The sequence below is a fragment of the Phyllobacterium sp. CCNWLW183 genome, assembly GCF_037203775.1.
GTDB lineage: Bacteria > Pseudomonadota > Alphaproteobacteria > Rhizobiales > Rhizobiaceae > Phyllobacterium > Phyllobacterium ifriqiyense.
This window is the reverse complement of the sequence record NZ_JBBCBN010000004.1, coordinates 273,867-331,537: the sequence shown is the minus strand read 5'-3', so window position 1 is coordinate 331,537 and position 57,671 is coordinate 273,867. Positions and strand designations below refer to the sequence as shown.

Genomic DNA, 57,671 nt, shown 5'->3' with positions numbered 1-57,671 from the left:
TTCTACATCCCAGGCACCGAAACCTGCTTGAAGGTCGATGGTTATGTTCGCGTCGATGTAAAGGGTGGCGATCTCTGGGGGCGCAACACCGACAAGAATCCCGACATTGACACTTACAAGTTCCGTTCGCGCGGCGTTGTACGTTTTGATGCCCGTTCGGAAACCGAGCTTGGTACACTCAAGTCGTATATCGCAACCGAATTCACAGTAGATGAAGGCGCCGACAAAGCAGCAGCACTTCCTCACGCCTATATCGAACTTGGTGGCTTCCGCATCGGTGTAACCGATACAACATTTGGTAGCTGGACAGATGGTGGAAACGTCATCAACGACGACATGGTTGATTATGACGGCGATAAGACTAATCAGGTCAGCTACACCTTCGCTGGCGGCAACGGCTTCTCGGCTATCATCGGTCTGGAACAAGGTGACAAGGATCACCTGATCAACGATTACCTGCCACACGTTGTTGCTGGTGCGAAGTTCGAACAGGCCTGGGGTTCAGTTTCCGGCGTTATTGGCTATGATTCCGTTGTTGAAGAATTCGCTGGCAAGGTTCGTTTGGACATCAAGGCGACTGATCAGCTATCCTTCTTCGTCATGGGCGGCTATCAGTCTGACGTAAAAGCCGATGATTACTACGGTGCGTGGACCGGCGATTATGCAATCTGGGGCGGTGTAACTGCCAAGGTTTCCGACAACGCAAAAGTTAATGCCCAGGTTGCCTATGATGAAGCAGACATTATCGCAGCATCTTTGAATGTTGCATATGAGCTGGTTCCTGGCTTCGTTGTTACTCCAGAGATCGACTATAAAGATGCCAAGGGCTCTGATGATGCGTTCGGCGGTGTGATCCGCTTCCAGCGCAACTTCTAATCCTTCGATTATCTTCTACCAATGCCGGGTTTTCCCGGCGTTGGCTTTTCCTCTCAAAATATAAACCAACAAGCCATTTTCAGCGCTCGCGATTTTGAATGGTGCAAGAACCCTGCTCAGAACCATTGTGGTTTGGGGTCTGCGCCAGCGACGCACAGACATTAAGCGAAGAAAGGATTCCAGACCGGCCATAGGCCGAGGAGATGAGAAATGGTTGGACAGAGACCTCAAGGGTTGAAACTTGATACGGCCGGTTATGGCTTTATCAAACGAAAGTCTATTAGCCTAAAGAGGCACGGCTACACGGATTGCGCTTTTCACGAAGACCGCTACAACTCGGCATATATTTCCCGGTTTAGTGTTTTATTGACCAGAGCGCGATTTTCATGACGATTTCAGCAGCCGCTATTGCCCCGCCTTCTTGTGACTCCGCGTTTGGATCTGCATTTTCCGTCCGCTTTGACTATGATCTCAACTATTCGGCAGCCGATAATGGCACCCGGAAGCTGGTCAGGGAACATTCGTTGAGTGATTTGACTGCGCAATATATCAGCATCCTTTGGGATGAAGGCTCGCACAAAACCAATGTGCGATCGTTCCTCGGGGAGATGAGTGAAATATTGAGCGGCCAGCGTTTCAGCGTTTTTACGCAAGAAATGCTTGATTCTGTGATCGGAACCCTGCGCGAACGTGGCAATAGCAATGCGACCATCAATCGAAAGATGGCCGCTTTAAGCAAGCTGCTCAGGAAAGCGTCAAAAATGGGCGACATCTATAATCTGCCGGAATTCCGGCGGCAAAAAGAACGGCAGGGCCGAATCCGCTTCCTCGAAACCGATGAGGAATCGCGGCTATTCTCCGCTGTAAGGTTGCGTTGCGAAGACAGCTACCGGTTGAGCATATTCCTTGTTGATACCGGGTGCCGGCTCGGCGAGGCTATCGGCCTTTCATGGAACGATTTGCAGGATGCCCGTTCGACATTCTGGCTAACCAAATCAGGGCGCAGCCGCACGGTTCCCCTCACCGCTCGCGCACAAGAAACCGTCCATATCCCGCATGGCAGACTAAAGGGCCCTTTCGCCATGCTCAATCAAGTGCGGTTTCGGGCAATCTGGAATGAGGCAAAGGCAGAAGTCGGGCTTGGCAGTGACGATCAGATTGTTCCGCATATTTTACGCCACACCTGCGCATCGCGTCTTGTGCGCGGCGGTATTGACATTCGGCGTGTGCAGATTTGGCTCGGCCATCAAACCTTGTCGATGACCATGCGCTACGCACATCTGGCAACCAATGATCTGGATTCCTGTGTGGCTGTGCTGGAACGTGGATAGGGATTCGCTATCCCGTTATCGAATTATGTTGAGGGCTATTCCTAATCACGCGGATTCTATCTTGGGGCCCGGGTTCAATCCGGGAAAATTGCTGAAAACCTCGGTTCGACCGTCGGGCGCAGCGATTGCCATTGATGTATGCCGGTCCAGCTGATTTCATCAATGCTGGACCGGGCAGAACCATTTTGGTTGGCGTTTGGAAGACTTCCCGATGCTGACCCGCTTTTATCAAACCTGAGTTTGCGGCGCCCCAAGGGGAGATTGGTGAACGACGATTCGCGCGTGATACGGCACACGGTCATATAGATCGATCACATCCTGATTGATCAGGCGCACGCAACCGGAAGACGTAGCCTTGCCAATCGAGCGCCATTGCGGTGATCCGTGAAGACGATAAAGTGTGTCCTGCCCGTTCTGGAATATATAAAGTGCGCGCGCACCGAGTGGATTTTTGACTCCCGGCTCCATTCCGCCATTTTCGACGGAGTATTTTGCGAGCTCCGGCTGTCTTGCAATCATGTCTGCCGGCGGCTTCCAACGTGGCCAATGCTGCCGCCAATGAACAATCCCCTCACCTTGCCAGGCAAAACCATCGCGGCCGATACCAACACCATAGCGCATTGCTGTTCCGCCCGGTTCCACCAGATAAAGGAAGCGCCCGACCGTATCGACAACAACCGTCCCTGCGGGTTCGCCGGTGGGGTCTGTCACGCGCTGACGATAATATTTCGGATCCATCTGCTGAAAAGGTATCGCAGGAATTGAATGTCCCCCATCTTGAAGTGCGGCATATCGCAGTTCAAGTTCCGATGGGGAAGCTAATCCTGTCGGCAAGGATTGCTTTACGGGACGCGGCTTGGGCGGCGCGATTTCGGCATGCTGCGTTGTCGCTGTCGTTGTGCATCCGCCAAGAGCAGCGCTCGCGGCCATGGAACCGAAAACAAAAGTGCGGCGGGATAATTGAATGGATCTGGTCATGTTCCAACACGTTCACGGGATGAGATTCGAACGCTAAATAGTTGCGTTGCGGCCATCATGTCTAAACATATAGATGTGATCGGGACCATGCCCCAACTCATGCTAGAGCAAGTTTTGCCCATCGAATTGTTCTGCCGGAGGGATTGGCCGGCAAGGTCGAGGGATTTAGTCAGGAACCGACGAAGGAGCGACGGCGTGGTTGCCAGCCTGTTTGGTTGGCAAAAGCTGCCGCATGGTCAAGGTTACAGCAGCATTTTGAGGACTATACGGTTTCATTCGGAAGCCGAAGTTGCTTTTCAACTTGTGGTGGAACTGCGCCAGGTCGCCGCCGTCCATTATTGCATTCCACCATAGTTGTTTGCGTGTAAAGCGTGTTTGCTTGCGCAATTCCGGACGGAAAACCGCTTCGCACTTTTCCTGGAATTGACCTTTGTCTACGCAATTCCGGACGGAAAACCGCTTCGCACTTTTCCTGGAATTGACCTTTGTCTACGCAATTCCGGACGGAAAACCGCTTCGCACTTTTCCTGGAATTGCTTTAGATCGGCTTGAATTCCGGGTCAATTTCCAATGCCTTTTTGGTCCAGATATCGCCATAGTCGACATTCTGCCAATCTTTGAACCATGGACCGCCATTGGTAAAATGCACGGCATGCGGATATCCGCTTGCTGGCTTCTCGTTCCAGCCTTCCAACCAGTTCCACTCTGTCGGGATTTCACCGATTTCGTCGTCCTGCGCCCATTGCATCCTGTGCAAATATGCGCCGCTTTCGCGATTGATCAATTCGGGTGTCAACTGGCGCGTCGAAGGATGTTCGCAATTGAACAGCATGAAGGATGACCAGTTTTTGCGTGGGTAGGTGGTCTGCACCTTGCCGTCCATCTTGACCCCGGCCTTCGGTTGATAGTCATGCTTGACGCAGGCTACAGCCTTGCTCTCGTCGCGATACTGCAAAAGCTCTGCCACATCGGAGAAGAACAGAAAATCGCAATCGCAAAACAAAGCCCAGCCCTTATAACCGGCGAGATAGGGCGTAAAAAAGCGCGAATAGGTGAATTCCGTTGAAGCGAGCGGGTCGACATCGCGCGTATAAGCGCCCTTATCAACGAGATCCTGCAACACGATCGGGTGTACATTCACCGGGATCGATGCGTTTTTCAGGATGGTGGATTTTGCTACCTCATATGCTATGGGCTCGCGGGAATCCCAGCCTATGTAGATATCAAGTGACCTATCCATGATGCTTCCTTTGCATGTTTGGTTTTAGTGCCATGCTGCGTTTGGCGAGAAAATTGTTTATATGACCGAAATAGTCAAGTCATGGTGTAGTTCGCGCAACATGCAACTGTGAGTATGTTTTTTTCATGCCATGAGCCCAACCGACGGCTTCCGGGCATGAATGAAACCTGTTTTGAGGAACGCATGAAAAATCTGGCTGGTCACATTCTGATTCTAACCGGGCCTCCGGGTTCCGGGAAAAGCACTGCCGCAGAGCTGCTTGTTACCGCATCCGGCATTCCGGCCGTTCATCTGCATTCAGATGACTTCTGGCACTATATAAAAAGCGGCTTGATACAGCCCTACCTGCCAGAGGCACATGCGCAAAACGAGACTGTCATCAAGGTCCTGGCGGGCGTGGCTGAGGGTTATGCCGAAGGCGGCTTCTTCGTCGTTGTAGACGGCATCATCGGCCCCTGGTTCCTGCAACCATTTCGCAAGGTCACTGCACCGCTCCACTATATTGTTTTGCGGCCTCTTCTGGATGAGGCGATCGAGCGATGCCGGCTGCGGGGCGGCAATACGCTGACCGACCCCGGGCCGATCAGCGCTTTGCATCAGCAATTTTCATCGCTGGGTGATCTCGAAAACCACGCTATCGATATGGCTGGGCTGAACCGCGCCCAGACGCTGGAAGCTATCAAAGCAGCGCTTCTCGATAGTAGATATTATTTGGAGTCCAGCTTGGTCAAAACTTCATAAGCAGCATTGATACGCTCTTCGTTCGGGTAATATTTGTTCGCCAGAATGACAATGCCGATCTTCTTTTCGGGCACGAATGCGACATAGGCACCAAAACCATTGGTTGAACCAGTTTTGTTGATCCACACATCAGAACGCGGTTCCGTGGGTGGGTTGATCTGTTCAACAGGCACCGGCTTTGAAGAAATTTCTCGCGAATTACCCATTCGCAAAGCACTTAACGAAACAGGATAGCTATATTGTTCCCATAATAAATCCTGGGTCATTGCTCCAACCTTGAAATAGCCCTTATGCGTATCCGCAATCGCCTGCTGCAGCTTGCTCTCCAGCTTGACCATGTTCATATTTGCTTGCATGAAACGGACCATGTCTGGCGCAGTCGTCTTCACCCCATAGGCTTCCGAGGACAGAACAGCCTTGTTTACGCGGGCAGGCTTGTCTTTGCTCGTATAGCCTTGCGCGTAATCTTTCATTTTGCTTTTCGGCACGTCGATATAGGTGCTGGCGAGACCGAGCCCCGGGAATAAAGTGCCTTCCATGAGAGAGGTAAAATCCTTGTTCATGGCTTTGGCAGTGATCACGCCAAGCATCCCGATGCTTGGATTCGCATAGGTCCGGGTCGTGCCAACCTTATAAGCAGGCTTCCAGTTCTTCAGATAAGTCATCATCTGATCGTCATTCTTGACATTATCCGGCACCTGCAAGGGAAAGCCCCCTGGCGTATGCGTACCCAGATGGAGCAGCGGAATCTTGCCAAATTCGGTGCCTCTAAACGCAGGAAGATAGTTGCTGGCGGGGTCGGACAGCGAAATCTGGCCATTGGCTTGCGCATAGGTTGCGAGGGTCACGACGAATGTTTTGCTGATTGATCCGATCTCGAAAATCGTCGAAGGCGTGACCGCTGTTCCGGTGTCTTTGGAAGCAACGCCATATTCAAATATATAGGACCTTCCGTCAGCAATGACGCCGACAGCCATGCCCGGTATAGCGTTCTTATCCATAACGGGACGGATTGCGGCGTCTACGAGAGATTTAATCCTGTTCGCATCTTCGGCCGCATGGCTAAGCGTGGCCGAAACGCCCGTGATCAAGAGAGAGCCCGCCAAAGCTGTGGCAATTTTCCGTTTCATAATGCAAATTCCTTGTGCCGTGGTCGCTACCAGGCAAATCTCTATTGGCACTGTAATCTGAAAACAAACGATGATATCTGGTATCTGACATAAGAAAAACTAGGTCAGATATGGTTCGTCCCTTTCTTCCCCTGAATGGTCTTCGGGCCTTTGAAGCCTCTGCAAGGCATCTGAGCTTCACACGAGCAGCAATCGAACTTTACGTGACGCAGGCTGCTGTCAGCCAGCAGGTGAAAAGCCTTGAAACGCGGCTTGGCGTACAGCTTTTTCAACGCCTTCCGCGTGGACTAAAAATCACTGCCGAGGGAGAAGCGCTCCTGCCCGTTGTAACGGGGTCGTTTGACCAGTTGGCCAATACACTTGAGCGCATAGAGGGCGGCCATGTGCGCGAGCTGCTTTTTCTTGGCGCTGTCGGAACATTTGCCGTGGGGTGGCTGCTGCCTCGATTGCCGGATTTCCAGCGGCAATTTCCCTTTGTCGATGTGCGGATATCAACCAATAATAATCGCGTCGACACCGCCGCAGAAGGGCTGGATTTTGCCATTAGATTTGGCGACGGCTCCTGGCATGGAACAGAGGCAATTCGCCTTTTTGAGGCGCCGCTATCGCCGCTTTGCATTCCGGAGCTGGCGGAGAAACTGCAGGAGCCGGGAGATATCGCCAATCAGCCCCTGCTGCGAAGCTACCGCAAGGATGAATGGAGCCGATGGTTTGAGGCGGCTGGGGTGGCTGCCTCGCCGCAACTCAGCAAAGGGATCGTATTTGATTCCTCGCTCGCCATGATGGAGGCCGCGCTCCAAGGGATCGGCATTGCGTTGGCTCCCCCATTAATGTTTTCGCGGCAACTTTCATCCGGCGCAATCAAGCAACCTTTCCAGACTTCGATTTCACTCGGAAGCTATTGGCTGACGCGGCTGCAATCGCGCCTCCCTACCCCGGCCATGGAAGCATTTTCAGGGTGGATTACGGCGCAGGTTTGAGGGCAGCGTCGGGCACTGAATGGCCGGAACTGCGCTAGTGCGGGCTGCTTGAACCATAACCTGCTGAATCGGCCAAAAGCAGGGGCAAACCACCGCCCGCCTTGGTCGCAAGTATCAGATATGGCGAAACATGTAGGTGGTCGCGTGTTTCGCCTTTCCGTCCGGATTCCACGCAAAGTCCGGGATTACACCTGCAACCTTAAAACCAGTGGAGGCATAAAGGGGTTCAGCAACATCGCCGGTTCGTGTGTCCAGCGTGACAAGCGTTTTTCCAAGCTCACGAGCCCTGCTCAAGGCATGGTTCATAAGAGTTCGGCCAATACCAAGCCGGCGAGCTTGCGGGTGGACGATCATCTTGGCAATCTCACATCGATGGGGCTGATTATCAGGCATGGCGGTGAGAAGTTGCACGGTGCCAAGAAGATTTCCCGCACGTTCTGCACCAAAGAGGATTCTTCGTCCGGCGACGACTTCGGGTTGGACATTTTTGGACCAGAACAGGCTCGCATCCTCGACGGACAGCGGAGCCATGAAGCTGACCGCTGCGCCTTGCCCCACGGTCAGGGCGAGAATTTGTGAGAGGTCTTCTAACCTTTCCTCGATCGCGCGAGCATCAAGTTCGATAATCTGGACTTCCATTTGGAGGCTCCTTAAGCCATAGCGATAATATAATGGGCGGGTTGATCGCCGGTAGCGAAAGACGATGCGCCGCGCAATTGATAGCGAAGACAATCGCCCTTGCTCAGTTCGTACCGAACGTCATCGACGATCAGCGTGAGCGAACCAGCCAAGACGACAAGATGATGTTCATGGCCCGGAAAAGCCGGGCTGTCATAGACAATGTGCTGATTGGGGGCGATTTCGCACTCGATCATTTCCAGCTTCAGCCGCCCGCTTGGAGGCGAGAGGGTGCGGCGGGAGAACCCGTTTTCGCGGTCCAGCCAAATACTTTGATCAGCACGGCGCAGTAGCGGAACGTAATCCGGCTCGAGCGGCGTCAAGAGCTGTGATAGTGGCAGCGCGAAGGCGGAAGCCAAGCGGCCAAGCGTCTCCGCCGTCGGGCTGACCTCCCCCTTCTCGATCCTCGATAGAGTGGCCCGGCTGACACCGCTGCTCAACGCCAGATCCTGCAATGTCAGGCCGCGTTTCATCCGCAAACTGCGCAGGTGCTCAGCAAGAGCGTGATTTTGGTCGCGTATGATAATTCCCATATTTGAGATTTAATCTCATTTATGGACAAACGCAAATGCAAAAATGTTGTCTCGTCTAGAAGGACAAAGTCGCTCGGGCGAGTAATATCCATGCCCATAGATTTCTATTGGAACATTCCCGTGTTATGATCCTGGTCCTGGCGTCGTCCGCCGTGGGTTCTGCAGACGGAGACTTGTCTAATGAGCGAAGTGGACGTACTTTTTGCGACCCTGCGACAAGCGGCTGACCCGCAGACGGTCAAATGCATCGAGAACGTTGTCAGACACGGCTCGGATCGCGATCTCAATCGCATCAATGCACTCGCCTTCGCCGATACGCACCATCTTGATCAAGAGAAAACCATTGCAGCGCTTCTCCATGCAGCCCGCATAGGCGCGTTCGAGATGACCTGGAACGTGCTTTGCCCGGGATGCGGCGGCGTCCTTGACAGCGGCGCATCCCTCAAAGGGGTCGTCCACGAGACTTACCATTGTGCGCTCTGTGCGGCCGGATACGAACCTACCCTCGACGAGATGGTCGAGGTCACGTTCACGGTCAGCCCGAGAGTACGCAGGATTGCCGCCCACGATCCCGATCGGCTGCCTCCGCTCGAATATTACCGCCAGATATTCTTTAGCTCCGGGGTTGACCTACCGGAGGACCTCGAAGCGCGGTTCGCACGCATTCAGCTGGAGATGATCGAGCTTGCTCCGGGCGAAAAGGCTTTCGTCTCGCTGCAACTGCCGGCGCAATTCGTGATCATCTTCGATGCGGTGACGCACTCAGCGCAGTTCATCGACGTGAAAGGCGAGCCGACCGACGAACGTCAAACCCTGTCGATGGTCATCAGTCGGGCGCATGCGCTGAACGAAACGATAACCCTCCGTCCTGGCTTGCTACGGCTCACACTCGAGAACCATACCGATCGCCGAGTGGTACCGAATGTCTGCATCGCAGGCGATGAGCTGCACGATCTTCTGGGCCGCAGGCGACCTTTTCTGACAGCCAAGCGTCTGCTGACAAACCAGAGTTTCCGCGACATATACCGGATCGACACCCTTGATGTCGACCAGCGTCTCAAGATCACCAGCTTGACGTTTCTCTTCACCGACCTGAGGGGTTCGACGGCCCTCTACGAACGCGTTGGAGATCTGGCAGCCTTCGATCTCGTGCGGGGGCATTTCCGGGTTCTTCACGAGATCGTCGCTACGGAGACCGGGGCGGTCGTAAAAACCATAGGAGATGCCGTGATGGCGACCTTTCCAAGCCCGGACCGCGCGGTGGCGGCTGCGCTCAGGATGCGAGAGGCGATGCTTCGGTTAAACACCGAACACGGCAGCGACGATCTACTCCTGAAGATCGGCATCCATGAGGGACCATGCCTCGCAGTCAACCTGAACGACCGGCAGGACTATTTCGGCCAGACCGTCAACATCGCTTCCCGTGTCCAGGGCCTTGCCGATCCCAATGTGATCATGACGACGGAAGCGATTGTCGGGGATGCCCAGGTTTTAGAGATCCTCCGTGAGAGCGGAATCACATCGGCCTCCAGAATGGCGGAGCTTCAGGGTATCGGCAGAGAGGTCAGAATTTTTGCCCTGTCGTGAGCTTCATCCGCTCTTCGGCATTCGAGCCGTTTAATGGCGGAGAGGAAGGGATTCGAACCCTCGAGACCGTTTAACGGGTCTACTCCCTTAGCAGGGGAGCGCCTTCGACCACTCGGCCACCTCTCCGAGGACGCTGACTAAAGATGAAACCCATTGTTGGCAAGGGTTTTGTTCAAATGCTCCTCAAAAATCGAAATCCTGCGCTGCAACGGGTTTGAACAGAGCAAATTTGTCTCGTCCCTCGACATCGCCCGATCAGATGAATAGCCTGCACTTCTGGATGGGGGATGGTATGAGATTTTCAGGCAAGATCGTGATGGTGCTGCTTCTGACGGGCATCTGCGCCTGCACCACAACTGGTGCAAGCAAAGGTCAGGTCACCGCCGACGCAAAGGCACTGGTCATAACATCCTACCAGTGCCAGGCATCGCTTGGACGTGAACCCCATTATTCAGCCATTGAAAGCAGCGAAACTGTACTCAAAGCCATTGGCAAGTCGTCTGAAGAGGCTGATCAAACCGTGCGCGGCTGGCTTAGAGATGTCATCGCATCACCAAAGCAGCCTGGCGATCTTGATTCGAAAACATGCAAGGACAAGTTGCTCACTCTCGCTGAAAAGGTCCGGATTGGCTATGAATCTCTAAATCGGTTGAAAAAACAGCCGTGATTTTTCGGCTAAAAAATCGGATGTTTTTTGTAATTTTACTGCGCGGCACAGGCGATTTTCGCAACTATGCGGAGTGTAAATGAAAGTCGCAAATCTTGAATTGAGAATCAGGAACCAGCGTCCTATCTCCAACATTATAGGGGCTACAGACCTCAATTGGAGAGTGCAGAATGACGACACCTACCGTTCCGCAGGACATCTACCTCCGTCACGAAAGAGAGTGGCAAATGCTGCGTCAGGCTATCGCCGAAAAGAAGCCTTCCGTTGAAGAGAAGCAGCCGATGGAAAATTTGGCTCCCCGGCGTAAGGTCCCATTGAAAGAGCAGCATCAGTAAAATCTGAATCTCATCAAAGTTTAAAAAGCCTCGCGCGGATAACCGTCAGCGGGGCTTTTTGTTGGGCGGGTTTGAGGAACCGGAAATACAGGGCTTATTGCAGAGCAAATAGTGCGTGGAGCAATATCGATGCAGCGGCTCAATTAGACCCCGGCCAGGACCGCATGGCAATATCGACAAGGCGATGGATTTCCTCACGCCCTATGCCACTGGCAGCCTGTACCGCAGTTCCCTGCGACACGGTGAGGATATAGCGGGCCAGATCTTCCGGATTGCTATCGGATGGCAGGTCGCCCTCGCGCTTGGCGCGTTCGAACCGCCTCGTCAACGCTTTCTGGCCAATCTGCCGCCGTTCAATAATTGTTTTTTGAACCGCCTCGGCGGCCTCGCTGCATCCCATGGCAGCATTTATTCCAAGGCAACCACTCGGATTGCAATCACAGGTCTGCGCATTGGCGAAGCCAAACAAGACGTCGCGCGCTACCGAGCGCGCATCAGGTTGCTCCAGCGCTTTCCAGAAGAAGGCCATGTAATTCTGCTCATAGCGCTCAAGCGCCATACGGAAAAGTTCTTCCTTATTGCCAAAGGTCCCATAAAGGCTGGGTTTGGTTATACCCATGCCGTCAGTCAGATCGGTGATCGACGTACCTTCATAACCTTTGCGCCAGAACAGTTCCAAGGCCGTCTGCAGAGCATCGTCCGCATCAAATTCCCTCGGGCGTCCCATGGACAATACTCCCTAAAAGAATTATACCGTTCGGTATAAAATTCCATTGACAGCTACTGTACCGCAGCCTTATATCGCTGTTCTATACCGATCGGTATGGAACGTCAATGAAGAATTCGGTCAACCGGATTCCCGTTCACCATCCTCCCAATGGTGAAAAATTCAAGCAGGATGACCACGATGTCAATCAGCACACTCAAAAGAAATCTCGCCATTGGCGGCCTCGTTCTGGCGCTTGGCGTGGCCGGCGGCACCCAGATCTTCGACTTTAGCAAAAGCCATGCGGAAGGCGAGCAGGCGGCCCCTGCGCAGGCGACCCCCGTTTCCGTTGCGATAGTACAGCCCAAGCTTGTCAGCCAGTGGAACGAATTTTCAGGCCGTCTCGAAGCGGTTGATCAGGTCGATGTGCGCTCGCGCGTTGCTGGTGCTGTTCAATCCATTCACTTTAAGGAAGGCTCGGTAGTCCAACAAGGCGATCTGCTCGTCAAGATTGACCCGGCTCCCTATGAGGCAGAAGTTGCACGGGCAAAAGCGCAGGTAAGCGCGGCTGAATCGAGACTGGCCTTTGCCAAGAACGAGCTGGAACGCGGCAAACGCCTGATCGATTCCCGCACTGTTTCCCAGAGTGATTACGATCAGCGCCGGAATGTCGAAGCTGGCGCGCTCGCCGACCTTGAAGCTGCGCGGGCAGTGCTCAAGACAGCAACGCTCAATCTCGAATATACGGATATCCGCGCGCCGATCAGCGGCCGTGTTGGACGCATCGAGATTACGCAAGGCAATCTGATTGCCGCAGGACCTGCTGCGCCATTGCTCACCTCTCTGGTCTCGATCAGTCCCATCTATGCAAGCTTCGAAGCCGATGAAAACGTTGTGGCCAATGCCCTGGCCGATCTTCCTGAAGGGTTGAACAACCGCGATTTCGTCGACCGCATTCCTGTTCAGATGGATGTGCAGGGCAAGGCCGATGTTCAAGGCAAGCTCCAGCTCATCAATAACAGTGTCGAAACAAACAGCGGCACGGTCAAAGTGCGCGCCGTTTTCGACAATGCCAATGGTCGCCTCATGCCCGGTCAGTTCGCCAAGGTTCGCATGGGTCAGGCAAATGAACGCCAGGAATTGCTGGTGGATGAGAAAGCTGTCGGCACAGATCAGAACAAGAAGTTCGTGATGGTGGTCAACCCGCAAAATGTCGTTGAATATCGCGAGATTTCTTTGGGCGGCAAGGCTGACGGCCTTCGGATCGTGACATCCGGCCTGCAGGCGGAAGACAAGGTGGTCGTCAATGGACTGCAGCGCATACGGCCAGGCTCTCTTGTAGCACCTGAAATGGTGGCCATGGGCGCCAATGCATCCAACCAGTTGCAGGCGCAGGCCGAGCAGGCCAACGTCAAACAATAAGATCTGCTGCGCCGTGTGCTTAAATTGAGGCACGGCATGGCAGTATTTGAAATGCGTGTAGCACCGGCCAGAAACCGAAAACGGTTTTTGGCCTTACGCGCTCATCGGCAGGCGGAATCGCTATGAATATCTCCAATTTCTTTATTGATCGCCCGGTATTTGCGGGGGTGCTGTCCTTCATCATCTTCCTCGGCGGCCTTATCGCGCTGACGACGATGCCGGTTTCCGAATATCCGGACGTGGTTCCGCCATCCATCGTGGTGCGCGCGCAATATCCGGGCGCAAATCCGAAGGTCATCGCAGAAACAGTTGCAACGCCAATGGAAGAATCCATCAATGGCGTTGAAGGCATGCTCTATATGGGCAGCCAGGCAACATCTGACGGCCAGTTGACGCTGACAGTGACCTTCGCCCTTGGCACCGATCCGGACAAGGCACAGCAATTGGTCCAAAATCGCGTTTCACAGGCAGAGCCTCGTCTGCCGGAAGAAGTGCGGGCGCTTGGCATCACCACGGTAAAAAGCTCGCCGGACCTGATGCTGGTGGTCAATCTGATTTCGCCGAACGATCGCTACGACATCACCTATCTGCGCAATTACGCATTGATCAACATCAAGGATCGCCTAGCCCGTATTGACGGTGTTGGCGATGTGCAGCTGTTCGGATCAGGCGATTATTCAATGCGCATCTGGCTCGATCCGCAAAAGACCGCGGAACTCGGTCTTTCCGCGACTGATGTTCTCAGCGAGATCAGAGCTCAGAACGTGCAAGCGGCAGCGGGTACGATCGGTGCTTCTCCAAATGAGAACGACGTCAATCTGCAACTCTCAGTGAATGCACAGGGACGTTTGGCCACTGAAGAAGAATTTGGCCAGATCATCGTCAAAACCGCGCCGAACGGCGCGATTACGCATTTGCGGGATATTGCGCGTATTGAACTGGGTTCAGCGCAATATTCCTTGCGTTCCCTGCTTGATAACAAATCGGCGGTGGCCGTCCCTGTATTCCAGGCTCCGGGCTCCAATGCGATCCAGATCGCCGATCAGGTTCGTGCTGCGATGGAAGAGGCCAAGCTGACCATGCCGGAAGGCGTGGACTACAAGATCGTTTATGATACGACGCAGTTCGTTCGCGCCTCCATCGAGGCCGTTGTCCATACGCTGCTTGAAGCCGTTTTGCTGGTCGTTCTCGTGGTTATTCTGTTCCTGCAGACATGGCGCGCCTCGATCATCCCGCTCATTGCGGTGCCTGTATCGATTGTCGGCACGTTCGCCGTCATGCATCTGTTTGGCTTTTCCATCAACGCACTGAGCCTGTTTGGTCTGGTTCTGGCCATTGGTATCGTCGTCGATGACGCCATCGTGGTGGTGGAAAATGTCGAGCGAAACATTGAAAATGGCCTCGCGCCGCGTGCCGCAACCATACAGGCCATGCGCGAAGTTTCCGGACCGATCATCGCGATTGCACTCGTGCTGGTTGCCGTGTTCGTTCCGCTGGCTTTTATCACCGGTTTGACAGGGCAGTTTTACCGCCAATTCGCGCTGACAATTGCCATTTCAACCGTCATTTCCGCGTTCAACTCGCTTACGCTCTCTCCTGCCCTTGCCGCCTTGCTGCTCAAAGGACATGACCAGCCGAAAGATGCTTTGACGCGGTTCATGGACAAAACGCTGGGTTGGCTGTTCCGTGGCTTCAACTCCGTGTTTACGCGTGGTGCAAACGGCTACAGCAAGGGCGTACGCGGCGTGATTTCGCGCAAGACTGTTATGATGGGCATTTATATCGTGCTCATTGGTGCAACAGCGCTGATGTTCCGCACTGTACCTGGCGGTTTCGTGCCGCCACAGGACAAGCAATATCTGGTTGGCTTCACGCAGCTGCCAGATGGCGCAACGCTTGACCGGACAGAATCTGTTGTCCGCCGCATTGGTGATATGGCTCTTTCAATCCCGGGTGTGGAAAGCACGATTGCCTTTCCGGGCCTATCCATTGCCGGGTTTACAAATAGCTCCAATGCCGGCGTGGTTTTCGTCTCGCTAAAACCATTTGAGGAGCGGAAAACACCTGAGCTGAGTGCTGGCGCCATCGCCATGCAGCTCAACCAGAAGCTGGCAGGAATTCAGGAATCGTTCAGTGCGGTGTTCCCGCCTCCCCCGGTTCAGGGTCTTGGTTCTATCGGCGGCTTCAAGCTGCAGATCGAAGATCGCAATGGTCTCGGCTATGAGGCGCTGGACGGTGCAACCAAGGGATTCCTTGCCAAGGCTGCAACTGCTCCTGAATTGACCGGGCTGTTCACCAGTTTTCAGATCAACGTGCCACAGCTTTACGCCGATGTTGACCGCGCCAAGGCACGCCAGCTCAACGTATCGCTTCCGGAAATCTTCAACACGCTGCAAATCTATCTGGGTTCGGTTTACGTCAATGACTTCAACAAGTTCGGACGCACCTACTCCGTCCGCATGCAGGCGGAGTCGAATTTCCGGGCCAAAGCAGAGGATATTGGCGATCTGAAAGTTCGCTCCGGCTCGGGTGAAATGATCCCGCTTTCGGCGCTTATCAAGGTAACGTCAACAGCCGGACCAGACCGCGCCCAGCGCTATAATGGCTTCCTTGCTGCCGATGTAAACGGCAATGCTGCGCCGGGATTCTCTTCCGGTCAGGCTCGCGCCGCCGTGGAGAAGATCGCAGCAGAAACATTGCCCGCAGGTATTGGCTTTGAATGGACAGAACTGACCTATCAGGAAATTATTGCGGGTAATTCTGCCTATCTGATCTTCCCGCTATCGATCCTCCTGGTCTTCCTGGTTCTTGCTGCCCAGTATGAAAGCCTCTCCCTGCCGCTTTCGATCATCATGATCGTGCCGCTTGGACTGCTTGCCGCTCTTAGCGGTGTCTGGCTGACGGGTGGGGACAATAATGTCTTCACACAGATCGGGCTGATCGTGCTTGTCGGGCTATCGGCCAAGAACGCCATCCTGATCGTGGAGTTTGCACGCGAACTGGAATTTGCCGGATCGACACCGTTCAAGGCGGTGATCGAGGCAAGCAGATTGCGTTTGCGCCCCATCCTGATGACCTCGCTGGCATTCATCATGGGTGTCGTTCCTCTGGTCACTTCCACAGGAGCGGGCGCGGAAATGCGCAGCGCGATGGGCGTGGCCGTGTTTGCCGGGATGATCGGTGTGACGCTGTTCGGCCTTTTCCTCACGCCGGTATTCTATGTTCTTGTTCGTGCGATGACGGGCAACCGTCCGCTCAAGAGCCATCACGCCAGCACCTTCGAAGGCGACTCCAGCCATGATTCGGGCGCAATTGCGCCTGCAGCAACCCCGGCTGAGTAACAAAATATACGGTGGCGCAGATAAATTTATTTGCCTGCGCCACTTCCTCTAAGCCTTTGGAATGACGGTCTTTATTCAACCGAAGTTTTTATCGAGGCCACGAGACAGCTGCTGGAATTCGTTTTTGTGCGCTTTTAGGGGTGACAAAAGATTTCAGGATGTTACAGTCTTGTGACCATGCCGATGTTCGGCCCTAACGATCATGACTTCAGTATTTTGAGGCCATCAAATCGGGAGATGCACATGACAAGCGCTGCTAATGACAACCGCAAAATCAGTGACGGTTTTATTCCTCTGGTTACATTTCTGGTGGTTACTCAAGTAGCTGCCACCGTTCTTCTAGCTTTGCCAAATTGGTATTGAAACCTCAAACCACTGCATCGAGTTTTTCGCTTCTGCCAGTAATGGCAGGGGCGATTGTCATTTTGATGATTATTGGCCTGCTATTTGTGTAGAGCCCTTACCGCGATTGCGGTTCCAGTCTGACACGACCTCTGATTGCTATTCGTTTCCCTAACACAATGATATAAATCTACTGCAAGAATGACTGCCATTTGCAGTGGAGGATATTATGAGATTGTTGATTGGATCGGCACTGCTCGCCGCATTTGTGATAACCGGTTGTACCACGATGACACCTGAAGAGCGCCGTGCAATCGATAGCCAAACCTGTTCATCTTATGGATTCAAGCGCGGCGGTGATGGCTTTGCCTCCTGCCTGCTCAATCTGGAACTGGATCGTCGCGCTGCATCACGCGCTCAGTTTGACGAGATGCGTTTCAATAATCCGCCTATCATCTTCTATGGCAATAGATATCATCGTAGGTGGCGATAAAAAGCGCCGCCGGAGCTAACCGGCGACGCTTCTCTCTCCCACTAAAATCGAGCCTTAACGCACCCAGACAACCCGGCGCGTTTCTCTTTCGACCAATGCCGGACGGTCATCCACATAGATATAAGAGTAACGAGGCTGATCCGGCACTTCAACGAGCGGAACGTCAGCAGGGACAACCACACCTGTTGTCAGCTCACCTTCGATGACAACCGGATCACTTGGATGTTTTTCGACATAGGTGATTACCTCGTCCGGAAATGCGCTACCAGCGCTTGGTCCGCCTGCATCAGACAAATATACGACACGGCGGTCGTTCATCGACACGATGACGGGGCGACCTTCCACATAAATATAGCCATAGCCCGGACTTTCAGGAATTTCCCTGACTACAACATCTTCCGGCACAACATAGCCTTGTGACAGTTCATCATCGATCACGACAGGATCGGACGGGTTGGCAATCACATAGTCCCGTGCACTTTGTGGAACTTCAACAACCACTGTGTCCTGCGCAAATGTGAGACCGGAAGTGGCAAACAACGCCGCTGCGGTCAGTACAAGAATCTTTTTCATTTCGTGGCCTCTCTGTTATCTTCATTGTCCCACTGGCTGCAAAACCTTGAAGAGACAGATTTGGTTCCAAATTTGCGGCACACGTCGTGCGACAGGCTGAAACATAAGCATGCCAAACAGATGTCGGCACAACGAAAAAATTAGCGGATTTCCTGGGATTTCAGGTTAAGTTTTGCTGGTTTAGCTCAGGAAAACTGCTATCGCTTTGCTTATGAACCCGAAGCTCGTTCCCCTCATAGATTCACTGCCCTCAACAGTGCCCTTTGTTGGGCCGGAAGCGCTTGAGCGCAAACGCAACGGCCTGTTTCGTGCTCGTCTCGGGGCGAATGAAAATGGCTTTGGCCCTGCCCCATCCGTCATCGCTGCCATACAGAAACATGCCGCCGAGTCCTGGAAATATGCTGATCCGGAAAACTTCGACCTGAAGCATGCATTGGCAAGTCATCTGCATGTTGCCCCCTCCAATATTGTCGTGGGCGAAGGCGTTGATACTTTGCTCGGGCTGGCTGTTCGTCAATATGTCAGCGAGGGTACCCCCGTGGTAACGTCGCTGGGTGCCTATCCTACGTTCAATTTCCATGTGGCTGGATTTGGCGGGCGCTTGATAACTGTTCCCTATCGCGACGATAGAGAAGATTTGAGCGCGCTTCTCGATGCAGTAAAGCGCGAGAATGCGCCGCTCGTCTATTTTTCCAATCCCGACAATCCCATGGGGACCTGGTGGGACGCAGAAGACGTTGAACGTTTCATAGATGCACTCCCGCCAACGACAATGCTTATCCTCGACGAAGCCTATGGCGAGACTGCTCCTGCCAGTTCCAAACCCGCAATTGATATATCGCGGAGCAATGTTTTGCGGATGCGCACCTTTTCCAAGGCCTATGGTCTTGCTGGCATGCGCTGTGGCTATGCTATCGGCGCGCAACAGCAAATCACTGCTTTTGACAAAATCCGCAATCATTTCGGCATGAACAAGCTGACTCAGATTGCAGCGCTTGCAGCGCTCAAAGATCAGGATTATCTGCGACAGGTCGTAGGCAAGATCATAGCGGCAAGAGACCGGATAAGCGCAATAGCCGAAGCGAACGGATTGAAGGCCATCCCGTCAGCCACCAATTTCGTTACCATTGATTGCGGAAAAGATGGGGCTTACGCACTTTCCGTATTGAACGGACTGATCGAACGGGATGTCTTCGTGCGCAAACCAATGGCACCGGGGCTTGACCGTTGCATCAGGGTCAGCGTCGGTCTTGATGCTGAACTCGATATATTCGAGCAGCAATTGCCGCTGGCATTGCAAGCCGCAAGCTAGACAGGGAGAAGAGCGTGGAAATAAATCGGGGTTTTGTGGGTTTGGGCGGCCTGTTCGGCGCGGCGGGCATTGCAGCCTATGCAGCGGCGGCCCACAGCACCAGCGGCCATATGGCAACTATTGCGCCGATCCTTTTGATCCATGCACCGGCATTTCTGTCGCTCTCTTTGCTCGGAAAGCTCAGCCGCGCTTCTTATTTAGGTGGACTAATCCTGATTTTGGGGCTGCTTTTCTTCATCGGCGATCTGGTTTCCCGGGATTTGAACGGAGACAGGCTGTTTGCCTTTGCCGCACCGCTTGGAGGCTCGCTGCTTATCCTTGGCTGGATCGTGGTGGCCGCAACAGTCTTCAAGGCGCTGGATTTCAAGTCACCGCGCTAACGCTCAAACACGCAACGCCAGCCCTATCCGCGAATACGTTACGATCTACGTCAAAAAATCGCAGCAATAATGGCTGGCCAGTTGTTGATAATCGCGATCGAGCCAACTGCTATAGCAAGCATACTGGCAAGTTTACCAGTGGTAGGGAGGCTTTCAACACGCCCGCGTAATTCTCCCCACTCCTGGGCAGATGGCAGACTATCGACTTTTGCTGAAAGCTTACCAAAGGCTATTGCCGAGGGCAGCGCATCAACTTTGGCTTTTAGATATGCCATATCAATTCTGAAACTGGTAAAATCGCCTTTCAGACCACCAACATCATCTTTGAGCCCTGAAAAATCGTTTTTCAGACCAGTTACATCACTTTTCAGACCGGTTACATCACTTTTAAGGCTGGAAACATCACTTTTAAGGCCGGTTACATCGCTTTTCAGGCCGGAAACATCGCTTTTCAGTCCAGCCACGTCGCTCTTTAAAACGATAACATCGCCCCTCAAATCTGAAACATCCCGGATGACGGTGTCGAGCTTGCGATCCGTCTTCTCAAATGATTTTCCCAGAAATGCGACACGTGTTTCCATGCCATGGAATGTGCCACCGCCATCGCCGGACTTCAAGCGACCTAAACGTGCAGCAGATTGAGTCATGGCTTGGCGCTTTTTAATCTGTCATTGCACTGCTTGTAGTAACCACCACCCTTTTCAATCCAGCTTGTTCCGCCGAGCGTATTGGCGGCTTTGTTTGCGCGGTATTGCTCCAGGCATGTATGCATTCGCGCCTTTGCCGGCTTTTCACTGGCAAATTTGGCGGATATGGCGGGCGGGAAATTCATCTCGCCAGACACTGCTTCGGTTTTCTTTTCAGCTTTTGCTGGCTTTTCTTCCGCAACCTTCTTTGAATTTTTGTCCGTCGTTGCGGCGGCATCTTCATTCGAAGATTTCAAGCACTGGGCCTTGCGGAATTCGCTCCACGATACGCCCTCCGCCTCGCCAGCGCTTTGCGCCGCCTTATACTTGACGCTGCATTCTTTCATTGTGATCGCACTTGCAGACGAAGCGAGAACAAGGGAGGCAAGTGCCGTGGCCGAAATGGCTAGGACACCACGAGAAAGGCGCGCATTTATCATTAAAAATCAACTCTCTGGAAATGAGGTTTCGTTCGCAATGAGTCCAATCCTATATGCATCAATGCGCCTTCTCCAATTGGACGAAGGTCTAATATGACCCTTGAATTAATTGAACGTTCGTTTTATTAATTCACCATGGCACGCACGACCGGATCAGATGGAGAGAAAACCCGCAGCGCTATTGATGCCGCAGCCAAACGCCTGATAGCGCGCATTGGTTATGAGGCCATGTCAATGCGCCAGCTGGCGGAAGAAGTGGGCGTTCAACCTGCCGCCTTCTACCGTTATTATCCCAACAAGCAGGAATTGCTCTTTTCAGTGATGCGGGATCATATGGAGCGGCTGCTGGGCGCATGGCAGCAGGAAAACGGAAAGGCGCAAGGAGTGCGCGAGCGTTTTGCCGCCTTTATCCGCTTCCATATCCAGTACCATGTGGAGCGCCGCGACGATGTTCACATCGCCAATATGGAACTGCGCAGCCTTTCCGCCGATAATCTTGCAATAATTGTCAAGCTCCGCTCCACCTATGAAGGCAGTCTGCGTGATATTCTGGATGAAGGGATTGAGGCAGGCGCGTTTGACATTGCCGATATAGCGCTGACTACACGGGCGATCATCGCCATGACCACGGGTGTCAATGTCTGGTTTCGTGCCGATGACCGGCTGACGGCCAGCGAAGTTGCCGAAAATTATGTCGAATTGGGATTGCGCCTTGTTGGTGCCAAGAAGATCGAAACAATCGCAAAGGGAGGACGTGATGTACGAGTCGGGCCTAAAATTCGGAGTTTCTGAAGAGATCGAGGCATTGCGCGAAACGGTTTACCGGTTTGCGCAAGCCAAGGTTGCGCCTTTGGCTGAGGAAACCGACAAGAGCAACCAGTTTCCGATGCATCTTTGGCAGGAGATGGGTACGCTTGGTCTGCTTGGCATGACGGCTGATCCGGATTTTGGCGGCTCGGGTCTGGGCTATCTGGCCCATGCCATTGCCATGGAAGAAATTTCCCGCGCTTCGGCCTCGATCGGTCTGTCCTATGGCGCTCACTCCAATCTCTGCGTCAATCAAATCAATCGCTGGGGCACCGCTGAACAGAAAGAGAAATATCTGCCTAAGCTTTGTTCTGGCGAACATGTTGGCGCATTGGCCATGTCCGAACCCGGTGCTGGCTCGGATGTAGTTTCAATGAAGCTGCGTGCTGACAAGAAGAATGACCGCTATGTGCTGAACGGCAATAAAATGTGGATCACCAATGGTCCCGACGCCAATACACTCGTTGTTTATGCCAAGACTAATCCTTCTGCCGGCTCGCGCGGCATGACCGCCTTTCTGATTGAAAAAGGCTTCAAAGGATTTTCGACGGCACAAAAGCTCGACAAGCTTGGTATGCGCGGCTCCAACACCTGCGAACTGGTGTTTGAGGATTGCGAAGTGCCGTTTGAAAACGTGCTCGGCGAAGAGGGCAAGGGCGTGAAAATCCTGATGTCCGGCCTTGATTACGAGCGCGTTGTTCTGGCTGGTGGCCCAATCGGCATTATGGCTGCCTGTCTCGATGTGGTTGTTCCCTATGTGCATGAACGCAAGCAATTCGGCCAGCCAATTGGCGAATTCCAATTGATGCAGGGTAAGCTTGCCGACATATACACGACAATGAACGCATCACGCGCCTATGTTTATGCGGTGGCTTCGGCTTGCGACCGCGGCGAAACCACACGCAAGGACGCTGCCGGGTGCATCCTCTATGCAGCCGAAAAAGCAACATGGTGTGCGCTTGAGGCTATCCAGGCTCTTGGCGGCAATGGATATATCAATGATTACCCGACCGGACGTCTGCTGCGCGATGCCAAACTCTACGAGATCGGCGCAGGCACCAGCGAAATCAGGCGCATGCTAATCGGGCGGGAAATGTTTGCCGAAAGTGCTTAATCAATTTCGGCAATCATCATTGATCAATCAAGTATTGATATGAGGACCGGCAGAAAGAGATGATCTTATCTCAGCCATATCAATTGAACCATTCCGGACACCGTCTGGAATATGCACCGTTCAGCGTTTATTTTGCTGGGCGGAAGACTATATTTTTTCGCTTTTTATTACCTATTTTCAGATCGGAATTTTTCATGAAAATCTTACTTAACCGAAGAAAGTTACTGGCATTTGTTCCAGCATTCGCCTTCCTCTCATCATCAGGCGCGACTTTTGCCAAATCGCGAAAATTCTCCAGCATGGAAGAACTCCGCCTCTATGTGATCGAGATATTGAAGAAAATGCCGGGCATGACCGATATCACTGCCGATAAAACAATGGCTGCGCTTATTACCGGCAAATATAAGGACAAGGAATTCGGCTTTGATCTTGCCAATCTTTATGGGCGGATACAGGCGCAGGGTGACCCGGATGTGTTGGAAGCCATAAGACAGCGCGTGCAGATCTTAGATTCCGGCAAATCGACGCCGAATGATATCAACGACCTTGTGATTGTTCTTCGCTCACAGGAATATGTAGAAGAAACTGCAAAGCTCGGCGTTAAGATAAAGCAGGAGCAAATCGCCGGTAAGCTTCATGCCGTCTATATGGTCGATCTTCCCGAAGCGATGTCTCCTCTTTCCGTTCAGGATTTACCCGATTATTCCTTGGAGGAATTGCGCGATATTTCGCTTGAGAATGTAACGCAAAAACTATCAGCAATTCAGAAAGACAATGTTGCAGGTGTGGTAGACCGCTTTCAGGTGGACAATAATACTTTTCTTTCCACCTCGCTTGTACTGCTCGATAGTTTTTGGGATTCTCTCGACAATAAATATCCCGAGGGCGCGATCTTTGTTGTACCGCGCATGGACGAATTATTTGTCATTGACGCAGCAATTCCGGGCGCCGCCAACATAGCCCGTGACGTTATCAGGATTACCTTCAAGGAAGGTTTCAGCCTGCTGTCTGACGAAGTCTACATACGTCGCAATAACAGAATTCAGATTTTTAGGCCGTTGAAATAGCACCCTAAAGGAAACGCATGAGCATTCTGACCTCGCAAATCTCTACCGACACCGAAACCTTCAAGGCCAATGCACAGCGGATGCAGATACTGGTCAATGATATTCGCGCCAAAGCGGAAGTGGTCAGCAAAGGCGGCACCGATGAGGCGCGCGCGCGGCATAGCTCGCGCGGCAAGCTTTTGCCGCGTGAACGACTTGCGCAGCTTCTGGACAGCGGCTCACCATTTCTGGAGATCGGTCAGTTTGCAGCGTGGGATATGTATGGCGACAACATCTCCTCGGCTGGCATGATTGCCGGGATCGGGCGTGTCTCCGGCAAGGAAGTCATGATCGTCATTAATGATGCGACGGTCAAAGGCGGCACCTATTATCCTCTCACAGTAAAGAAGCATTTGCGGGCGCAGGAAATCGCCATGCAGAATAATCTGCCATGCCTCTATCTGGTCGATAGTGGCGGCGCCAATCTGCCCAATCAGGATGAGGTGTTTCCTGACCGCGAGCATTTCGGTCGCATCTTCTACAATCAGGCCAATATGTCGGCGGCAGGCATTCCGCAGATCGCTGTGGTGATGGGCTCGTGCACGGCGGGCGGCGCCTATGTGCCGGCCATGTCGGAAGAAACGATCATGGTGAAGGGACAGGCGACAATTTTTCTGGCCGGTCCTCCCCTCGTCAAAGCAGCCACAGGCGAAGAGGTATCAGCCGAAGACCTTGGTGGTGCCGAGGTGCATACGCGCGAGTCCGGCGTTGCCGACCACTACGCAATGGATGACGCGCATGCGCTTGCCATTGCCCGCCGCATTGTCGGAAACCTGAATCGAAAGAAAGAGATAGGGCTCGACCTTCGCAAAGTGATTCCGCCGCTTTATGATCCGCATGAGCTTTACGGCATTGTGCCGACAGATCTGCGCCAGCCTTACGATGCGCGTGAACTTATCGCGCGGCTTGTCGATGGCTCGGAGTTTGACGAGTTCAAGCAAAATTACGGGACATCGCTGATTACCGGCTTTGCCCATCTTTACGGCATGCCGGTCGGGATCATCGCCAATAATGGCGTTTTGTTTTCGGAGAGCGCACTCAAGGGCACGCATTTCATCGAGCTGTGCACACAGCGCGGCATCCCGTTGGTTTTCCTGCAAAACATTACCGGTTTCATGGTCGGGCGCTCTTATGAGGCACGCGGTATCGCCAAGGATGGCGCAAAACTTGTGACCGCCGTTGCAACAGCCCGGGTGCCGAAAGTAACGATGATCGTTGGCGGCTCCTTTGGCGCTGGCAATTACGGCATGTGTGGGCGCGCCTTCTCGCCACGCTTCCTGTGGATGTGGCCGAACGCACGCATTTCCGTTATGGGAGGCGAACAGGCGGCAACGGTTCTGGCACTGGTTAAGCGCGAGGGAATTGAGCGCAAGGGGGCTGAATGGTCCGCCGCAGAAGAGGCAGCCTTCCGTGCACCGATCCTTGAAAAATATGAGCGCGAAGGCCACCCGCTCTATTCCTCCGCACGGCTGTGGGATGACGGCATTATCGATCCGGCAAAGAGCCGCGAAGTGCTGGCGCTATCCCTATCTGCCGCATTGAACGCACCAGTGGAAGAAACGCGCTTTGGCATGTTCCGGATGTGATGGGATGGCAACTCCAATGCTCATAATAAAGCCCACATTAGCAATCCGGTCCAGCGCGGTTCGACAAGCTCACCATGAGGGAAAACTGAGGATTGCAAAGCCCCAGATACTCCAGCGTGCAGGCAAAGCGGCAACCTCCCTCATGGTGAGCTTGTCGAACCACGCACAAGGCGCATGCCGAACAAGCGAGATACAATGCCCATGACAAAGATGTTCTCAAGAATTCTCATTGCCAATCGTGGTGAAATCGCCTGCCGAGTCATTCGCACGGCGCAGCGCATGGGGATCGGCACTGTTGCCGTTTATTCCGATGCGGATGCACAGTCCCTGCATGTCGCCATGGCGGACGAGGCGGTCAATATCGGACCCGCGCCTGTCACCGACAGCTATCTGCGGGCGGACCACATTATTGAAGCGGCGCTTGCCACGGGAGCCGAGGCAATCCACCCCGGTTATGGGTTTCTTTCGGAAAATCCCGGATTTGTCGATGCAGTGGTGAAAGCAGGACTGGTTTTCATCGGCCCAAGCGCCGATTCCATTCGTGCCATGGGGTTAAAGGATGCCGCCAAGCGCCTGATGGAAAAGGCCGGGGTGCCCGTTGTTCCAGGCTATCACGGCGAAGCGCAGGAACTGGTGGTTCTGGCCTCCAAAGCGCGGGAAATCGGCTATCCAGTGCTGATCAAGGCCCGCGCTGGCGGCGGCGGCAAAGGCATGCGCAAGGTCGACAATCCCGACGATTTTGCCGAGGCGCTGGGTAGTGCGCGGCGTGAGGCAAAAAGCGCTTTCGGCGATGACCGTGTGCTGGTTGAAAAATATGTTGCCAAGCCGCGCCATATTGAAGTTCAGGTTTTCGGCGATAATCACGGCAATGCCGTGCATCTTTATGAGCGTGATTGCTCGCTACAGCGCCGCCACCAAAAGGTGATTGAAGAGGCCCCTGCTCCGGGCATTACCGCCGAAATGCGCGCGGCAATGACCAGCGCTGCGGTGAAGGCTGCTTTGGCGATCAATTATTCCGGCGCGGGCACAATCGAATTCATCGTCGATGCCAGTGAAGGTCTAAAAGCCGACCGTTTCTGGTTCATGGAAATGAACACCCGCCTTCAGGTTGAGCATCCCGTTACGGAAATGATTACCGGACTTGATCTGGTCGAATGGCAATTGCGGGTGGCAGCAGGAGAAAAACTCCCGCTGACGCAAAAGCAAATCCCGCTAAATGGTCATGCCGTTGAAGCCCGACTCTATGCGGAAGACCCTGCCCGCAGCTTTCTTCCGGCAATCGGCACGCTGCACCATCTGGCATTCCCCGACAACGTGACCAATGGTGATATTCGCATCGAGACTGGCGTGCGCGCAGGCGATACGATCTCGCCGTTTTATGACCCGATGATTGCAAAGGTTGTTGTCCACGCAGCCGACCGGACAGCAGCATTGGCAGCCATGGAAAGCGCGCTGGTGCAAACCGAGATTGCAGGCACAACCACCAACCTCGCCTTTCTCGCAGCCCTGATCCGTCATGAAGGTTTCGGCAGCGGTGATGTGGACACCGGCCTTATTGATCGCGATCTTGCCAGCCTCGTGGCGCCATCAGCCACAGCTGCCGGTGCAAAAGAACTGGCAATCATTGCTGCAAGCGGATTACTGGAACAGCCAGCCTCGGATGACCCATGGGCGACCCTGCGCGGATATAGCCATCTCGGTTCCCCCGCCTATCCCGTAACACTCATTGAGGAAGAAAAGCCCGTGCGTTATGGCGTGGCTATACTCAACAATGAGCGCTTCATGCTTTCCGGGCCAGCAGGAAAAATTGAAGTGAAGGTCCGGCGTGATGCAAGCGGCTGGCATGTGACCGGAAAAGGCATCAATCTGCGCGCCAAGACAGCGGCTATACCCAATGGCATCGCCGTGCTTTCCAAAGGGGCGGTTTCAAGCTTTGCCGTCACGGACCCGTTCCTCCTTGCGGAAGCAGCGGGCAATGCCGCAGACCGTCTCAGTGCCCCCATGCCCGGCCTGGTAAAGTCAGTGCGCGTTTCAGCAGGCGATATGGTCAAAAAGGGTCAAATATTGCTGGTGCTCGAAGCGATGAAGATGGAACACACTATCACCGCGCCGCATGACGGCAAAATTGCCGAAATCGTAACGGAAAGCTCGCAAGTCAAAGAAAAATCATCGCTGGTGCGATTTGAGACGAATGAATAGCCGCCTCGGGAGGCAGCGCCGGAGTCGAACCTATCCGGACTGTTTTGGCAGGTTGGCAATAGCGGTTTCTATAGCCGCAATGTTGAGCTCAAGTGTGGCAATCTTCTGCAAAGTATTGTTGTCAGGAAAAGATTTTGATTTGGCACACATCGTTATGAGTTGTGTTTGAGCGTCAATTAAACTTGATAACAACCTCTCCAAATCGTCCAGCATATGTTTTCCGTCTTCATTATCAATCGCGCACACGCGCAGGTTGTAGCGCTTCACCGCATCTTCAATACGCGAAAAGCTTGAAAATTGTCAAAGCACTATGTCGGAAATATACCATTTATTTTACCAGTCGAACAAAATATTCGACCGAACCAAGCGCCTGCTAATTAATTTTGATTATTTTCCACAAAAATCGTCAATAAACGGCATTTGATTAAAGTTTTATACTTTTATTGCTTTATCAAACGAAGTTAGTGAGTGGTCATCCATTCGCGCGCTTCACGAAGAGCAACGGCGATATCAGCCTTTGGCATTTTTGCCCCGATCTCAGCGCGCAGCTTGGCGGCACGATCACAACCTTTGATTGCAGCGATATTGAACCATTTATGGGCAGCCACAAGATCGACGGAACAGTCGCGACCGGTCGCATACATGATGCCCATTTCAAAAAGAATATCTGTCTGAGCCGCACCAGCAATGTGGCCATTTTCCAGATTTTGAAGATCAAAGCGTGCCATTTTACCAAACCCCTGTTGAACCTATTTCGTATGCGTCAAACGAAAGCCCTGTCAGACTTCTGAGAACCGCCTGTTTGTTTTTGGCGTGCTCTTTTGATGCTTCCGATAATGAAGGAGAGGCTTGAAATTGCTGTTAAAGGGCATGATTAACCGGGATCAAACAAAACAAAAACAATTGGTAAACTTCGGAATTCGTTAAATATAATGCTCCAGGCAATACGGGCGTTTGTCAAAAATTCGCCTAAAATGCGCCAGAGCGATTTCAAGCCTTTGCTAACCACATATCCGATTGGAATATTGAGTTCCGATTTTCGGGGCCCGCCGAAGCCCAAGTCAAACCTTCTTATAAAAGCCATTGCCCCGGAGAAAATTGCCGTTTGGGCATACTTCCCTTCCTTCGCATTTTAAATTACCTTTACGTGCGCGTAAGCACTATTGCGAACAGGCGGAGAGCTGGTTCGCTTCACCGGGAGGATATTATGAAGTTCAAAATTTTACTGGCCTGCGCCAGCTTTGCCCTTATGACTGGATCAGCAATGGCTGAAGAGCCTATCGTTGGTTCCTGGAAGCGCCCTAACGGCACAATTATCCAGTATTCATCCTGCGGCGGGGACAAATATTGCGGTACAGTGATGACCGGCGAATATAAGGGCAAGTCCATCGGCTCCATGGCAGGCAAGGATGGCTCTTATAAAGGCACCGTCAACAAGCTTGATGAGGGCAAGACTTATAATGGCAAGGCCAGCGCCAAAGGCGACACGCTTTCGCTGTCCGGATGCGTGATGGGTGGTCTCATCTGCAAAAGCGAGAGCTTGACGCGTCAGTAATCTGTGGGCCGGGATTGAAAAGGGGCAGGCAAGGTAAAGAACCTGCCTGCCCATTCTTTTAAACCCAGTTCATTGAGAGCAAGGTCCCCGCATTATTCCTTTATGGGTGCGTAAGCTCCATCATGCCAAATATTAATATCGTATTTGGCATCCTTGATATCGCCCTTTTCATCAAAAACGACAGGGCCAATGACGGTATTCACGGGCGTGCCGTCCTTGAGAATTTCCGCGACCTTTGCCGGATCATCACCGCCTGCACGCTCAATTCCTTGTGCGAAAGTTTCAATAACGGCGTAGGAAAACAGCGTAAAGCCATCAGGTACAAAACCGCCAGCCTTGATCTTTTCCACTGCTGCTTTGGCTTCAGGCCGAACTTGCGGATTGGCTGGGAAGGTGAAGATAACCCCTTCAGCTGCAGGACCGGAAACGGCCCAGAAGTCTGGAGATGCGATGGAGTCGCCCATCATCAGCTGAAATTTGAAGTTCTGGTCTGCCGCTTGCCGCAGGATGAGCCCTGCTTCCTGATGATAGCCACCGAAATAAACGAAATCGGCCTTCAAATCCTTCAGCTTGGTAATAAGCGCAGAATAATCCTTTTCACCGGCATTGATGCCGTCATAAAGAATTTCCTTCAGCCCAGCTTCATTCATCTTGCCCTTGACGGCATCCGCAAGACCCTTGCCATAGGCGCCCTTGTCGTGAAGAACCACGACGTTTTTGCCCTTGTACTTCTCGGCAATCCAAGGTCCGACAAATTCGCCCTGCGCATCATCGCGCGTGTAGAGGCGCATGATCGTCGGCCAGCCATTCTTTGCAGCGGCGTCGGTCAATTCTGGATTTGACGAAGCGGGCGTCATCATCAATACGCCAGCTTCAGCATAGACCGAAGAAGCCGGAATGCTCGAACCCGAGCAAGCATGACCATCGACGAACTTGATACCGGCAGCGACAATGCGGTTGGCGATGGAAACGGCCTGCTTTGGATCGCAAACATCATCCTCCATGACGAGCTTGATCTTGCGGCCCATAATGCCGCCCTTTTCATTGATCGCGTCGGCAGCGGCCTGAGCACCCTGTTTGAACTGATCGCCAATATTGGCAAGTTGGCCGGTCATCGGGCCGGCCACCGCAATCTCGATATCTTCGGCCATAGCCGATGAGGCGCCGAAAGCAGCGGTAATCAGACCCGCATAGAAAATTTTCTTGAAAGGCATGGTTCCCCCTTTTTCTAAAGAAAAGCGGTTGGAGCCTACATGCAATTAGAATGTGCGCCAGCAAAATTTACAGATCATGGTTGAAATGAACCGATGCAGGGCTGGCTGCCGTTCCGATATCGATCGATCAGCGTCTATAAAGCAACCGCTTTATAAGCATTTGCGCATCAAACGCTTTCATCCAGCATCTGAAATGCCAAATTCATTAAAGTGGCAGTCTTAGACTAAGGTATAATTGCGCGCGAAATCCAAGTGAAGTATAGATTGGCTACATTTTAAATGTTGCTGTTTTAGTATCAATTATAAAGATTGTTTTATTCTGCGATCGATATCTACGAGGCCATAATTTTTACGCGCATCCTCCCAGCGCGTAATTGTTAAAAGTTTGAGGGTGGCTGTGCAGCGATATTTCAAACACCGCTAGCGCTGATGGCTTCATCCGGATGTATTTTATTCGGTTGACCGAAGCAGAACCAAGGGTCTGAGCCAGTATTGCTGGTTACGGGCAAAAATTATAGGAATGCAAAGCAGTCATGGATACCCTCCATGACTGCTTTTTATTGCCTGGCATTATTGGCCGCGGACTTATTGGCTGCCCGGCCGTATTGGCTCGGCTACTGCTGCCAGCTTTGCGCAGCCTTACGAGTTGATCTCGGACTTACCTGCCAACCAGATTATGGCTAATGCTACCAGTCTGGCACAGCTATCAGCTTTGCCGCAGACTTATCGGCCCGGCTATAGCCTTATCAGCTCGGCTACGGCCACCCGCTTGGCGTATCCCACCCGTCTGACTGCGGGCTCGTTGCATCGGCTTTACGGTCGGCGCAGAATTAATAGGTTCTCTGCCCAAGAGAACCTATTTTGTGCCTCCTTGGCCACGGCAAGCTACGGCTACTTTTTGTTATCGTCAGCGATTAGCGGGCTGTTTGACCGAACAGAATCTTTTGCGCTTCCTTATCGTCCGCGAGATTACGGCGCTCTTCCTTACCAACGGCTACGCCACGCTCGACCGCCGGACGCGCGCGGATCGCTTCAAACCAGCGCTTCAGATTAGGGAAATCATTGAGATCCTGGCCCTGGTTGGCGTGAGAAATCGTCCAGCCATAGGAGGCGATATCAGCAATGGAGTATTCGTCTGCAAGAAAATCCCTGCCTTCAAGGCGGCGATTCATCACTCCATAAAGTCGATTGACCTCGTTCGTGTAGCGATTAATGCCATATTCGATCTTTTCGGGCGCATAATTACGGAAATGATGTGCCTGACCTGCCATGGGACCGAGTCCGCCGACCTGCCAGAATAGCCACTCTTCAACAGCGACCCGCTTACGTTCGTCCTGCGGATAGAGCTTGCCAAACTTCCGGCCAAGATATTGCAGGATCGCTCCAGATTCAAAAATGGAGATCGGCTGACTGTCAGGCCCTTCCGGATCGATAATAGCGGGCATGCGATTATTGGGAGCGATTTTCAGAAATGACGGCTCGAACTGGTCGCCCTTGCCGATATTCACCAGCTTCACGTCGTAAGGAACACCGAGCTCTTCAAGCATGATGGAAATTTTCCATCCATTGGGTGTGGGCCAGTAGTAAAGCTCGATCGGCTTGGTTTGGCTTGTCATATCCGTCTCCATGAGTGGGTCGATTGGATTTTAAACATAGGCAGCCATTGTCCTTTCACAAGGGGCTCGCACAGCGCTTGTTGAACAGTTGATGAACAACAAGATCAGCACCAGTTCAGCTAATCCGGAGCAAAGTCGTTACTAGCCAAGCCGCTTTCGGGGAAACGACCATGTTAAATACAACTGCCAATTACTCGCTGCTGTTTTTAAGGGCATTGATATTTTCAGCCATTCTTGTCGGTCCTGTCATTGCTTTTGCCGCAAGCTATGAAGGCCGGTCGCCCTCAAATGGTGGGATAGGTTTGGTTTTGCTGGTCAGCCTGCAAAGAGTTTAAGCTGACCGCTTTTCAAATGTCGCACTGAATCACTATATTGGGTGATGGACAAACGAATCGGAACCAGGAAAACAGCCTCCATCAGCATGCCAGCCCATGTTGAGGCAGAGGAATTTACAGATGCCAAGGCCGCCGTTCAGGCACTCAGCGCGCTTTACGAACGCAATACCCAATTTTTGCGGGATGCTTTCGACAGTGTAGCAAGAGGTGAAGCAGGAGATGCAACGCATTTTCGTGCTTTTTATCCTGAGGTGAGCCTCTCAACATCAAGCTATGCGCAGATCGACTCGCGGCTTGCCTTTGGCCACGTGTCGGCACCTGGGCAATATTCAGCAACGATAACCCGGCCGGATCTTTTCGATAATTATCTCGAAGAACAGATCCGCCTGCTTATCCGCAACCATGGCCGTCCCGTTACCGTGCAGGAATCAACAACGCCGATTCCTATTCACTTCGCATTTCTGGAAGGCACACATGTCGACTCCTCAGTCGCCGACGCTTTTCTATTGCCGTTGCGTGATCTGTTCGATGTGCCGGATTTGGCTGCGACCGACGACCGGATCGTCAACGGCGAATACGAAACCGATGATCTCGATAGTATCATGCCGCTTTCGCCATTTACCGCGCAGCGCGTAGACTATTCATTACATCGCTTGTCGCACTATACGGCCACGCGCCCCATGCATTTCCAGAACTATGTCCTGTTCACCAATTACCAGTTTTACATTGATGAGTTCTGCGCCTTGTCGCGGGGGCTTATGGCGGCTGGCGGAGGCGGATATGAGCGTTTTATCGAGCCGGGCAACCTCATCACAGAAGCGGGCGATGAGGCCCCCACATCCGGCGTACCAATCGGCAGGCTACCGCAAATGCCGGCTTATCATCTGGCGCGCGAGGATGGTTCCGGCATTACCATGGTCAATATTGGCGTAGGTCCCTCCAACGCCAAGACTATAACCGACCATATTGCTGTGTTGCGGCCGCATGCCTGGCTTATGCTTGGCCATTGCGCCGGTCTGCGCAATACGCAGGCTTTGGGCGATTATGTGCTTGCCCACGCCTATGTGCGCGAAGATCACGTTCTCGACGATGATCTGCCTGTATGGGTGCCGATCCCTGCTTTGGCTGAGGTGCAGGTTGCGCTGGAACAGGCAGTAGCGGAAGTTACCGGGCTTGAAGGCTATGATCTGAAGCGGATCATGCGCACCGGCACTGTTGCCACAATCGATAACAGAAACTGGGAACTGCGTGACCAGCGCGGCCCGGTAAAGCGGCTTTCGCAATCACGCGCGATAGCGCTCGATATGGAGTCCGCCACAATCGCTGCAAACGGTTTCCGCTTCCGCGTGCCTTATGGAACGCTCCTTTGTGTTTCGGATAAGCCATTGCATGGCGAGTTGAAGCTTCCGGGCATGGCGACTGAATTTTACAAGCGGCAGGTCGCTCAGCATTTGCAGATTGGTATTCGCGCACTGGAAAAACTTGCTGAAATGCCGCCAGAGAAGCTGCACTCGCGAAAATTGCGCAGCTTCTTCGAGATGGCTTTCCAATAGGGATTATTTACGCGGTCCGGTAAGAGCAAAATATGCGCCCTGCGGATCGCGGCCCTCGATGATCCAGGCATCACCCGGAACAGCCATGGGCTCGGTTGTCACCTGGCCGCCTTTCCCCTTGATGCGCGCGACCGCTGCGTCGATATTGTCGACGATGAAGTAGAACCGCCAGAGCTTTACATCGGCGGCGTTGGTGCTGGTCATCATGCCGCCATACATCTGGCCGTCGACATTGAATATCTGATAGGTGCCCATTGGCCCCATATCCATGGCTTCACCCTTGGTCCAGCCAAACAGCGTGGAATAGAATGTGAAAGCCTTGTCAGCATCGCCCGACACAAGTTCATGCCAGCCAATGGTGCCAGTTGTAAAAGGCGCAGGATAATTATCCGGGGCCTGCTTGGATGGCTTGAATAGCTGGAAGGGAGCGCCCAGCGGGTCGGCGACAACCGCGAATGTCCCCACGCCAGGAATCTCCATAATATCGGTGTGAACTTTGCCGCCGGCCTCCTTCACACGCTCCACATAGTCAGCCACGTCATCAACCATGATGTAACCTGACCACATGGGCGGAACGCCCTCCACCTTCGCATCCTTTGCCGACATCAGTCCCGCTACGGGAGCCTTGTCGACGGTCAGCAATGTATATTTCACCGGAGAGTTAGCAGAATCCTCCGCCCCCCACCCTACGACATGGGTATAAAAAGCTTCGGCAGCCTGCGTATCGCTCGTCAGCAATTCGTACCAGATAAAGTTTCCGCTCATGATAATTCCTCCCACCACGATCTGTATCTGAATGTTGACAAATATGTTGATATCAACATAAATAAATCATGTCAAAGACGATCTCTGTTACTTTCGAAACCACTATTCACGTTCGCGATCACTGCATGTGCCTGACCGTTCAGCGGGCCGCTCGCTCTTTGGCGCGAATGTTCGATGAAGCGCTTCGCCCCCACGAGCTGACCAACGGCCAATTTTCCTTGCTGATGTCATTGAACCGGCCAGAGCCGCCAAATCTCAGTTCTGTTGCTTCTTTGCTTGCCATGGACCGCACGACACTTACTGCCGCGCTAAAGCCAATGGAAAGACGTGGTCTGATCACGACCATGGTCGACCCAAGCGACAAGCGGAGCCGCCTCCTGACTTTGACGGATAAGGGATTGCATCTGCTCGCTGCCGTGATGCCCATATGGGTGAGTACGCATGGCGAACTTGAACAGGTCTTGACGCCTGGCGAACAAGGGCGATTGCTCAACGATCTGAGGAAGTTGCTTTAGAGAAGAATGCGGGACTAGCTCTGCTCCAGCACATTTATGATCGCGCCGGATGGATTGCGAACATAGAAGCGGCGAACACCCCATGGTTCGTCAGTTATCTGGTAAACGATCTCATGACCGGCAGCTTTGACGAGATCGTAGATCTTGTCCACATTGTCGACTTCTATTGATATCCGGGGGACGATCGTGCCGGAGCCGCCTTGGCTCGCCACGCTCAATTGAGGTTTTGTTCCTTCCGGCGAGGCAAAAGTCAAAATCCAACCATGATCCATGACAACTTGCAGATCGAACAAAGCTTCGTAGAACGAGCGCAAGGCCTGCGGGTCTTCCGCAGGCAGGTTTGCAACAATACGTTTTACAGCCATGGCAATTCTCCGTCATCGCAAGACCTAATGGATAGGTTTGCTGAGCGAAAGTCCAACCACAAGTTGCTTGGAAATAGTTCCAATGATGCTATATTTGGAAGCGGAGTGAGGGGCGGATTTCCGCCCACCCCTCTATATCTTACTATTTGAAATGGACCCGGACGCTGAGCCACCAGCTAGTCCGGGTCTTTTTCACAGTAAGAGTAACGCTAAACGGCATGTACCGCATAGTTTACCTCCAGTTTTAACGGCAAGGCTGATGCCCAGTCGGGAAGCCCATCTTCCCGATGGGCCGGTTCGCTCGGCCCACACTGCTTCTGCCCTCAAAACTACCCGATATTTGGCTGGAAACCCGATGGAGGACAACGAACGCACAGTTGTATAATTTGTGCCGTCAGCAGTGCTCAGGTTGTTATTATCCAACGAAAATCGCATCTTGATTGCGTCGCAATTGCCGGGTTAATGCGGAATGATGATGACGAAGAACAAGCAATCCTGGATCAAGCTCGCAGCCGTATTGATACCGGTTCTGTTTTCCATACCTCTGGTGCTTGGTTTTTTCGGTGCTGCACATCCAGCACTCGATTCTTTTTCGCATTTTCGTATGCATCTTGCCGTGCTCATGGCTCTGTCTGCATTGCCAGCGCTGTTTCTTCGTCTTTGGCGCGAAGGAATAATGGCAATCGTTTTAAGCATGACTGCCCTGGCTACGGTACTGACACCGCCGACCGCCCCCGGCGCAGAGGCTGCGCCCACGAGCCTGGCGCAGTACAAGCTGCTGCAACTGAATCTGCGCTATGACAATGAGCAGCAGGCGGAGGTTTTCCGGTTGATCGGTAGAGAGTCGCCCGATGTCATTGCCTTGCAGGAGGTTTCCGACAATTGGCGCCCCCGACTTAAAGCCATAGAAGCGCGTTATCCTTATACGTTTTACTGCTCAAATCGCAGCCCAATAGGAGGCGCAGCGATCCTTTCGCGGCGGCCCTTCGCATTGGGCTCAACTCCGATCTGTATTGATAGTCTCGTCGCTATTGCGAGGATCGACTTTGGCGGACGCAGCGCCATAATTGCATCGTTGCATCTGGATTGGCCATGGCCTTTCGCGCAGGACTGGAATGTCGAGGAAATCCGGCCCTATTTCGAAAAACTCGAAGGACCGTTGATTGTTTCAGGTGATTTTAATGCTGTACCATGGAGCCAAACGCTAAAAAACATCACACAATATAGCAAGACACGCATTGCAGAGGGCTTGCGCCCAAGCTGGCTGGTCAACGGAACCCTGGCGCGCGCGGCCAAATGGATTGGCCTGCCGCTGGACCACATACTGGTCTCTGACAGGATTGTCTCGACACAGGTCGAAACTCTTGAACCTGTAGGCTCGGACCACCTGCCGCTTCTGCTGCGCTTTTCAATTGCCGGTGTCGATGACGGCAACGAGCCAGAGCAGCAGACAGTGATGCTTGAAAAGTCTGAGTAGCGGCTTTCAGCATCACCGTAGCGCGTCGTTGCAGTTTTACATATTGGTGTAGACAGGACCCTCGCCACCCTGCGGCGGTACCCAATTGATATTCTGGTTTGGGTCCTTGATATCGCAAGTCTTGCAGTGAACGCAGTTCTGCGCATTGATCACGAATTTCGGGCCGGTTGGTTCCTCAACCCACTCATAAACACCAGCCGGACAATAGCGTGTTGATGGTCCGGCATAAATATCGTGCTCGGAAGTCTTTTGAAGCGCCATGTTCTTGACGATCAGATGGGCTGGTTCGTTTTCTTCATGATTTGTATTGGAGAGGAATACTGAGGAAAGACGATCAAAAGTCAGGACGCCATCTGGCTTCGGATAGGCAATCGGCTTGTAATTTGCCGCTGGCTCCAGCGATGCCGCATCATTCTTGCCGTGTTTCCAGGTACCCAAAGGCGACCAGCCGCCAAAAATTGTATTGAGCCACATATCGAGACCACCGAGGGCGACGCCGCCAATGGTGCCAAGCTTTGACCACATCGGCTTGACGTTGCGGACACGCTTGAGGTCCTTGCCGATTTCGCTGGTGCGCCAGGCATTTTCGTAAGTAATCAGTTCATCATTGGCCCGGCCTGTCGCCAATGCTTCTGCAACATGTTCTGCGGCAAGCATGCCTGATAGCATTGCATTATGCGAACCCTTGATACGCGGAACATTGACGAACCCGGCGGAGCAACCAAGCAGCGCACCGCCCGGGAAAGATAGCTTCGGTACAGATTGCCAGCCGCCTTCGGTAATCGCACGCGCACCATAGCCAAGACGTTTTCCACCTTCGAAAATACCACGAATGGCTGGGTGGGTTTTGAAACGCTGAAATTCTTCGAATGGCGACAGATAGGGGTTCTTGTAATTGAGATGCATGACAAACCCGACCGCGACCGTGTTGTCCTCCAAATGATAGAGGAACGATCCGCCACCTGTTTTCATGTCAAGCGGCCAGCCGAATGAATGTTGCACAAGTCCAAGTTTGTGCTTTGCAGGATCAATCTGCCAGAGTTCCTTCAAGCCGATACCGTATTTGGCTGGCTCCTTGCCCTCATCGAGCTTGAACTGGTTGATAAGCTGTTTGGCAAGAGAGCCCCGCGCGCCTTCAGCAATAAGCGTGTACTTGCCCAGCAGTTCCATGCCCCGCGTATAGGCTGGGCCATGCGAACCGTCTTTTTCAATACCCATATCGCCCGTCGCAACGCCAATGACAGCACCGCTATCATTGTAGAGCACTTCGGTTGCGGCAAAGCCCGGGTAAATTTCGACGCCGAGCTCCTCGGCCTTTGTGCCAAGCCAACGGCACACATTGCCCAGTGAAACAATGAAATTGCCATGATTGTTCATCAGCGGCGGCATGGCGAAATTCGGTAAACGCACAGAGCCCGCTGGTCCGAGCACAAGAAAATGATCCGCGGTCACAGGCGTCTTGAAGGGATGCCCCTCCTCTTCGCGCCAACCCGGCAAGAGCTTATCGACACCGATCGGATCAACGACAGCACCGGAAAGGATGTGTGCGCCCACCTCGCCGCCCTTTTCAAGGACGACAACTGAAAGCTCGGGGTTGATTTGCTTGAGCCTGATGGCAGCAGAAAGGCCGGAAGGCCCGCCGCCGACGATCACGACATCAAACTCCATGCTCTCGCGCTCTGGAAGTTCAATTGTCTCGCTCATGCATTCCTCCTGCAGTAAATTCCCTTATGCGCCGGTGGCGCGTCGTTTTTTTGATTTGTAGCGCAACAATAACTGTTTGCCACAATGAGTCGCGCCTATCAGATGCGGCCAATTGCCCTCATTCCACGACTAGCCGGCATATTTTTATACTTACTTTAACGTAAACGTCAATATATCTGCAGAAGAGGTCGCTCGCTAGTTCCTTACAGCTGTTGCGCCCCCGCTCTTTTCCGTCATAATCCTGCAATCAAATTGCCGACCACGTTGAACGCAACCGCTTGGGAGGGCCGGATGAGGTGGATGAGTCTGCGCTGGCCTTTAAGCCTGATAACCGGGTGCGTTCTGTTTTTCGCGAGCATCGCAGCCCAAGCTGAATCTGGAAAATTGTGGAGTGCAGGCCGCTATACTTTTTCCGATGAAATGGGAGGCTTTACGATTATCGGCGTAAGCGGAAAAGGCACAAGGCAAGACCCGATTATCCTGACCGAAGAGTTCCATTCGACAACGCCCACAGTCCTGATCATTCGAACCGAACAGACCAATCTTAAAGATCCTGCCGAAGATATCGGCATCCTGTTTCACATGCGTGTCGAAGTAACCAATGGCAGTGGTCACCCTTGGGTAGAATTTGGCTTCGAGTTGCAGGAGCAATTGAATGTGCCAAGCGACTATGGCGATGGGCTGTCCTTCTATCAGCCGGGCGACAAGAAGGACGCTATCGACTCATATGGCTACGCAAGTTTCAGCGATGATTTCGAGCCCTATGACCGGATGATATTCCGCGATGGAAAGATTGATCCCGGCGAGAATGCCAGCTTTGGCTTTCCGATTGCCGACTTTACGCCCAAACGTACATTTTATCTTGTGCAGGACCCACGCATTCCCTCCTCTTAAACGTCTTGAGCTTGCAATGCACACTGCAATTTGCGACTTCAAGGATGAGAAGGATTATCCATTGTCGACGTTAAGCGAAATCTTGCACTTTTATGCCGAGGCGGGAGTCGATACTCCGCTGGTCGACACGCCTGTCGACAGGTTTTCGCAGGTTGATACCAAGCGGGCACAGACTCAGCAGGCTCCTGTTGCCACTCGCTCAAATGCGCCCTCACCCGCCGGCTTAAAACCGCCCATCGATGCAAGCGCCTCCGCACCATCAACGCTCAGCAAGGCATCCGTGCCCGATGATGCCAAGATTGCCATGGCCCGGCAGATGGCGGCGAACGCGACGACATTGGAGGAACTGCGCGAACAGCTGGCAGCATTTGATGGTTGTAATCTTAAATTTACAGCAAAGAATCTGGTCTTTGCCGATGGCAATCCGCAAGCGGCGATCATGTTTGTCGGTGAAGCGCCGGGCCGCGAAGAAGATCTGGAGGGCATACCCTTCATTGGCCGCTCAGGCCAGTTGCTCGACCGCATGTTGGCTGCAATCGGTCTCGACAGGCAAAGCGTATATATCGCCAATACAATTCCATGGCGTCCGCCCGGAAACAGAACGCCAACGCCTTTGGAAACTGAAATTTGCCGCCCCTTTTTCGAGCGGCAAATCGAGCTGGCAAATCCGAAATTACTTGTGGCGCTCGGTGGTCCTGCGGCAAAGGCATTGACCAATGCTCCTGAGGGCATTTTACGCCTTCGTGGAAATTGGAAAACCCATTTGACAGGGTCAGGAAATCAAATACCCGTCATGCCAACGCTCCACCCGGCCTATCTGCTGCGCAATTCAGCGCAGAAAAAGTTTGCTTGGCGGGATTTCCTCAGCGTCAAATTACGGCTACGTGCCCTTACCGATTAAAACCTGCCGCAAAACCGGAGATGCAGTGTCGTAATTTCCGGCGCGCCAAGCTGTGCCGCGCGATAAGGTTCATTGTAATCAGGATAACATCATGTTTCGCCAGCTCTTGCCCATCACGGCATTATTGACCAGCACGTTCTTGATGCTGACAGCAGGAGGGCTGGCAGGCATTCTTCTGCCGCTGCGTGCCGGCATGGAGGGCTGGTCGCCCACGACAATCGGTTGGATGGGCACGGGCTATGCGCTTGCCTTCACCGGTGGGTGTATCGTTGTGCCGCGCCTTGTGCGGCGCGTCGGCCATGTCAGGGTTTTTGCGGTACTATTGACGTTGCTGGGCATGTCTATGCTGATGCATGGGCTGATCATGGACCCATGGGCCTGGACATTATTTCGGGCACTGGCTGGTTTTTCGCTGGCCGGAAGCTACATGGTCATCGAAAGCTGGCTCAATGAGCGCGTGACAAACGCCACACGCGGCATGGTTTTTTCCATCTATATGATCGTATCCATGCTGGGGTTGCTGGTGGGTCAATATATCCTGCCCTTCGGAAATCCCGCTACCCATGTGCTTTTTATGGTCGGTGCGCTGATCTACGCAGCCGCGCTTGTCCCCACGGGCCTATCCAATGCACAGTCCCCTCGTCCACTAACGCAAGTTTCGCTTGATCTGCCCGGTCTTTACCGAAAATCTCCGGCTGCCATGGTCGGCTCCTTGCTTGCTGGCATCATTGCCGGGGCTTGGAACTTTCTTTCGGCGGTCTATGGCCGGGATATCGGCCTTTCCACATTCGGCATAGCAACCATGATCGCAAGTTCGATGATCGGTGGCGCATTGTTCCAATATCCGATTGGCCGGATATCTGACTTCGTTGACCGGCGTTATGTCATGGTTGTGGCGGGAATTGGCGGCGTGCTGATCTCAATTACGATGATCCTTGTCCAACCCAACACCCCATGGGTGATCTACACGCTGATGTTTGCATTCGGGACCGTGCTATTTCCGATCTATTCGCTCAACGTCGCCCATGCCAATGACTTTGCCGAGCCGAGCGAATTCGTAAAGATTTCGAGCGGACTGCTGATCGTTTATGGCATTGGCAGCATGATCGGCCCGCAAATTGCCGGCCGCCTTATGGATATGAACGGTCCATCCGGCTTCTTCGTCACCATGGCAATCACCTATGCTGCCTATGGCGGCTATGCGTTCTGGCGCAGTTTGCGCCGTGCTCCGCAAGCTCCTTCCGAGCGCCCGGACTTTGCCATAGGCGCCCATGACAGACCGCAAACGCCAGAAACATTCAACCTTCATCCACTTAGTGAAGGCGTTCCTGACGAATGACACTCAACCCTGTGGCGTCGATGCCTTTTTGGCCCGGGCGCGCGCAAGCCCAAGACGATGCTCGCGGTAGATGATGAAAATACCAGCGCCGATGACGATCGTTGCGCCGATGATCATTTCCCAAGTGGGAATATCGCCGAACAGAAGATATCCAATGGCAAGGCCGAGCAGCATTGATGTATATTCGAACGGCGCAATGGCCGACATATCCGCATGGCGGTAGCTCTCGGTCAAAAGGATCTGCGCAACGCCACCGGCAATTCCCGCCATGATAAGATAAGTTGCCTGCAAGCCAGTAGGCCACACCCAGCCGAATGGAAAGCTAACCAAAGCAATCAGGCTCGAAGCGATTGAAAAATAGACAACAATGGTTGGCGTTCGCTCTGTCTGTACCAGCTTTCGCACCAGCAACATGGCGATAGCCGCGAGCCCCGCCCCACCCAAAGTTGCCAAGGCACCTATGGCTTGATCCCCGCCAAACTCGCTTTCCCCGGTAAAGAACGACATGCGCGGCCAAAGAATAATGAGTACGCCAATGAGACCGACACCAACCGCCGACCAGCGATAAAGGCGCACTGTTTCTTTCAAAAAGATCGCGCTGCACACGACTGTCAGAAGCGGCGTCGCGTAGCTGATGGCAATTGCTTCCGGCAGGGGCAATTTTGTCAGACCGTAAAAGCTCAAACTCATGGCACTCACGCCGACAAAGCCACGCCAAAAATGGCTGAAAGGCTCTTTGGTTTTGAACGCCACAGCAAGTTGCCCCTGCCAGGCGATGAAGGCGATGACCGGAAAGATTGCAAAGAAGGAGCGAAAGAAGACAAGCTGCCCCGCGGGAATACCATCGGAGGCTTTAAGAAGGCTCGACATGCCCACGAAGACGCATACTGATGCGATCTTCAGGCCGATTCCGAGCATGACATTCATTGTGCGAACGGTGTTCGCATTGAGCGGTTCACCTTCTTTAGGGTGAACTATCGTGGACACAGTGGAATAATCCTTGGGAGCTGGAGCATTTGTAGCGAGGGTATGGAAATTTAACTGATATATCTTTAGGACGGTTTCCAAGGCGGCGCCAGACAAAAACCAATCACGTTGCGTTTTTGCGCCATATATCGGGTGAACATCCGCATTTGTTGTGCGCGATGCAAAACACGGTTAGGGTCCGCCGCAATGAAACGGTCTGTTTCTTCATTGAAGCCCCAGTGCCGTTCCATCTTTTTATTATACGCAACTCCGGACGGAAAACCGGTTCCCACTTTTCCTGGAATTGCTTTTGAAGGACAGTTATCTATGCGTACCGATACCGGCCAGGTTTTTCATCTGGAAGACTATAAGCCAACCGATTTTCTTATTCCTGAGACACATCTCGATTTTCGTCTGCACCCGGAGCGGACAATCGTTAAGTCCACGCTGAAAATCGAGCGCAGGGAAGGCGTCGCACTTGATACGCCGCTCATTTTGGATGGCGACGAGTTAAAGCTCGAATCCATTTGCATCGATGGCGTGGCGTTGGGCGATAATACCTATGTGGTCACACCCGACAGACTGGAAATTCGCGGACTGCCTGAGGCCGAGACTTTTACGCTGGAAATTACAACCGAAATCAACCCAACTGCCAATCGGCAGCTTACCGGGCTTTATCGTTCAAGCAATGTCTACTGCACGCAATGCGAAGCAGAAGGCTTCCGTCGCATTACCTATTATCTGGACCGGCCTGATCTGCTTTCAGTCTACACTGTTCGCGTCGAAGCCGAGACAAGCGCAGCTCCACTGCTGCTGTCCAACGGCAATCCGGGTGAAAAAGGCACGCTTGACGACGGCCGCCATTTCGCCATCTGGCACGATCCGCATCCAAAGCCGGCCTATCTCTTCGCTCTCGTTGCGGGTGACCTTGGCGTTATAACCGATACATTCACCACAGCGTCCGGACGACCAGTCAATCTTGGCATTTATGTTGAGCATGGCAAGGAAAGCCGTGCGCTTTATGCCATGGATGCGCTGAAGCGTTCCATGGCATGGGACGAGGAAAAATTCGGGCGTGAATATGATCTCGACGTATTCAACATTGTTGCCGTTTCGGATTTCAATATGGGCGCAATGGAGAACAAGGGACTTAACGTCTTCAACGATAAATATGTTCTTGCCGAGCCGGACACTGCGACCGACGTCGATTATGCCGGTATTGAAGCTGTCATCGCTCATGAATATTTCCACAATTGGACAGGAAACAGAATCACTTGCCGCGACTGGTTCCAGCTTTGCCTCAAGGAAGGGCTGACCGTCTATCGCGATCATGAATTCTCTGCGGATATGCGCTCGCGCGCCGTTAAACGTATTGCCGAAGTCAAAGGCCTGAAGGCCCATCAGTTTCCCGAAGATGCAGGTCCCCTCGCCCATCCGGTGCGCCCGCGCCAGTTCCGCGAGATCAATAATTTCTACACGTCCACTGTCTATGAAAAAGGCTCGGAAGTCGTACGGATGATCCGTACAATCCTTGGTGCAGAGACTTTCCGTAAAGGCATGGATCTATATTTCGAACGCCATGACGGCGATGCGGCCACCATCGAAGACTTTATCAAGGTATTTGAAGACGCTTCGGGGGAAGATTTGAGCCAGTTCGCGCTCTGGTATGATCAAGCCGGAACGCCGAATCTTGCAATCACCTATGATTACGATCAGGCAACCAAGACTTTCGAGATCGAGATAGAACAATCTTTAAAGCCAACACCCGGTCAGCCCTCCAAGAAACCAATGCACATTCCAATCCAATTTGGACTGTTGGGCACCAAGGGCCGCGAGATCCGGCCACGCGCAACAAAGGGCGGATTGGTCAAGGACGATGTTATTCATCTACGCAAGCGCAAAGAGCGCTTTACCTTTTCCGGGATTACAGAGCGTCCTGTTCCCTCGCTGCTGCGCGGTTTTTCTGCACCTGTGACGATGACCAGCGAGCTGACACGTTCTGATCTTGCCTTCCTGGCTCGCAATGACCGCGATGAGGTGACGCGTTGGCAGGCTCTGACGCAACTGCTCAATTCCAAGCTCACCAGCAATTCGAAACGCGTTCGAGGCGGTAAGCCAGCGACTATTGAAAGCTCATCGATCCGGCTTCTGGGGGAACTGGCCTTTAATAATGCCTTGGACGAAGCCTTCCGTGCCCTGTGTCTCAATGTTCCTTCCGAAAGCGATATTGCGCGCGAGCTTGGCGCCAATATTGACCCGGAAGCCATTTTGGGCAGTCGGGATGCACTTATTCTTGCCGTGGCTGAAGCCCATGGGGAGAAGTTTGAACAGCTTTATAATGAGCTGGAACATCACGGCGCGTTCAATCCGGATGCGGCAGGTGCGGGTCGCCGTTCCTTGCGCAATGTCCTGCTGGATTATTTAAGTGTTGCCGATGGTAACCCGAAGCGTGCATCCAAACAGTTTAAACAAGCAAACAATATGACTGACCGCGCTGCGGCGCTCAACGTTCTCGTCCAGCGCTTTGGCACAAGCACTGCGACCAACGACGCTTTGCAAGCCTTTGAAGCGCGATATGGAAATGATGCGCTGGTGATGGATAAGTGGTTTGTTGTGCAGGCTATGCAACCGGGTGAAAGCGCGCTCGGCAAAGTCAATGAACTGATGAAGCACCAGCTCTTTTCGCTCGACAACCCTAACCGTACACGCTCGCTGATCGGCGCATTTTCGAGCGGTAACCAGACAGGGTTCAACCGTGCAGATGGCAAAGGCTACCAGTTTTTCGCAGAGACAATCCTGACAATCGACAAGAAAAATGCCCAGCTTGCAGCCCGGCTTTTGACTGCGATGCGTTCATGGCGGTCCTTCGAACCGGAACGCCGCGAACACGCTCGGGAAGCCCTCGCCAGCATCGCCTCTGTTGCCGGTCTTTCGACGGATGTGCGCGATATTGTCGAGCGCACGCTGGCCTAAACGGTTGCGAAAAACTTATCCACCGGCCCACCACCAAATTCCCTCCGGACAATCTCCGGAGGGAATTTGAGTCTTATCAAAGGCTTATAAGCTCTTCTTTTGATTGTGATTCCGGCTGCCACAAGTGTTGATAAATATTTAACAAAGGGACTAGACACGCGGAATCAGTTTTGATTCACTACGGGTGCTTCGAATGTGCGGCGTGTCGAAGCAAATCACTGAATACAAAGGCAAATGAGGGGGCCATTCGATGGCAAATGCGGACGCGTATCGCGCGCCGACGGGGAAGAATTATGCCGGAAGCAAGTCTGGGGTGCAGTCCTCGAACAAGCTTTCAGGGCACATAAAACTTCTCGCTGACCCTGCCTATGGTAAGCTCCTTGCAGCTGAGCCCTATCTGCGCCGCGCCATTCCACCACTCATCATTATTTTTCTTGTTGTACTTGCGATCGTCCGTTCCATGTCATTGCTGGCGTGGCGTGACGATGCGGAGCGCACGGCTCGCGCAACATTGTCAATTGCCGCCAGCCATGTGGCCAGTGTCATCGATAACCGGATGAATAAGGGCGAGACGCTCAGCACGGGCGACCTGCAGAATATACTGAGCGATATGCGTACCAACGACCTTATTCCGGATGGAATGTGGTTTGCCATCGCGACGCCGGAAGCCAATATCGTTGCCGCTTCGGACGGCGGCGACCACTGGCGTAACAGGAACCTTGAAACATTCATAACAGAAGGGCAGCCGCTCTTCCTCTTTGGGGCAAGAGCGGGCGTCATGCCGGTGAAGGTTGAAGGCACGCCCTCCCTCGCCGCCTTTTCCCGCTCCGGAAACAATGCCTATTCAGTTTTGGCTGCGCATCCTGTTGAAGCGATTTTCGCCGAATGGCGCAGCACTGTTTCCATGAATGTCACCATGTTTGCAGGCACGGCAACCATCATGCTGATCGTGCTCTACGCATATTTCAGCCAATCGGCACGGGCACAGGACGCCGACGCGCTTTATCAACACGCGCAAGCGCGGGTCGACACGGCGCTTGCACGCGGACGCAGCGGCTTGTGGGACTGGGATATGGCGCGAGGGCGCGTGTACTGGTCGCGCTCCATGTATGAGATGCTGGGCTATGAGGCCTATGATTCCATTCTGTCGCTCGGAGACATTTCGGCAATCATTCACCCGGACGATGACAAGCTCTACAGCGTCGCGGCACAGGTCGCAGCGGCGGAAATTACCCAGATGGACCGGGTTTTCCGCATGCGGCATGCGGAAGGTCACTGGGTCTGGATGCGCGTTCGCGCTCAGGTTGCCGATACTGACAATCTCGGTGATCTTCATCTGGTGGGCGTAGCTGTCGATGTCAGCGAACAGCACCGCTTTGTTCAGGCAACTGCCCAAGCGGATCAACGCATTCGCGAAGCAATTGAAAGCATCTCCGAAACCTTCGTGCTGTGGGATGCCGAAAACCGGCTTGTCATGTCGAACGGCAAGTTCAATGAATATTCAGGTCTCGCCAATGAATGCCTCTTGCCTGGTATCAGCCGAGAGGAACTGGAACCCCGTATTCGCGCCGTCGCATCTGAAAAGCGTATGGCGAATGAACATGGCCGTAATGGCGCGCTTACCTATGAGCGGCAACTTGCGGATGGGCGCTGGCTGCAGGTCAATGAGCGCCGCACGCAGGATGGGGGACTGGTTTCCGTCGGCACCGATATTACTCAGCTGAAGGTCCATGAAGAGCGCTTGATCGACAGCGAACGACGTTTGATGGCCACGATCCACGATTTGAGCCTTGCGCGTAAATCGGAAGTGGAACGCACGCTGGAACTGACCGAACTCAACAGCAAATATGCCGTGGAGAAGGAACGGGCCGAGGCTGCCAACCGCGCGAAATCCGAATTTCTCGCCAATATGTCTCACGAACTTCGCACCCCGCTGAATGCCATTATCGGTTTCTCCGAAATCATGCATACGGGAACATTTGGAGCGCTGGGATCAGACCGCTATGTCGAATATGTTCAGGATATCCACACCAGCGGCAATTATCTGCTGAACGTCATCAACGATATTCTGGATATGTCGAAGATCGAAGCCGGGCACTTTACACTCGACCGTGAGGAAATCGATCTCTGCCCGCTTATCCGCGAGACGGTACGCGTTGTTTCACTGCAAGCGCAGGCAAAAAATGTGAAGGTGGAGACACGCATCGACGAATGCGTCACACTTGATGCTGACCGCCGCGCCATCAAGCAAATCCTGATCAACCTGCTCTCCAATGCGGTGAAATTCACCAGCACGGGCGGGCGGATCTCCGTGCGCGCCCGCAAGGTTTCCGGTGCACTGGTTTTAACCATTGAGGATACAGGTTGCGGTATTCCGAAATCCGCCATGAAGAAGATCGGCCAGCCGTTCGAGCAGGTGGAAAACCAATTCACCAAATCCCATGCAGGCTCTGGACTCGGCCTCGCCATTTCGCGCTCGCTGACACAGTTGCATGGCGGTGCGCTGAAAATCCGCTCACAAGAAGGCGTTGGAACAATTGTGTCCGTGCGTATTCCAACACGTAATATTGCCGAGGCAGCGTAAGACGAAGACGCTAAATCTGCCTGGATCGCTTACGCGCTTCACCCATAATGCCGTCAAAAATCTTCCGTACCGATTTTGCACTATCTTGCAACTGGCTTTCCAAGCGCTGCAAATCCGGCAGATCGCAGGATCGGCAAAGTTGCTCCACTAGTCCTGGCGGAAAGTCTTCACGCTTCACATCACCATTCAGGCAAAGGCGAATGAGCTGGGTCACGCCCGTATAGAGATTTGCCGCTTCAATCAGAGTGTCGACAGTTGCAGGCTCAGCCAAAGCCGGGCTGATCTTGCCCAGCACCTCCGCCGTCGACTGCGCGATGACCGGGCCATTTACATTGCCAGTCAATACAGCAAATTGCGCGATAAATTCCAGATCGATAATGCCACCTGGAACCAGCTTCAAATCCCAGTCATCACGGGGCGGCTTTTCTGCTTCGACCATCGCGCGCATCTCGGCAACATCCTTGGCGATTTTGGAGCTATCGCGGGGAAGTGCCAAAATTTCTGAAATGTCTTTTTCGATCTCGGTGAAAAAAGTGGGATCACCAGCAACAGGACGCGCTCGGCTAAGAGCCATATGTTCCCAGGTCCATGCTTCGGTCCGCTGATATTTGCGGAACGAGTCTATGTGAGTGGCAACGGGGCCCTTATTGCCAGACGGTCGCAGGCGGAAATCAACTTCGTAAAGAACGCCCTCGGCCGTTGGAGCAGATAATGCGGCAATCAAACGTTGCGTCAGCCGCATATAATATTGCGACGATGCCAGGGGCTTTGCACCATCTGATTCATCGGCATCCACATCATGATCGTAAAGGAGAATGAGATCTATATCGGAGCCTGCGGTCAATTCGCGGCTGCCAAGCTTGCCCATGCCCAGAATGGCGATGCGTCCGCCGCCGATCTCGCCATGTTTGCTTTTGAACTCGTCAATCACGGCGTGGAGCGCGCTATCAATAACCAGATCAGCCAGATCGGAAAAAGCTTTGCCCGCACGTGCGCCGTCGATGGCACCAGTGAGCAATCTTATTCCGATCAGAAAACGATGTTCCGCTGCAAAGATGCGCAGCCTGTCCAGTACATCCTCATAGACCTTTGAGGGTCCGAGAAAACTCGTCAATCGTTCCGCAAGATAGGCTCGCGTCGGAACATCGGCAAAAATCGCGGGATCAAGCATGCCGTCGAAAATATGCGGCTTACGCGTGATGATATCCGCCAGCCGGGGTGCAGCGCCCATGATCAGAACCAGCAGATCGAGCAAGCGCGGATTGGATTGAAGCAGGCTGAAGAGCTGGATGCCGGCTGGCAACCCCTTGATCATTTCGTCAAAACGCATCAGCGCTTCGTCAGCACGGCTCGTTGCCCCAAATGCCTTGAGCAAGACCGGTGTCAGCTCGGTCAGCCTTTCCCGTGACTCTGCTGACTGCGTGGCACGATAGCGTCCGAAATGCCATGTGCGGATGACACGGCAAATATCGCTTGGCCGCTCAAAGCCGAAATTGGCCAAGGTTTCCAGAGTGTCTGGATCGTCGACATCACCGGTAAACACAAGATTTCCGGCCTCCCCGGCCAAATCCTGCGCCTGCTCAAACAAAGCTGCATAATGCGTTTCGACGGTTTTCAGAGTTTTTCGAAAATCTTCAGTAAATGTGTCCGTGTCCCGGTAGCCCATCATATAGGCGACGCGCCGGAAGTTTTCGTCATCTTCGGGCAATATATGCGTCTGTTCGTCGGCGATCATTTGGATGCGATGCTCGACATCGCGAAGGAAGCCATATTTCTGTGCCAGCGTGTCGCGTGCTTCAGCATTGATCCAGCCCAAGCCCTGCAATGCGCCAAGCATAGCCACAGTGCTCGAGCCTCGAAGCTGAGGAAATCGCCCGCCCGCAATTAATTGTTGGGTTTGCACGAAAAATTCGATCTCACGTATACCGCCGCGACCAAGCTTCACATTGTGACCGCGCACCGCGACTTCGCCATGACCCTTATGGGCATGGATCTGCCGTTTGATAGAATGAACATCGGCAATGGCAGCGTAATCGAGATATTTGCGCCAGACATAAGGAGCAAGTTCCGCAAGGACCTGCTTGCCAGCCTCAATATCTCCGGCCACAGGGCGCGCTTTGATCATGGCGGCTCGTTCCCAATTCTGGCCCCGCCCCTCATAATAATTCAGCGCTGCACCAACAGGGATAGCCAGCGGCGTTGAACCTGGATCGGGTCGCAGCCGCAAATCGGTGCGGAAGACATAGCCGTCTGCAGTGCGATCCTGCAGGATCCGCACCAGCCGCCGCGTCAAGCGTGAGAAAGTTTCGACACATTCATAAGGGTCGGTAATTGCGGGGCTTTGCTCGTCGATGAAAACGATCAGATCAATGTCAGACGAATAATTCAGCTCGAATGCGCCAAATTTGCCCATAGCCAGAATGATCCAGCCACAATTTTTATCTGGATGTTGAACATCCGGCAGCTTTAGCTTGCCCGCATTATGCGCGTCTCGCAAAAGAAAGCGCACTGCGGCTTCGACACAAGCTTGGGCCAGTTGAGAAAGAAAAAGTGTCGTGTCTTTGGTGTCGAACTGACCAGACAGATCACCCAAAGCGATTAAAAGGTGCCCCTCAAGTTTCTTTTGACGAAGAGCCGTCATGATTGACGTTTCGGTAGCATTTTCTACTTCGGTGACCCTCGCAATTTCCTGCATGAGTTCCTGCAGGCGAACATCGAGTGGACGATCGAAAAGAGGGTCAATTATTGCTGGCAAGCGCAAAAGAGCGTTGCGCAAATAGGGCGAGAGATCGAGGACCGATGATAAAAAAGCCGCTGCTTTCTTGTTTTTCTTTAAAGCAGAGGCGGCCTTACATGTTTTTTCATCGGCACTTTCCACAAACTCCAGTAGAAATGCTGCAGCCTGCTTTTTGTCGAGTGGCGCCAGTTCACGAAGTTTTCTATCAAAGAACGGCTCTTCAGCAGTGCCCGCATCTTTCAAAATCATCCATTATCCCCTCCCGTTGGAAACGCCAGCACCGCACGCAGGCCCGGCGCATTGTCGTGCAGTTCCAATGTACCACCGTGCAATTTCATAACCGCCTTGGCAAGGCTTAGTCCAAGTCCCGAGCCCGGTTGAGAGCGGCTTTCCTCCAGGCGCACAAACCGCTCTGTAGCGCGTTCAACCTGATCTGGGGGAATGCCCGGACCATTATCGCTCACGACAATCGCGATCCCCCGATCGTGCTTTTCGACCGAGAGCCTCACTTCGACCGGCTTATCTCCGGTCGCATATTTGATGGCGTTGTCCACAAGGTTTGAAATCGTCTGCCCGATAAGCTCACGATTGGCTTTGACCGGCGTTGCGTCCATCGCACCGAGAGACAAGGTAATTCCTGCCTCTTCGGCCAGCGGCTCGTAAAGCTCAAAAACGTCTTCTACGATCACTGACAGCGGCAAAGGCTCCATCGTCTCGCTGGAGTAACCGGACTCAAGACGCGATATCATCAAAATGGCATTGAATGTGCGGATCAGAAGATCGGAGTCCGCTATCATGTCCTCAATAGCAGCGCGATAGGCCTTCGTGGTTTTCGCGTTGGAAAGAGCCGATTCAGCACGGTTTCGCATTCGCGTCAGCGGCGTCTTCAGGTCATGGGCGATATTATCGGAGACATGCCGGACGCCTTCATTCAATTCCTGTATGCGCGCCAGCATTCCATTGAGATTTTCGGAAAGGCGGTCAAATTCGTCTCCCGAACCATTGACCGGAAGCCGCCCCGCAAGATCGCCGCCCATGATGCGTTGTGAAGCGACCGAAACTTCATCTATCCGGTGCAGCGCGCGCCGGCCAACAAAGAACCAGATCAGGCATGCGCCTATGCCCATCGTACCCAGCGCGGCGAAAAGCGCCCGTCTTACCACAAGGCGCACTTGCTCCGGCTCGCCGAGATCACGCCCCACCATAACGCGAATTCCGTTCGGCAATACAATGACGCGAGCTATTGCCGTGTGCGTTTGCGGGTCAGTGCCCTCATTATAGCGCTCATAGCTTATGGGCCGGGATATCCAGCCATCGGTTTGCAAGACACCAACTTCGATACTTTGCACATTGCCGGCAACAATGCGTCCTGCCGGATCCGCCACGAGATAGAGAAAAGCACCCGGCTGACGGCCCCGCCGATCAATCGCACGTACGAGACTGGCTATACCGCCCCGCTGATAGGCTCGCCCAATCCCTTCGACCTCCTCATTAATTGCTGTTTCCGTTTGACTGGTAAGCAGCTTCACAGAGGAGCTGGTCATATAGAAAACCAGCCCAAGGGCGCAGATTGTAAAGAGTAGAAGGTAGAGTGCCGACAGCCTCACCGCTGTCATTTTCAGCATGGAGCGAAAGCGGCTCATCCATGGCTTCCGGCTGTAGCTTCAGTGAGGCTGGCTTTTAACATATACCCGGCTCCACGAACCGTGTGCAGCAAGGGCGTGTCGAATCCTTTTTCGATCTTGCCACGCAAGCGCGACACATGAACATCGATCACATTGGTCTGGGGATCGAAATGATAATCCCAAACATGCTCAAGCAACATCGTGCGGGTGACAACCTGACCGGAATTGCGCATGAGATATTCCAGCAGACGAAACTCGCGCGGTTGCAAAATAATAGTCTGCCCTGCCCTTTTTGCCGTATGCGATAGTCTGTCCAGTTCAAGATCACCGACGCGATAGACAGTCTCGGCTTCCTTTGGGCTGGAGCGCCGCTGCAGGACTTCAATTCGGGCAAGCAATTCCGAAAAAGCATAGGGCTTGGTGAGATAGTCATCTCCGCCCGCCCGCAAGCCCGTGACGCGATCATCAACCTGTCCCAAAGCGGAAAGGATCAGCGCTGGCGTATCGTTTCCCTGAGCGCGCAGTGCGGCCACCACGGAAAGCCCATCGCGGCGCGGCAGCATGCGGTCAACGACAAGAGCATCATACGCCCCCTGTTCGGCGAGCGCATAGCCTGTCTCTCCGTCACCTGCAATATCAGCGGAATGTCCGGCCTCGTTGAAGGCCTTTTCCAAATAGCGGGCAGCTTCGCGATCATCTTCAATAACGAGTATTTTCATGATCTTACTCTAATCGGATTGCTTCGATGAAACCAGAAAGAAAAGGGGCAACAGGTTGAAGAGACCTGTTGCCCATGCGTCAGCGCTTACGGGTGGGGTCCAGCGCCGCAGCATTTCCTTCCCACCTGTCAGCCTTGGCTGATAGGTAGGGCGACGAACCGCGATTGGTCCTTTGTCTGCACTTGCAAAAGTACAGCTTTACGGCCGCTTTTCGTGGCATCTGCGATTGCCGCATCTATATCGCCGCCGCTCTTGACCGGCTGGTTGTTGACTGAGACGATAATGTCGCCTGTGCTGATACCCTTGTCTGCAGCGTCGCCCTGACGATCAACATCCGTGACAACAACACCCTGGCCGTCATCGGCGGGCATGACAGTCAGGCCATAGTCATCAAGAGCGGATGACTTTTGCTCGTCTTCCTGCTGTGGTGTTGCCGAAGCAAGCTTCTCATCACCGGGCATTTCCTTGATCGACACTTTGACGGACTTCGCCTCGCCCTTATGCCAGACGGTCAGATCAACATCCTTGCCAGGCACGACAGCCGCAATCTTTTTCGCCAGATCGCGCGGATCACTGACCTTTTCGCCATTGACAGCCGTGATCACGTCACCGGCCACGATACCGGCTTTTGCCGCAGGGCCGTTCGCTTGCGGATCAGCAACGAGCGCTCCCTTCTCTTCGGCAAGACCAAGAGATTCGGCGATTTCCTTGCTGACGGGCTGAATCTGTACGCCAATCCAGCCGCGCGAGACTGTACCGTTCTTGATCAGTTGATCTACGACCTGCTTTGCAGTCTGTGCAGGGATAGCAAAGGCAATGCCCACGCTGCCACCAGAAGGTGAGAAAATAGCTGTATTGATACCCACCACTTCACCATTCAGGTTGAAAGCCGGGCCACCAGAATTCCCTTTATTAACCGCCGCATCAATCTGCAGGAAGTCATCATAAGGTCCAGCGCCAATATCGCGGCCACGAGCCGAGACGATACCCGCTGTTACAGTTCCGCCGAGACCGAACGGATTACCCACTGCAACAACCCATTCGCCAACGCGAACTTTGTTGTCATCGCCGAAATTGACATAGGTGAACTTGCGCTTGTCATCGACCTTAAGCACGGCCAGATCGGTCCGCTTGTCCTTACCTATCAGCTTCGCATCAAGCTCAGTGCCGTCATCAAGGACTACACTATAGGCAGAGCCGTCTTCAACGACGTGATTATTGGTGACGAGATAGCCATCTTCGGAAATGAAGAAACCGGATCCCTGCGCTGTTGGGCGGACTCGTTCAGGGCGATTCTGGTCACGCGGGGATTTGCGTGGCTCCATGCCGCGACGACCATCTTGGTCTTGGCCGCCAAATTCGTAAAAGAAGCGCTTGAGCGGGTGGTCATCCGGGAGTTGATCCATGCCCGGGAAACCATTGCCATTATCGGCAGTTTCCTTCACGGCGCTTTTCACCCGAACACTGACAACTGCGGGGCTGACCTTTTCGACGACGTCAGCAAAACCGGGCTGCTGGGCAGTTTCAACACGAACTGCTTCGGCCTGCGCCGGGACAATAGCGCTGAGCGGACCCGTCGCCAAAAAGCCACCGACCAATGCCGACGACAGTAGGGCCGCGGCAATACCCTTACGGTAACGGGAAGATTTGATATTGTTAGACATCGGGATGTTCTCCTTAGGCAATGCGATCGGCTAATGATCGTTCGTACCATCAGTGATACATATAAGAAGGTTACCCCACCATTTCCGCAACATGACAAATATTTAAGGTTTGCCCGGTGGAAACGCCGGTCCGTGCCCTTATTCGGTGCTTTATATAGCGCAAAGCCTATAGCTGTTTTGGTTCACAGCATGAAGTAACTGCCACAAATCATGGACAGTTATATTTCGTCTAAACCACGTGACGGGTATATTGGAGCCGCCTCAAATCGCACCCAATGCCGTCCCGAGACCATCTAAAGGCAGTTGAAGGTCTATCGCCGTCGCATCAGTTTTAAACGAAATGCGCGCTGCGCCGCCTTTGCTTATTTCCTGCCGCAGAACTGGCCCCACTGGAAGATAGGCAAGGCAATTTGTGGGGGTGCATCCCCTGACCGTCATGGAAACTTTTTCTTTGCGCGAAGGAAATGCAAGGGTGATCTCCTTGCCCTCGCCTACCGTAGCAGGCACGCGCATGATCATGGCAGGATTGCCCTTATCGTCGGCAGCCAGCGACCAACTAAATACAAAGTTGCTTTCGCCATCGAGAATAGTCTGCGTCACGTTGCAGACTTTTTTCATCGCCTTCAAATCTTCGTCGCAAATGAGGTCCCAGTTGCCAAAAGGCTGGATGGATCTGCGATATTTGCCAAGCTCCGCCCCCTCGGGCACAGAAACGTCAGAGGGTTTCAAATGATATTGAGGGACTTGGGCCTCCTGAGCACTAGCTGGAATGCTGGCACCAAGAAAAAGGCCGAAAATGGCGGCCTTTTTGATGTTTAACAATTTCACACCCTATCTCAATTAAGAGTGAAGCTTAGACCGGCACCCACACCGACCTCTCCGCCGCTGGTTACGCCGGTAATATTGGCGCGAACCTTACCCGTTTCGCTTGTATAGCCAGCACCAAAGGCAAAAGCGCCCTGATCTCGCCACATACCACCGCCCACAGCAACACTCACTTTGCCCGGCCTGCTGTCAAAGCGCAACGATGATGCAGCCAATCCAATTGCTGCCGCCTGACGCGCCTCGGAACGAACTGAGGATATTTCTGAACTTAAATGATTGAAGCCATTAGCCATTTTGGTTTCCATCTTTGCAAGATCACCTCTAACTCCGCCTTGTCCATCAGTGCCGCCAATTATTTCATCCGTATAGGTATTAGCAGTATCAATCGCCTCCTTCTTAGCATTATCCGTATAGCTCTTCGCTGCCAACTTACTTTTGGCTGCCGCGTCATCGGAATAGCTATTGGCTTTTGCTACGGATTTGTCGCCAACCTCATCAGAGTAGCTCTTAGCCGCTTGCTGGCTCTTCGTCGCTATTTCATCCGCTTGGCCCTTCAACTGCTTGACGTTCACCGCATCCAAATCGTTGGTACCAGCGGAAAGATTGCTGATGACAACAGGCATGCTCGGATCACCGCCCTGCAGCTTGACGGTATTTGCCTTCGCGTCGCCGACAGTAGCATAAGTCACAGCGCGATCAGAAAGCTTGTCGACCTTCGCATCGACAGCATGAAGTTGCCCACCATTTACGGCATCTTGTGAACCTTGTTCAACAACACCATTAGCTAGAGCGACAATTTTATTATCTTTCTTCGCAACGGGTAAAGAAGTCTCAGGTGAAGCAGTCGCAACCGGTGCTGCAGTTGAATTCTGCGGCGGGATCATATCCTGCACTTCGGCAGTTGTCTGATTACCCGCTACTGAATCTCCATTTGTCACCGGCGTTATAATTGATGCCGCTCCCGATCTGCCCGTACTGTGCGAAGGGACGGAATTTGCGTCAGATATATTTTGTGCAGAGGAAAATCCATTCTTCTGCGCTTCAACTTCTTCCAGCAACTTCCGATGATGCGCTTCGGCGTTATATTTGTCAGGAGACGCATTATAGGCTGCTTGCGAATTATCTAAACGCAATGCCGTATCGTATAGCACATTCAGGCGTTCATGATTTGCCTGTATCCGCAAATCGAATGTAGCACTGTTTTTATTTATTTCGTTAATTGCATCTCCGACACTGTTAACTACATTATCCCTATAACCAAATCCGATGTATTTTTTCTCCCCATCGCTTCCTGATGATTTAATATACTCACTCCATTCGCTATGAAAATCATAAACAAGGAAGTGGGGTGCGCTAATTATACCATTCATAACCTGCGCTCCACCGCCAAATGTTTGCGCCATACTGTTAGCCATGGAATAAAACTGGCCACCATTTATCGCATCGTGCGAATTTTCTGCAATGAGACCGCCGGCGACATTCTTTAGGGTCGTCATTCCTGAGATTCCACCCGCAACGGATGGTTGACCAAATTCAATAGTATCCATTTGAATCTCGTCATCATCCAGGATGCCATTGCCATTCTTGTCTTTCCAGGCATATTTGACCGCCCTCTTGTCTAGTTTATGCAACTGCCTGCCATTCACGGCTTCTGTAGACGTTGCGTTGACGACACCATCGGCTACACCGGTCAGAACACGATCCTTCGTCTCCAAAAGCTGCTTGCCATCCGCACCAAGGACGGGGTTGCCTTTGTCATCAA

Annotated in this window: 51 protein-coding genes and 1 tRNA gene (1 of these 52 only partly in view); 27 read left to right on the top strand and 25 right to left on the bottom strand. The window is 53.1% G+C overall.

Annotated features, from left to right (window positions below; genetic code table 11):
* Positions 1-876, top strand: the 3' portion of a protein-coding gene (locus tag V9K95_RS12085) for a porin (RefSeq protein ID WP_336440968.1). 141 nt of this gene lie to the left of the window's left edge; only the last 876 of its 1,017 coding nucleotides appear in the window; its start codon lies beyond the left edge, outside the window; it ends in the stop codon at positions 874-876.
* 386 nt (positions 877-1,262) lie between these two features.
* Positions 1,263-2,207 carry a tyrosine-type recombinase/integrase gene (locus tag V9K95_RS12080; RefSeq protein WP_307283787.1) on the top strand — a complete coding sequence of 315 codons (945 nt, stop codon included), beginning with the start codon at positions 1,263-1,265 and terminating at the stop codon, positions 2,205-2,207.
* 228 nt (positions 2,208-2,435) lie between these two features.
* On the opposite strand, the gene V9K95_RS12075 is transcribed toward V9K95_RS12080, so the two are convergent.
* The 3 genes from V9K95_RS12075 to V9K95_RS12065 all read right to left on the bottom strand — a co-directional run bounded on the left by V9K95_RS12075 (position 2,436) and on the right by V9K95_RS12065 (position 4,425).
* Positions 2,436-3,185 (bottom strand): L,D-transpeptidase, encoded by a 750-nt coding sequence (locus V9K95_RS12075; protein ID WP_115051868.1) that lies wholly within the window; start codon positions 3,183-3,185, stop codon positions 2,436-2,438.
* 165 nt (positions 3,186-3,350) lie between these two features.
* Positions 3,351-3,521: a hypothetical protein gene (locus V9K95_RS12070; protein ID WP_336440967.1), complete on the bottom strand. Its 171-nt coding sequence runs from the start codon at positions 3,519-3,521 to the stop codon at positions 3,351-3,353.
* Between the two features lie 202 nt (positions 3,522-3,723).
* Positions 3,724-4,425 carry a glycosyltransferase gene (locus V9K95_RS12065; protein ID WP_115051869.1) on the bottom strand — a complete coding sequence of 234 codons (702 nt, stop codon included), beginning with the start codon at positions 4,423-4,425 and terminating at the stop codon, positions 3,724-3,726.
* Positions 4,426-4,608: 183 nt separating this feature from the next.
* On the opposite strand from V9K95_RS12065, the gene V9K95_RS12060 reads away from it, so the two are divergent.
* Positions 4,609-5,166 carry an AAA family ATPase gene (locus V9K95_RS12060; protein ID WP_336440966.1) on the top strand — a complete coding sequence of 186 codons (558 nt, stop codon included), beginning with the start codon at positions 4,609-4,611 and terminating at the stop codon, positions 5,164-5,166.
* Here the strand turns inward: V9K95_RS12060 and ampC are convergent.
* Positions 5,133-6,296 (bottom strand): class C beta-lactamase, encoded by a 1,164-nt coding sequence (ampC, locus tag V9K95_RS12055; protein ID WP_336440965.1) that lies wholly within the window; start codon positions 6,294-6,296, stop codon positions 5,133-5,135. The two genes, V9K95_RS12060 and ampC, sit on opposite strands and share 34 nt — an antisense overlap.
* 110 nt (positions 6,297-6,406) lie before the next feature.
* On the opposite strand from ampC, the gene V9K95_RS12050 reads away from it, so the two are divergent.
* Positions 6,407-7,276: a LysR family transcriptional regulator gene (locus V9K95_RS12050; RefSeq protein ID WP_336440964.1), complete on the top strand. Its 870-nt coding sequence runs from the start codon at positions 6,407-6,409 to the stop codon at positions 7,274-7,276.
* A gap of 114 nt (positions 7,277-7,390) precedes the next feature.
* On the opposite strand, the gene V9K95_RS12045 is transcribed toward V9K95_RS12050, so the two are convergent.
* Together V9K95_RS12045 and V9K95_RS12040 are read right to left on the bottom strand one after the other, a co-directional pair.
* Positions 7,391-7,915, bottom strand: coding sequence for a GNAT family N-acetyltransferase (locus V9K95_RS12045; RefSeq protein ID WP_307283766.1), 525 nt, complete (start codon positions 7,913-7,915; stop codon positions 7,391-7,393).
* Between the two features lie 11 nt (positions 7,916-7,926).
* Positions 7,927-8,487, bottom strand: coding sequence for a helix-turn-helix domain-containing protein (locus tag V9K95_RS12040; protein WP_336440963.1), 561 nt, complete (start codon positions 8,485-8,487; stop codon positions 7,927-7,929).
* 180 nt (positions 8,488-8,667) lie between these two features.
* Between V9K95_RS12040 and V9K95_RS12035 the strand changes: the two genes are divergently transcribed.
* Entirely contained in the window at positions 8,668-10,074 is a 1,407-nt protein-coding gene (locus tag V9K95_RS12035) for a DUF5939 domain-containing protein (protein ID WP_115051874.1), read from the top strand.
* A gap of 34 nt (positions 10,075-10,108) precedes the next feature.
* Here V9K95_RS12035 and V9K95_RS12030 read toward each other — a convergent pair.
* Positions 10,109-10,200: transfer RNA gene (locus V9K95_RS12030), tRNA-Ser, on the bottom strand.
* Positions 10,201-10,366: 166 nt separating this feature from the next.
* Between V9K95_RS12030 and V9K95_RS12025 the strand changes: the two genes are divergently transcribed.
* Positions 10,367-10,741 carry a hypothetical protein gene (locus V9K95_RS12025; protein WP_336440962.1) on the top strand — a complete coding sequence of 125 codons (375 nt, stop codon included), beginning with the start codon at positions 10,367-10,369 and terminating at the stop codon, positions 10,739-10,741.
* A 170-nt stretch (positions 10,742-10,911) separates the two neighbouring features.
* Positions 10,912-11,076 carry a hypothetical protein gene (locus tag V9K95_RS12020; protein WP_162802421.1) on the top strand — a complete coding sequence of 55 codons (165 nt, stop codon included), beginning with the start codon at positions 10,912-10,914 and terminating at the stop codon, positions 11,074-11,076.
* 139 nt (positions 11,077-11,215) lie between these two features.
* On the opposite strand, the gene V9K95_RS12015 is transcribed toward V9K95_RS12020, so the two are convergent.
* The gene (locus V9K95_RS12015; protein WP_115051894.1) at positions 11,216-11,803 is read right to left on the bottom strand and encodes a TetR/AcrR family transcriptional regulator; all 588 of its coding nucleotides are present in this window, start codon (positions 11,801-11,803) and stop codon (positions 11,216-11,218) included.
* Positions 11,804-11,983: 180 nt separating this feature from the next.
* Between V9K95_RS12015 and V9K95_RS12010 the strand changes: the two genes are divergently transcribed.
* The 3 genes from V9K95_RS12010 (at position 11,984) to V9K95_RS12000 (ending at position 17,380) form a co-directional block, all read left to right on the top strand.
* Entirely contained in the window at positions 11,984-13,204 is a 1,221-nt protein-coding gene (locus V9K95_RS12010; RefSeq protein WP_307283750.1) for an efflux RND transporter periplasmic adaptor subunit, read from the top strand.
* A gap of 122 nt (positions 13,205-13,326) precedes the next feature.
* Positions 13,327-16,545 (top strand): efflux RND transporter permease subunit, encoded by a 3,219-nt coding sequence (locus V9K95_RS12005; RefSeq protein WP_115051896.1) that lies wholly within the window; start codon positions 13,327-13,329, stop codon positions 16,543-16,545.
* A gap of 571 nt (positions 16,546-17,116) precedes the next feature.
* Positions 17,117-17,380 (top strand): hypothetical protein, encoded by a 264-nt coding sequence (locus V9K95_RS12000; RefSeq protein ID WP_115051897.1) that lies wholly within the window; start codon positions 17,117-17,119, stop codon positions 17,378-17,380.
* Positions 17,381-17,434: 54 nt separating this feature from the next.
* Here the strand turns inward: V9K95_RS12000 and V9K95_RS11995 are convergent, their stop codons facing one another.
* The gene (locus tag V9K95_RS11995; protein WP_115051898.1) at positions 17,435-17,953 is read right to left on the bottom strand and encodes a DUF1236 domain-containing protein; all 519 of its coding nucleotides are present in this window, start codon (positions 17,951-17,953) and stop codon (positions 17,435-17,437) included.
* 211 nt (positions 17,954-18,164) lie between these two features.
* Between V9K95_RS11995 and V9K95_RS11990 the strand changes: the two genes are divergently transcribed.
* Positions 18,165-19,265 (top strand): pyridoxal phosphate-dependent aminotransferase, encoded by a 1,101-nt coding sequence (locus tag V9K95_RS11990; protein WP_442958557.1) that lies wholly within the window; start codon positions 18,165-18,167, stop codon positions 19,263-19,265.
* 14 nt (positions 19,266-19,279) lie between these two features.
* Complete coding sequence (locus tag V9K95_RS11985; RefSeq protein ID WP_115051900.1) at positions 19,280-19,645, top strand: DUF423 domain-containing protein; 366 nt, start codon at positions 19,280-19,282, stop codon at positions 19,643-19,645.
* Between the two features lie 50 nt (positions 19,646-19,695).
* Here V9K95_RS11985 and V9K95_RS11980 read toward each other — a convergent pair whose 3' ends face one another.
* Both V9K95_RS11980 and V9K95_RS11975 read right to left on the bottom strand, forming a co-directional pair.
* Entirely contained in the window at positions 19,696-20,226 is a 531-nt protein-coding gene (locus V9K95_RS11980) for a hypothetical protein (protein WP_336440960.1), read from the bottom strand.
* 62 nt (positions 20,227-20,288) lie between these two features.
* On the bottom strand, positions 20,289-20,771 hold the full coding sequence (locus V9K95_RS11975) for a hypothetical protein (RefSeq protein WP_336440959.1): 483 nt from the start codon (positions 20,769-20,771) through the stop codon (positions 20,289-20,291).
* Positions 20,772-20,906: 135 nt separating this feature from the next.
* Between V9K95_RS11975 and V9K95_RS11970 the strand changes: the two genes are divergently transcribed.
* From V9K95_RS11970 to V9K95_RS11950, 5 genes are all read left to right on the top strand, one after another.
* Positions 20,907-21,563, top strand: coding sequence for a TetR/AcrR family transcriptional regulator (locus tag V9K95_RS11970; RefSeq protein ID WP_336440958.1), 657 nt, complete (start codon positions 20,907-20,909; stop codon positions 21,561-21,563).
* Positions 21,529-22,692, top strand: a complete 1,164-nt coding sequence (locus V9K95_RS11965; RefSeq protein WP_336440957.1) for an isovaleryl-CoA dehydrogenase — start codon at positions 21,529-21,531, stop codon at positions 22,690-22,692. The genes V9K95_RS11970 and V9K95_RS11965 overlap by 35 nt, the downstream gene beginning before the upstream one ends.
* Positions 22,693-22,886: 194 nt before the next feature.
* Positions 22,887-23,759 (top strand): DUF1444 family protein, encoded by an 873-nt coding sequence (locus tag V9K95_RS11960; RefSeq protein WP_336440956.1) that lies wholly within the window; start codon positions 22,887-22,889, stop codon positions 23,757-23,759.
* Between the two features lie 17 nt (positions 23,760-23,776).
* Complete coding sequence (locus tag V9K95_RS11955) at positions 23,777-25,384, top strand: carboxyl transferase domain-containing protein (protein ID WP_336440955.1); 1,608 nt, start codon at positions 23,777-23,779, stop codon at positions 25,382-25,384.
* Between the two features lie 210 nt (positions 25,385-25,594).
* The gene (locus tag V9K95_RS11950; protein WP_336441012.1) at positions 25,595-27,583 is read left to right on the top strand and encodes an acetyl/propionyl/methylcrotonyl-CoA carboxylase subunit alpha; all 1,989 of its coding nucleotides are present in this window, start codon (positions 25,595-25,597) and stop codon (positions 27,581-27,583) included.
* A 30-nt stretch (positions 27,584-27,613) separates the two neighbouring features.
* On the opposite strand, the gene V9K95_RS11945 is transcribed toward V9K95_RS11950, so the two are convergent.
* Together V9K95_RS11945 and V9K95_RS11940 are read right to left on the bottom strand one after the other, a co-directional pair.
* Positions 27,614-27,850 (bottom strand): hypothetical protein, encoded by a 237-nt coding sequence (locus V9K95_RS11945; protein ID WP_336440954.1) that lies wholly within the window; start codon positions 27,848-27,850, stop codon positions 27,614-27,616.
* A gap of 194 nt (positions 27,851-28,044) precedes the next feature.
* Entirely contained in the window at positions 28,045-28,311 is a 267-nt protein-coding gene (locus tag V9K95_RS11940; protein WP_115051908.1) for a tetratricopeptide repeat protein, read from the bottom strand.
* A 479-nt stretch (positions 28,312-28,790) separates the two neighbouring features.
* Here V9K95_RS11940 and V9K95_RS11935 point away from each other — a divergent pair, with 479 nt between their 5' ends.
* Complete coding sequence (locus tag V9K95_RS11935) at positions 28,791-29,138, top strand: DUF2147 domain-containing protein (protein ID WP_307283717.1); 348 nt, start codon at positions 28,791-28,793, stop codon at positions 29,136-29,138.
* Positions 29,139-29,230: 92 nt separating this feature from the next.
* On the opposite strand, the gene V9K95_RS11930 is transcribed toward V9K95_RS11935, so the two are convergent.
* A complete protein-coding gene (locus V9K95_RS11930) occupies positions 29,231-30,352 on the bottom strand; it encodes an ABC transporter substrate-binding protein (RefSeq protein WP_115051911.1) in 1,122 nt (373 codons plus the stop codon).
* 914 nt (positions 30,353-31,266) lie between these two features.
* Positions 31,267-31,968 carry a glutathione S-transferase N-terminal domain-containing protein gene (locus tag V9K95_RS11925; protein ID WP_336440953.1) on the bottom strand — a complete coding sequence of 234 codons (702 nt, stop codon included), beginning with the start codon at positions 31,966-31,968 and terminating at the stop codon, positions 31,267-31,269.
* 170 nt (positions 31,969-32,138) lie between these two features.
* Between V9K95_RS11925 and V9K95_RS11920 the strand changes: the two genes are divergently transcribed.
* Both V9K95_RS11920 and V9K95_RS11915 read left to right on the top strand, forming a co-directional pair.
* Complete coding sequence (locus tag V9K95_RS11920; protein ID WP_336440952.1) at positions 32,139-32,303, top strand: hypothetical protein; 165 nt, start codon at positions 32,139-32,141, stop codon at positions 32,301-32,303.
* Between the two features lie 44 nt (positions 32,304-32,347).
* Entirely contained in the window at positions 32,348-33,856 is a 1,509-nt protein-coding gene (locus V9K95_RS11915) for an AMP nucleosidase (RefSeq protein WP_336440951.1), read from the top strand.
* Positions 33,857-33,859: 3 nt separating this feature from the next.
* Here V9K95_RS11915 and V9K95_RS11910 read toward each other — a convergent pair whose 3' ends face one another.
* Positions 33,860-34,621: a VOC family protein gene (locus tag V9K95_RS11910; RefSeq protein ID WP_336440950.1), complete on the bottom strand. Its 762-nt coding sequence runs from the start codon at positions 34,619-34,621 to the stop codon at positions 33,860-33,862.
* A 68-nt stretch (positions 34,622-34,689) separates the two neighbouring features.
* Here V9K95_RS11910 and V9K95_RS11905 point away from each other — a divergent pair, with 68 nt between their 5' ends.
* Positions 34,690-35,136 (top strand): MarR family winged helix-turn-helix transcriptional regulator, encoded by a 447-nt coding sequence (locus V9K95_RS11905; RefSeq protein WP_307283700.1) that lies wholly within the window; start codon positions 34,690-34,692, stop codon positions 35,134-35,136.
* A gap of 14 nt (positions 35,137-35,150) precedes the next feature.
* Here the strand turns inward: V9K95_RS11905 and V9K95_RS11900 are convergent, their stop codons facing one another.
* Positions 35,151-35,501, bottom strand: a complete 351-nt coding sequence (locus V9K95_RS11900; protein ID WP_336440949.1) for a VOC family protein — start codon at positions 35,499-35,501, stop codon at positions 35,151-35,153.
* 475 nt (positions 35,502-35,976) lie between these two features.
* On the opposite strand from V9K95_RS11900, the gene V9K95_RS11895 reads away from it, so the two are divergent.
* Complete coding sequence (locus V9K95_RS11895; protein WP_336440948.1) at positions 35,977-36,978, top strand: endonuclease/exonuclease/phosphatase family protein; 1,002 nt, start codon at positions 35,977-35,979, stop codon at positions 36,976-36,978.
* A gap of 36 nt (positions 36,979-37,014) precedes the next feature.
* Here V9K95_RS11895 and V9K95_RS11890 read toward each other — a convergent pair whose 3' ends face one another.
* On the bottom strand, positions 37,015-38,682 hold the full coding sequence (locus tag V9K95_RS11890) for an electron transfer flavoprotein-ubiquinone oxidoreductase (protein WP_336440947.1): 1,668 nt from the start codon (positions 38,680-38,682) through the stop codon (positions 37,015-37,017).
* Positions 38,683-38,982: 300 nt separating this feature from the next.
* On the opposite strand from V9K95_RS11890, the gene V9K95_RS11885 reads away from it, so the two are divergent.
* From V9K95_RS11885 to V9K95_RS11875, 3 genes are all read left to right on the top strand, one after another.
* Complete coding sequence (locus V9K95_RS11885; RefSeq protein ID WP_307283687.1) at positions 38,983-39,576, top strand: hypothetical protein; 594 nt, start codon at positions 38,983-38,985, stop codon at positions 39,574-39,576.
* A 16-nt stretch (positions 39,577-39,592) separates the two neighbouring features.
* Complete coding sequence (locus V9K95_RS11880; RefSeq protein ID WP_307283684.1) at positions 39,593-40,477, top strand: uracil-DNA glycosylase; 885 nt, start codon at positions 39,593-39,595, stop codon at positions 40,475-40,477.
* 91 nt (positions 40,478-40,568) lie between these two features.
* Positions 40,569-41,816: an MFS transporter gene (locus V9K95_RS11875; protein WP_115051922.1), complete on the top strand. Its 1,248-nt coding sequence runs from the start codon at positions 40,569-40,571 to the stop codon at positions 41,814-41,816.
* Positions 41,817-41,819: 3 nt separating this feature from the next.
* On the opposite strand, the gene V9K95_RS11870 is transcribed toward V9K95_RS11875, so the two are convergent.
* Positions 41,820-42,743, bottom strand: a complete 924-nt coding sequence (locus V9K95_RS11870; RefSeq protein ID WP_162802441.1) for a DMT family transporter — start codon at positions 42,741-42,743, stop codon at positions 41,820-41,822.
* Positions 42,744-43,109: 366 nt separating this feature from the next.
* Between V9K95_RS11870 and pepN the strand changes: the two genes are divergently transcribed.
* Both pepN and V9K95_RS11860 read left to right on the top strand, forming a co-directional pair.
* Entirely contained in the window at positions 43,110-45,755 is a 2,646-nt protein-coding gene (gene pepN / locus V9K95_RS11865; protein ID WP_307283680.1) for an aminopeptidase N, read from the top strand.
* A gap of 250 nt (positions 45,756-46,005) precedes the next feature.
* Positions 46,006-48,339 carry an ATP-binding protein gene (locus V9K95_RS11860; protein WP_115051925.1) on the top strand — a complete coding sequence of 778 codons (2,334 nt, stop codon included), beginning with the start codon at positions 46,006-46,008 and terminating at the stop codon, positions 48,337-48,339.
* A gap of 10 nt (positions 48,340-48,349) precedes the next feature.
* On the opposite strand, the gene V9K95_RS11855 is transcribed toward V9K95_RS11860, so the two are convergent.
* The 6 genes from V9K95_RS11855 to V9K95_RS11830 all read right to left on the bottom strand — a co-directional run.
* Positions 48,350-51,325: a bifunctional [glutamine synthetase] adenylyltransferase/[glutamine synthetase]-adenylyl-L-tyrosine phosphorylase gene (locus V9K95_RS11855; RefSeq protein ID WP_336440946.1), complete on the bottom strand. Its 2,976-nt coding sequence runs from the start codon at positions 51,323-51,325 to the stop codon at positions 48,350-48,352.
* On the bottom strand, positions 51,322-52,719 hold the full coding sequence (locus tag V9K95_RS11850) for a sensor histidine kinase (protein WP_336440945.1): 1,398 nt from the start codon (positions 52,717-52,719) through the stop codon (positions 51,322-51,324). The genes V9K95_RS11855 and V9K95_RS11850 overlap by 4 nt, the downstream gene beginning before the upstream one ends.
* On the bottom strand, positions 52,716-53,420 hold the full coding sequence (locus V9K95_RS11845) for a response regulator transcription factor (protein ID WP_115051928.1): 705 nt from the start codon (positions 53,418-53,420) through the stop codon (positions 52,716-52,718). Before V9K95_RS11845 ends, V9K95_RS11850 begins: the two co-directional genes overlap by 4 nt.
* A gap of 128 nt (positions 53,421-53,548) precedes the next feature.
* On the bottom strand, positions 53,549-55,084 hold the full coding sequence (locus V9K95_RS11840) for a Do family serine endopeptidase (protein ID WP_336440944.1): 1,536 nt from the start codon (positions 55,082-55,084) through the stop codon (positions 53,549-53,551).
* 261 nt (positions 55,085-55,345) lie between these two features.
* Positions 55,346-55,912, bottom strand: coding sequence for an invasion associated locus B family protein (locus tag V9K95_RS11835; RefSeq protein ID WP_336440943.1), 567 nt, complete (start codon positions 55,910-55,912; stop codon positions 55,346-55,348).
* Positions 55,913-55,920: 8 nt separating this feature from the next.
* On the bottom strand, positions 55,921-57,671 hold a 1,751-nt coding region (locus V9K95_RS11830), incomplete at its 5' end, for a YadA-like family protein (RefSeq protein WP_336440942.1).

Coding starts and splice junctions, on each gene's coding strand:
- V9K95_RS12080 (WP_307283787.1), top strand. CDS start 1,263: ATGACGATTTCAGCAGCCGCTATTGCCCCGCCTTCTTGTGACTCCGCG.
- V9K95_RS12075 (WP_115051868.1), bottom strand. CDS start 3,185: ATGACCAGATCCATTCAATTATCCCGCCGCACTTTTGTTTTCGGTTCC.
- V9K95_RS12070 (WP_336440967.1), bottom strand. CDS start 3,521: ATGGACGGCGGCGACCTGGCGCAGTTCCACCACAAGTTGAAAAGCAAC.
- V9K95_RS12065 (WP_115051869.1), bottom strand. CDS start 4,425: ATGGATAGGTCACTTGATATCTACATAGGCTGGGATTCCCGCGAGCCC.
- V9K95_RS12060 (WP_336440966.1), top strand. CDS start 4,609: ATGAAAAATCTGGCTGGTCACATTCTGATTCTAACCGGGCCTCCGGGT.
- ampC (WP_336440965.1), bottom strand. CDS start 6,296: ATGAAACGGAAAATTGCCACAGCTTTGGCGGGCTCTCTCTTGATCACG.
- V9K95_RS12050 (WP_336440964.1), top strand. CDS start 6,407: ATGGTTCGTCCCTTTCTTCCCCTGAATGGTCTTCGGGCCTTTGAAGCC.
- V9K95_RS12045 (WP_307283766.1), bottom strand. CDS start 7,915: ATGGAAGTCCAGATTATCGAACTTGATGCTCGCGCGATCGAGGAAAGG.
- V9K95_RS12040 (WP_336440963.1), bottom strand. CDS start 8,487: ATGGGAATTATCATACGCGACCAAAATCACGCTCTTGCTGAGCACCTG.
- V9K95_RS12035 (WP_115051874.1), top strand. CDS start 8,668: ATGAGCGAAGTGGACGTACTTTTTGCGACCCTGCGACAAGCGGCTGAC.
- V9K95_RS12025 (WP_336440962.1), top strand. CDS start 10,367: ATGAGATTTTCAGGCAAGATCGTGATGGTGCTGCTTCTGACGGGCATC.
- V9K95_RS12020 (WP_162802421.1), top strand. CDS start 10,912: ATGACGACACCTACCGTTCCGCAGGACATCTACCTCCGTCACGAAAGA.
- V9K95_RS12015 (WP_115051894.1), bottom strand. CDS start 11,803: ATGGGACGCCCGAGGGAATTTGATGCGGACGATGCTCTGCAGACGGCC.
- V9K95_RS12010 (WP_307283750.1), top strand. CDS start 11,984: ATGTCAATCAGCACACTCAAAAGAAATCTCGCCATTGGCGGCCTCGTT.
- V9K95_RS12005 (WP_115051896.1), top strand. CDS start 13,327: ATGAATATCTCCAATTTCTTTATTGATCGCCCGGTATTTGCGGGGGTG.
- V9K95_RS12000 (WP_115051897.1), top strand. CDS start 17,117: ATGAGATTGTTGATTGGATCGGCACTGCTCGCCGCATTTGTGATAACC.
- V9K95_RS11995 (WP_115051898.1), bottom strand. CDS start 17,953: ATGAAAAAGATTCTTGTACTGACCGCAGCGGCGTTGTTTGCCACTTCC.
- V9K95_RS11990 (WP_442958557.1), top strand. CDS start 18,165: ATGAACCCGAAGCTCGTTCCCCTCATAGATTCACTGCCCTCAACAGTG.
- V9K95_RS11980 (WP_336440960.1), bottom strand. CDS start 20,226: ATGGAAACACGTGTCGCATTTCTGGGAAAATCATTTGAGAAGACGGAT.
- V9K95_RS11975 (WP_336440959.1), bottom strand. CDS start 20,771: ATGATAAATGCGCGCCTTTCTCGTGGTGTCCTAGCCATTTCGGCCACG.
- V9K95_RS11970 (WP_336440958.1), top strand. CDS start 20,907: ATGGCACGCACGACCGGATCAGATGGAGAGAAAACCCGCAGCGCTATT.
- V9K95_RS11965 (WP_336440957.1), top strand. CDS start 21,529: ATGTACGAGTCGGGCCTAAAATTCGGAGTTTCTGAAGAGATCGAGGCA.
- V9K95_RS11960 (WP_336440956.1), top strand. CDS start 22,887: ATGAAAATCTTACTTAACCGAAGAAAGTTACTGGCATTTGTTCCAGCA.
- V9K95_RS11955 (WP_336440955.1), top strand. CDS start 23,777: ATGAGCATTCTGACCTCGCAAATCTCTACCGACACCGAAACCTTCAAG.
- V9K95_RS11950 (WP_336441012.1), top strand. CDS start 25,595: ATGTTCTCAAGAATTCTCATTGCCAATCGTGGTGAAATCGCCTGCCGA.
- V9K95_RS11940 (WP_115051908.1), bottom strand. CDS start 28,311: ATGGCACGCTTTGATCTTCAAAATCTGGAAAATGGCCACATTGCTGGT.
- V9K95_RS11935 (WP_307283717.1), top strand. CDS start 28,791: ATGAAGTTCAAAATTTTACTGGCCTGCGCCAGCTTTGCCCTTATGACT.
- V9K95_RS11930 (WP_115051911.1), bottom strand. CDS start 30,352: ATGCCTTTCAAGAAAATTTTCTATGCGGGTCTGATTACCGCTGCTTTC.
- V9K95_RS11925 (WP_336440953.1), bottom strand. CDS start 31,968: ATGACAAGCCAAACCAAGCCGATCGAGCTTTACTACTGGCCCACACCC.
- V9K95_RS11920 (WP_336440952.1), top strand. CDS start 32,139: ATGTTAAATACAACTGCCAATTACTCGCTGCTGTTTTTAAGGGCATTG.
- V9K95_RS11915 (WP_336440951.1), top strand. CDS start 32,348: ATGGACAAACGAATCGGAACCAGGAAAACAGCCTCCATCAGCATGCCA.
- V9K95_RS11910 (WP_336440950.1), bottom strand. CDS start 34,621: ATGAGCGGAAACTTTATCTGGTACGAATTGCTGACGAGCGATACGCAG.
- V9K95_RS11905 (WP_307283700.1), top strand. CDS start 34,690: ATGTCAAAGACGATCTCTGTTACTTTCGAAACCACTATTCACGTTCGC.
- V9K95_RS11900 (WP_336440949.1), bottom strand. CDS start 35,501: ATGGCTGTAAAACGTATTGTTGCAAACCTGCCTGCGGAAGACCCGCAG.
- V9K95_RS11895 (WP_336440948.1), top strand. CDS start 35,977: ATGACGAAGAACAAGCAATCCTGGATCAAGCTCGCAGCCGTATTGATA.
- V9K95_RS11890 (WP_336440947.1), bottom strand. CDS start 38,682: ATGAGCGAGACAATTGAACTTCCAGAGCGCGAGAGCATGGAGTTTGAT.
- V9K95_RS11885 (WP_307283687.1), top strand. CDS start 38,983: ATGAGTCTGCGCTGGCCTTTAAGCCTGATAACCGGGTGCGTTCTGTTT.
- V9K95_RS11880 (WP_307283684.1), top strand. CDS start 39,593: ATGCACACTGCAATTTGCGACTTCAAGGATGAGAAGGATTATCCATTG.
- V9K95_RS11875 (WP_115051922.1), top strand. CDS start 40,569: ATGTTTCGCCAGCTCTTGCCCATCACGGCATTATTGACCAGCACGTTC.
- V9K95_RS11870 (WP_162802441.1), bottom strand. CDS start 42,743: ATGAATGTCATGCTCGGAATCGGCCTGAAGATCGCATCAGTATGCGTC.
- pepN (WP_307283680.1), top strand. CDS start 43,110: ATGCGTACCGATACCGGCCAGGTTTTTCATCTGGAAGACTATAAGCCA.
- V9K95_RS11860 (WP_115051925.1), top strand. CDS start 46,006: ATGGCAAATGCGGACGCGTATCGCGCGCCGACGGGGAAGAATTATGCC.
- V9K95_RS11855 (WP_336440946.1), bottom strand. CDS start 51,325: ATGATTTTGAAAGATGCGGGCACTGCTGAAGAGCCGTTCTTTGATAGA.
- V9K95_RS11850 (WP_336440945.1), bottom strand. CDS start 52,719: ATGAGCCGCTTTCGCTCCATGCTGAAAATGACAGCGGTGAGGCTGTCG.
- V9K95_RS11845 (WP_115051928.1), bottom strand. CDS start 53,420: ATGAAAATACTCGTTATTGAAGATGATCGCGAAGCTGCCCGCTATTTG.
- V9K95_RS11840 (WP_336440944.1), bottom strand. CDS start 55,084: ATGTCTAACAATATCAAATCTTCCCGTTACCGTAAGGGTATTGCCGCG.